Source organism: Rhodococcus sp. 27YEA6 (assembly GCF_044908235.1).
Classification (GTDB): Bacteria; Actinomycetota; Actinomycetes; order Mycobacteriales; family Mycobacteriaceae; genus Rhodococcus_F; species Rhodococcus_F qingshengii.
Genome location: NZ_JBIYCY010000007.1, coordinates 1 through 57139 on the forward strand (window position 1 = coordinate 1; position 57139 = coordinate 57139).

The following is a 57139-nucleotide window of genomic DNA, read 5'->3' on the forward strand; positions in this document are numbered from 1 at the left end:
TTCATGGGGATGCCGGCGGCGACGGCGGCTTGGCGGGCGGGCATCTGGCCGGCGCCGGCGGTGAGGACCTGTCCCATGATGACGTAGTCGACCTGCTCGGGTGCGACTCCGGACTTGTCGAGGGCGCCCTTGATGGCGATGCCGCCGAGGTCGGACCCGGAGAGGTCTTTCAACGATCCGAGGAGTCGACCCATCGGGGTACGAGCTCCCGCGACAATCACAGTGGTCGTGTCGGTCATGCCAGTTCAACTTTCAGTTCGGTGCCGGTTGCGGCGACTACGTCTTCGACGCTGACATCGGGGGCGAGTTCACGCAGGACGAGTGGGCCTTCGTCGCTCACGTCGATGACGGCGAGGTTGGTGATGATCCGATTCACCACGCCCTGGCCGGTCAGGGGCAGGGTGCACGCGTCGACGATCTTGGGGTTGCCGTCGCGGTCGTTGTGCTCCATGACGACGATGACACGCCGGGCACCGTGGACCAGGTCCATTGCGCCGCCCATGCCCTTGACCATCTTGCCGGGGACCATCCAGTTTGCGAGGTCACCCGTCTTCGACACCTGCATACCGCCGAGGACTGCGGTGTCGATGTGGCCGCCGCGGATCATCCCGAACGAGAGGGCCGAATCAAAATATGCTGCACCGGGGTTGACGGTCACGGTCTCTTTGCCGGCGTTGATGAGGTCAGGATCGACGTTGTCCTCGGTGGGATACGGTCCGGTGCCGAGAATTCCGTTCTCCGAGTGCAGGACCACACGAACGTCCGAGCCCAGGTATCCGGGAATCAGTGTGGGAAGGCCGATTCCGAGATTGACGTACTCCCCGTCGATCATCTCTGCAGCCGCCCGCGCTGCCATCTGCTGGCGCGTCCAACCCGTCACTGTCACTGGTGCGGTCATCGTGAGGTTCCTTCCGAAGCGCTGACGGTTCGCTTTTCGATTCGCTTGTTCTGAGGGCCGGTGTGCACAATTCTCTGCACGAAGACTCCGGGCAGGTGCACCGATGCCGGGTCGATTTCACCGGGCTCGACCAGACGTTCCACCTGCGCGATGGTGACCCGTCCCGCCATCGCGGCGAGCGGGTTGAAGTTCATCGCGGTCTTGTCGAACACGAGGTTGCCGTCGGTGTCTCCGAGAACGGCGTGCACGAGTGCGTAGTCGGCGTTGATCGCCTCTTCCATCACGTAACGCTTGGTTCCGAAGACGCGAGTCTCCTTCGGAGGCGATGCAATAGCGATCGAGCCGTCGGCGTCGTAGCGCCACGGCATTCCGCCGTCGGAGATGGGGCTACCCACTCCGGCCGGTGTGAAGAATGCCGGGATTCCGGTTCCGCCGGCGCGCAGACGCTCAGCGAGCGTTCCCTGCGGCGTCAGTTCCACTTCGAGTTCGCCGGCCAGGTACTGCCGGGCGAACTCCTTGTTCTCACCGACGTACGACGCGGTCACTCGTCGGATACGGCCGGCGCTCAGCAAGATTCCGAGACCGTGATCGTCGACGCCGCAGTTGTTGGAGAACACCTCGAGCTCGGTTGCACTCGTAGCTGCGATCGCGTCGATCAACACGTCGGGGATGCCGCACAAGCCGAATCCGCCGACAGCCAGCGTTGCGCCGTCGACGATGTCGGCGACCGCCTCCGCTGCGGACTCGTACACCTTTGCTGTCATGTTCTCTCCCTGCCAAGCGTTCATTGAGTAGACACTCACTCACTTCGATATCCAGTGAACTATCTCCAGTTCACAGGTTCAAGGAATCTCGAACATCAACCGAGAACTGATCGACTACTGATCGTCTGAAGGAATTTCGTTCATTGAATGGACGCTAGGATGGCTGCATGCCAACTCACGGGCAATCGCCGGCCATGGTCGCGCGGGTGGCTGCACTTCTGCGAGCCCTCGGCGCGTCCGAACCAACGGGCACTTCCACCACGGAATTGGGCAAGGTCACCGGCCTCGCTCGGCCCACTGCGCACCGACTGCTCACGTCCCTGGCTGCCGAAGGACTGGTCGACCGTGACGCACGAACCGGTCGGTGGTCTCTCGGCCCAGAGTTGTACCTCCTGGGGGCGGCGGCCGGAAATCGGTACGACATCACCGACCGGGCCCGCGACGTCGTCGACGAACTTGCCCGGGTCACGGGGGAGAGCGCCTTCCTGTCGGCACGCCGAGGTGACGAGACCGTCTGCATCCTGAGTCAGGAAGGCAGTTTTCCACTGCGATCTCACGTGCTGCACGAGGGGAAGCGATTCCCGTTGGGGGTCGCGTCGGCGGGGCTTGCCATCTTGAGCCATCTACCGACGCGGGATGTCGACGACTATTTCGCCCGAGTGAATCTGGAATCGGAATGGGGTGAGATCCACAGTGAGGCATCAATCCGTGAGCGAATCGAGTCGACGCGTGTCACCGGGTACGCGGTCAATCCAGCCCTCATCGTCGAGGGAAGCTGGGGGATGGGTGCCGCGGTGTTCGATCGCAACGGTCGCCCGGCCTGGGCGCTGAGCCTGACCGGAGTGGAAACACGCTTCCGGCCCGCGCGTCATGCCGAGTTGGGAACGCTGCTCCTCGAGCACGCTCACACACTGTCGAACCGATTGAAAACGCATGCAGTGAACTAACTTTCGGGAACCAGGTCTTGTGCAGTAGTAGTTTTTGCCTTCGTGCGCACATGTGCCTTCTCGCCTTGCGGGCCGAAAAGATGCAAGATTTCCACCACCTGTTCATCGGCAGGCCCGAACCAGTGGGGCTCGGCAGTGTCGAACTCCGCGACTTCCCCGGGGTGTAAGAGAACCTCGTTCGCCCCCAGGATGAGACGCAGATCCCCGGCGAGGACGTAGAGCCATTCGTAGCCGGCGTGGGTGACCAGCTTCGGTGGACGCGGACCGATCACCTGCTTGAAGACCTGCACGCGGCCGGGATAGCGCGTCAACGGAACGACGGCACTGCCGTTCTTGCGTCGGCTCGGGGTGAGATGGACCCGAGGATCGCCCGTAGCGGGGGCGCCGACGAGTTGGTCCAGCGCGACCCGGTGCGCTCGGGCAAGCGGCAACAGCAGATCGAGGGTGGGACGACGCTTCCCCGATTCGAGGCGTGAGAGTGCGCTGACAGAGATGCCGGTGGCTTCGGACAGGCCCTCGAGGGTCAATCCGCGATCGCGTCGGAGCGTGCGCAGTCTCGGTCCGATATCGGTGATCAACTGCTCGAATTCAGCATCCATGCCGTCCATCTTTGCAGTTTCCGCAAAATTCTTACCGACTTCGGACGCTGGAGAGCAACGATCCTTTCGACAGTCGAGTACGGCAGAGCACTTCGAGAGATGGAGTCCGACCATGAAACCTTCGAGCGGGATCGAACCGCAAGTGATCGGACTTGATGCACGGCGGCGATGGGGCATCCTGGCGATCTGCTGCACGAGCCTGTTCGTCGTCGGGTTGGACACCACCATCGTCAACGTGGCCCTGCCGACGATCGGTGAGGGATTTCGCGTGGGAACCCGTGGTCTGGAATGGGTCGTCAACGCATACACACTCGTCCTGGCGAGCTTGCTGATCTCGTCCGGAGCAGTGGCCGATCGTTTCGGCAGGAGACGAGTCTTTCAGATCGGTCTGGTGGTTTTCGGGGTGGCGTCGATTGCCTGCGCGCTCGCTCCGTCCGTCGAGATGTTGATCGCGGCGCGGATCGTCCAAGGCGTCGGCGGGTCGATGCTCAGTCCGGTTGCCTTGGCGATCGTCGTCAACGTGATGACCGACCCGAAGGAGCGGGCCAAGGCAATCGGGGTGTGGGCCGCGGTCTTCGGCCTGAGTATGGCGGCAGGGCCGATCGTCGGCGGCGTGCTCATCGAAAGTTTCGGCTGGCGATCGGTTTTCTGGATCAACGTGCCGGTGATCTTGGCCGTGCTCGTCTTGACTGCTGTGTTTGTTCCGGAGTCCCGAGCGCAGCAGTCGCGACGACTCGATCTTCCCGGTCAGTTGCTACTGGTGATTCTTGTCGGCGGGGCGGTTGCCCTTCTGATCGAGGGTCCGCGAATCGGATGGTTCTCTGCCGCGGCGACGGCAGGGTATGTCGTTGTTGCTGCAGCGTTGGCCGCATTCATCCGCGTCGAATCACGCAAGCGCGAGCCGCTGATGGATCTGGCGCTCTTTCGTCGCAGAACGTTCTCGTCGGCTGTGGTCGGCGCTGTCGTGGTGTTCGTAGCGTTGAACGCGACGCTACTGCTCGGCACGTTCTACTTGCAGCACTCCCGCGGAATGAGTCCGGCACTGGCCGGCGCGATCACCCTTCCGATGGCTGTTGCGGCAACGGTCTGCGCGCCGTTGTCCGGAATACTCGTCGGACGCTTCGGCCCGCGGCGGCCGCTTCTCATTGCTGGTAGCTTCACGACACTCGGTGGGCTGTGCCTGGTCTCGCTCGACAACAATACGGCGATTCCGATGCTCTTGGCCGCTTACCTGTTCCTCGGTATCGGATTCGGGTTCTCGAATGCCCCGATCACCAACACCGCCGTCAACGGGTTGCCGAGATCGCAGGCGGGGCTTGCTGGTGGAATAACCTCCAGTGCACGCCAATTCGGTGCTGCTCTCGGTGTTGCGCTGGCCGGTGGCATTATCGGCGGCAGTGCATCGGTGGATGTCGCGCAGGCATCGAGGTCGGGATGGATCCTGGTTGCCGGATGTGGGATCGCGGTCCTGGTGATTGCACTCGCATCTCGGAATTCCGAGGAACTCCCCGGCTGATCACCTCGCGTGTTCGTGCGAGCTTCACCCTGCGCGGGTGATTCCAAGCGCGTGCCCAACCGATACAGATGATGGGGTATCAGATCGTCGTATCCGAGCGGGGAGTGCCATGTGCCAGACACCTAAGGACGCAACACCGGCCACAGTCACGGCGAATCGCGAGGCAGTCGCACGGTATGCCATGGACGACCGGCAGGATTTTGCCGACGCGGATCGAGGATTGATCGCTCCGTTGCCGGGCAAGGTTGTCGCCGATGACGGGCATACGGTCTTCGATCCCGATGCGATGGCATACCTCGGTGACGATGTTGCCGCGCCGGAGACAGTCAATCCGAGCCTGTGGCGTCAAGGACAACTGATGCGCCGAGGTGGTCTGTATCAGGTGACGGATCGCCTTTACCAGGTACGGAACAACGACCTGGCAAATTTGACGGTTGTCGAAGGTGGCGAGGGACTGATCGTCATCGACTGTATGGCGGGGGTCGAATCGGCGCGCCAGGGTATGAAGATGATTCGTGAGCACGTCAGCGACAAGCCAGTTTCGGCGATCATCTACACGCACACCCACATCGACCACTACGGCGGAGTCAAAGGGATCGTCGATCTGGACGACGTGACGTCCGGGCGAGTTCCGATCATCGCACCGGGCACGATCGCGTCGTTCGACAAGTTCGCGATCGGGGAAAACGTCGTCGCCGGAAATGCCATGGCGAGACGGTCCTTCTACGCCTTCGGTGGATTGCTCGATCTCGATGCCAAAGGGATGGTTACCTGCGGCATCGGCACGATCAGCACGAAAGGTCCACTTGTCTCGTATATTTCCCCCACTGACAGCATCACGGAGACCGGAACGAAGCGTGAGATAGCCGGTCTGGAATTCGAGTTCCTCTACGCGCCGGATACCGAGGCCCCGGAGGAAATGCACATCTGGATCCCCGAACTCGCCGCGCTGACCTGTGCGGAGAACGCCAATCATTCGCTCCACAACATCCAGACCTTAAGAGGTGCGCGCACTCGCGACGCTCGGAACTTCGCGCGGTATCTGGACGAGACTCTCGAACGGTGGGGAGACGACGCGACTGTTCACTACGGACCGCACACGTGGCCGGTGTGGGGTAACGAGAACCTGGTGCCGTTCATCGAATCGCAAAGGGACACTTACAAGTACATTCACGACCAGGCACTCCGTCTCGCGAACAAGGGGTACACGCCGCTCGAAGCTGCCGAGGTGATCGAACTACCGGACGAACTCGGGCGCAAGTGGTACAACCGCGGATATCACGGCACTTTGCACCACGACGTTCGCGCCGTGTACACCAAGGAACTGGGAATGTGGGACGGCGATCCGGTGTCGCTTCATCCGCATCCGCCGGTCGAATCGGCGAAGAGGTTCGTCGATCTCCTTGGCGCGCAGAAGATCCTGGACGAGGGCAAGCGCGCATTCGACGCCGCGGACTACCGATGGGCGGCAGAGATCCTGCACAAGTTGGTGTTCGCGCAACCGGAGAACACCGAAGCGAGGAATCTGCAAGCCGACGTCTACGAGCAGATGGGTTATCAAGCCGAGGGGCCGCAGTGGCGTGGGATCTATCTCTCGGCCGCATTGGAACTACGCGAGGGCGCCCAGCCTGCCCCGTACGTCACGGCAAGTCAGGACAGTGTCCTCGCGATGCCCATCGACATCCTCTTCGACTTCGTTGCAATACATCTCATCGGCGACAAGGCCACCGACGCGGAACTGCGGATCGATTTCGTGTTCACCGATCGCGGCGACGAGGCATGGACTGCGTGGGTCAAGCGCGGTGTCCTCAATGCACGTAAGGGTGCGTCACCGAACACACAACTGACGGTCTCGGGCCCGAAAGCGGCACTCGTGGGAGCGCTTCTGCAACCGGGCGCGGCCGCCGAACTGGCCAAGGCCGGGAAGATTTCGCTCGACGGAGACGAATCAGCGCTCGAGACGCTGGGAGGGTTGCTCGATACCTTCGATCCCAGTTTCAATATCGTCACGCCGTAACGAAGGGATAGTTTTCGATGTGTACACGCTTGGTCTACTTGGGGCCCAACGACACTGTGATCACTGCTCGATCGATGGATTGGAAGGTCGACCTCGGAACAAACCTCTGGGCTTTCCCGCGCGGCATGACCAGAGGGGGCTGCGCAGGTCCGAACTCGATACAGTGGACGTCGAAATACGGAAGTGTTGTCGCGACGGCCTACGACATGTGCACGACCGACGGGGTCAACGAGGCTGGACTGTCTGCCAATCTCTTGTGGTTGGTCGAGTCCGAGTACCCGACGTATGACGGTTCGACCCCGGGATTGTCGATCGCGGCGTGGGCGCAATACGTCCTGGATCGCTTTGCGACAGTTCAGGAAGCGGTCGAAGTACTCGCGTCGGAACCGTTCACGGTAGTGACCGCTGCCGTTCCCGGCGAAGACCGCCTCGCAACGCTGCACATGTCGCTCTCGGACGCCGGGGGAGACAGCGCGATCATCGAGTACGTCGGTGGACGCCCGACGATTCATCACAGCCGTGAGTACCAGGTGATGACCAATTCGCCGATCTTCGATCAGCAACTCGCCGTCAACGAGTACTGGAAGCAGATCAACGGGACCGTCATGCTGCCCGGAACAAACCGTGCCGCTGACAGATTCGCTCGGGCGTCGTTCTATGTCGATGCGATACCGCAGACGGACGATCCGCGGGCGGCGTTGGCATCCACCTTCAGTGTTATTCGGAATGTGTCGGTGCCCCTGGGGATTTCGACTCCCGATGAGCCCAACATTTCATCGACCCGTTGGCGCACCGTCGTCGATCACAAACGCACGCTCTATTTCTTCGAGTCGGCGATGACGCCCAATACCTTCTGGGTGGACGTGGCGTCGATGGATCTCGCGGAAGGGACACCCGTCCGAAAGCTCGGACTCGGACCGAACGAGAGCACCGTCTATTCCGGTGACTCCACTGACCAGTTCGAACGGGCGGAGGCATTCACGTTCGCGGGAGCATAAGGCTTCGGGGCGTAGTAAAAATCCAATCGTGAAACTTCTTGACATTTCGACTCCGTTCAGATGAAACTTTGTTGCATATTCGGGTTTCGTCAACGGAGGACGGCATGGGCATCACAGTGCAGACACGGAACGATGGTGCGCAGCTCAAACGGCGCAGGGCGCTCGTCGCCGGCTCCGTCGGAAATTTCATCGAGTGGTACGAGTTCGGTGTGTACGGGTTCTTCGCGACGATCATCGCGTCGAACTTCTTCAGCGCCGACGGCTCCGGCGACCTCGAAAGCCTGATCAAGACCTACGCGTCGTTTGCGTTGGCGTTTTTCTTCCGCCCAGTGGGGGCCGCGCTGTTCGGTCGACTCGGTGACCGCATCGGCCGACGTCCCACCCTGGTGATCGTTCTTCTGCTGATGTCGGCTGCGACGACCCTGATCGGTGTGCTCCCCACCTACGAGAGCGTCGGAATTCTGGCACCGCTTCTCCTGACGGTCCTTCGAATTCTGCAGGGATTGTCGGCCGGTGGTGAGTTCGGCGGTGCAGTGTCGGTGATGACCGAGTTCGCTCCGCCCGGACGACGTGGGCTGTACGGCTCGTGGCAGTCGTTCACCGTCGCACTCGGACTGCTCGCCGGTGCGGGGATCGCAGCACTCCTCGCCACTGTCCTCGACCCGGGACAGCTCGGTGACTGGGGCTGGCGCATTCCGTTCCTCCTTGCACTTCCGATGGGTCTGGTTGCTCTGTGGCTCAGGCTCCGCCTCGAAGAAACGCCGTCGTTCGAGCGTGCTCGATCAGTCCAGTCCGAACCGACAGCTGATGAAGCGGCGCCTGTAGTGCAGCCGACTGTCGGAGAGACAGCCAAGGCGATTCTGCTCGGAATCGGGCGGTTGATGGGGTGGTCTGCTGCCGGTTACACGTTCCTCGTCGTGATGCCGACTTATCTTCAGAGTTCACTCAACGCGACTTTCCATCAGGCACTTGTTGCTTCCGTGCTCGCCAATGCGGGCTTCGCGGTGACCATTCCGATCGCGGGCGGACTCAGCGATCGCATCGGACGACGCGCGGTCATGCTCACCGGCACCGTGATAATTCTGGTCTTGGCTCTGCCGCTGCTCAACGTCCTGCAGAACGAGCAGACGTCTTTGACAGCCAAGGGATTTGCAGTGTTTGCCGCCGGCGCCGCAGTGGGACTTGTTGCCGGACCCGGACCCGCCATGCTCTCCGAGATGTTCCCCACCTCGGTTCGGTACACCGGATTGGGACTCGCATACTCCCTGTCCAACGCGGTCTTTTCGGGCTGCGCCGGTTTGATCATCACGTGGCTGATCAAGGAAACGTCCAATCTCGATATTCCGGCCTACTTCGTGATGGCAACGTGCGCCGTCAGTGCGATCGCCTTGAGTACCTTGCGAGGAAATGCCCACAAGCGGGCACTCGTCGACTGACCGCAGCTTTTCCGAATGCCGAAACGATCCGAGTAAGGGATATTTCATGAGAGTCATCGGCCTGATGTCCGGTACTTCGTACGACGCTATCGATGCTGCCGCAGCAGACATCCGGATCGACGGGGACACTCTTGTGCTCACCCCACTGGGCATGGTCAGCGAACCGTATTCCGGTGAGTTGCGGGCTGCGGTGGCGGCTGCGGTACCGCCGGCGTCCACCACTGTCGGTCAGATCTGCCAACTCGACACCGAGATCGGACAGGCATTTGCGGCCGTCGCTGCGCGGGCGAACGAGGAACTGTGCGGTGGCAGTGCGGAATTGATCTCCTCACATGGTCAGACGATGTTCCACTGGGTCGAAGGAGCGCAAGTAAAAGGCACTCTCCAGCTCGGGCAGCCGGCCTGGATAGCCGAGAAGACCGGATGCACGGTCGTGTCGGACCTGCGCTCTCGCGACGTGGCGACGGGTGGTCAGGGCGCACCACTGGTCAGCGCATTCGACGTATTGTGGCTCAACGGAAGAACTTCGGGTTCCGTCGCGCTCAATCTCGGTGGCATCGCGAACGTCACTGCTCCGGGAGGCGTCCCGACATCGACGGCAGATGGTGCCGCAGTACCGATTGCCTTCGACACCGGCCCCGCAAATGCGCTGATCGACGCTGCGGTCAGCGAATTCACCGCGGGGGAGCAGTGGTTCGATCTCGGAGGTGCTCTGGGCGCAGCCGGCACACCGAACGTCGATCTGCTCGCACAACTACTGAGCGAACCGTATTACGCGCAGCCCGCTCCCAAGAGCACAGGCAAGGAATTGTTCCATCGGGACTACCTACTCGCCGCACTGCGGGGCTACGAATCCTTGTCTCTGGCCGACATCGTCGCGACACTGACTGCACTGACCGCCCGGACCGTCGCCGATTCCGTCAAAGCGCTGGCGGCTACCGAAGTGGTGGTGTCAGGCGGTGGCACCAAGAACCCGACGTTGATGGCGATGCTCCGTGACGAACTGGGCGACATCGCGCTTGTCCCTTCGGACGAGCTCGGCGTCACTTCCGACATCAAGGAAGCATTGGCTTTCGCGGTTCTCGGCTATCTCACCGCACACGGATTGCCTGGAAGCATCGCTTCGTGCACCGGTGCGCGTCACGCCAGTGTGCTCGGATCTCTGACGCCAGGAAGCCGTGGGCTGCCTAGAATCACATCGGTGCCGTCAGCTCCGAAAACGATGCGAATCGAGGCGTTATGACTTTGGACCGGAGTGCTCCGGCGTCCGTCGACCTGCTTGCTCGTATTCGTGCATCACTGAGTAGCCTCTCGCCTGCCGAGCTGCGGATCGCCGAAATCATCGAAGCCGACCCCAGTCTGGCCTCCACCCTGACGGTCAACGACCTCGCCGAACGAGCGTCGACAAGCACGGCGACAGTGGTCCGCACAGCCAAACGACTCGGTTTCGAGGGTTATCCACAGCTTCGTCTCGCGCTGGCGGCGATCAGCGGGTCCGGTACAGAGAACACGATCCCGCTCGGTGTGGACATCGTTGCTGCCGACTCGGCCGGTGAGGTGATGGCCAAGCTCGCCGAGTTCGAATCCGAACAACTCAAGGGCACGGCGCAATTGACAGATCCTGCTGCGCTCGAAGAAGTTGTGTCCCGGATTCGATCCGCCCGCCGCGTCGAGGTCTACGGCATCGGCGCCTCTGGCATCGTCGCGCAAGACCTCACGTTGAAGCTCTCTCGCATCGACGTCAACTGCCGGGTTCATCTCGACCGAGACGCGGCCATGGTCAGCGCCAGCTTGCTCGGACCGGACGACATCGCAGTGGGGATCTCACATTCGGGTGAGACTTCGGATGTCGTGGAACCACTTGCCCTTGCCCGTCGAACCGGGGCGTCGACGGCTGCGATCACCGGAGGGGCACGATCGACGCTCGCCGTGCAGTCACATCACGTTCTGCTCACTGCCGGTAGAGAATTCGGTTTCCGATCGGCTGCGATGGCAAGCCGCACCGGTCAGCTGTTGGTAGTCGACACAATTTTTGCGATGGTGGCGCACTCGCTGCCCAGCGCACTCTCTGCTCTGCAACGAAGCCATGATGCCATTGCTTCGAAGCGGCACTGACGAGGAGTCGTCGCTGTGAGTACTGACGAGGAGTCGTCGCTGTGAGTACTGACGAGGAGTCGTCGCTGTGAGTACTGACGAGGAGTCGTCGTAATGAATATCGATCGAGGAGGACTCGCCACAATGCAATTGGAAATGCTCTCCACCGAGAGACCCAACCCTCTGACCCGCGATCTCGATGTCATGTCGGTGTCGGGTCTGCTGACGGTGATGAATCAACAGGACGCAATCGTGGCCGGCGCGGTGGCAGCGGTACTACCCACCATCGAAGCCGCAGTCGACTTGATCGTCGCGGCCCGAGCACAAGGTGGTCGACTGATCTACCTGGGAGCGGGGACAAGTGGGCGTCTGGGAGTTCTCGACGCGGTGGAATGCCCTCCGACGTTCGGGACCGATCCGGGCGAGGTGATCGGCATCATCGCCGGTGGCCCTGGAGCGTTTCTGAACGCCGTCGAGGGGGCAGAGGACGATCCGCGAGCGGCTGGGGTCGATCTCGACGCAATCTCGTTGAACGCCAACGACGTCGTGGTGGGTCTGGCTGCCAGCGGTCGTACCCCCTACGTCATCGGGGGACTCGATCACGCCCGCGAACTCGGCGCTGCAACAGTGGCAGTCTCGTGCAACCGGAACGCGGCAATGAGTTCTCACGCCGGCGTGGCCATCGAAGTGGAGACCGGCCCCGAAATCCTCACCGGATCGACGAGGCTCAAGGCCGGAACTGCGCAGAAGATGGTGTGCAACATGCTCTCCACGGCGAGTATGGTTCGCTCCGGGAAGGCATTCCACAATCTGATGGTCGATCTTCGGCCGACCAATGCCAAGCTTGTCGATCGTGCGAACCGGATCGTCGCGGCAGCCACCGGAGTCGATACCGAGATCGCTGCGGAGACCATCGACAATGCCGATGGTCATGTGAAGGCAGCGGTCGTCATGTTGTTGGCCGAATGCGACTTCGCCGAAGCAACCGAACTGTTGGACCGCGCTTCGGGTTCGGTACGTGAGGCCATCGTCGGAGCCGGCAAGAGCAGTGAGGAAGTCTGAATGGAAATCGTCATAGTTCCCAGTCCGGAGGACGGCGGGCGAATCGCTGCCGATATCGTTTGCGGCGCAATCGAAAACGGAGCGCGGACGCTCGGCCTCGCGACCGGATCGTCACCGCTGCACACGTATCGAGAGCTGATCAAGAGGCATCGAGAATCGGGAGTGTCGTTCGCGGCGATGAGCGCGTATCTTCTCGACGAGTATGTAGGTCTCACGTCCGATCAGCCGCAGTCCTACGCGCACACCATCCGCACGGAACTCGTGGATCACCTCGACATCGACAATGCGCGAGTGTTCAGCCCCGACGGCGGGGCCGCGGATCCCAGTGACGCGGCCCGGCGTTACGACGCTGCCATCGCCGAAAACGGTCCCATCGACGTGCAGATCCTCGGCATCGGCCTGAACGGACACATCGGTTTCAACGAGCCCTCCTCCTCGCTTGCATCGCGCACCCGAGTGAAGACCTTGACCGAGAGGACCCGCGCCGACAATGCACGGTTCTTCGCAGACCCAGCCGACGTACCGCATCATGTGATCACGCAAGGGCTCGGAACCATCAGGGATGCAAGGCATCTCGTCCTGATCGCGGACGGCGCCCGCAAAGCGCCCGCCGTCCGGGCCGCGGTCGAAGGTCCGGTCTCGGCATTCTGCCCGGCGTCGGTGCTGCAGCTGCATCCACACGTGACCGTCATAGTCGACGAGGCAGCTGCCGGCGAACTCCAACTAGCGGACTTCTACCGCTACACAACCGAGCACAAGCCTGCAGAGCAAGGTTACTGAAAAGCGGGCTGCTGAAAGCGGACTTGATCTCCAGCGCAGTTGAGGTCCTAGCCTCGGGGGATGATCAACGCCAGAGGTCCAGCGGTATCCCCGCCTGCGGCGCCCCGATTCTTCTCACCACCGCTCAGTGTCGCGATCGTCGGAGCGGGGCCGGCGGGAATCCACGCCGCCGGCGCTCTCGCCGAACTTGCGCCCGGCACCAAGACAGACGTGTTCGAGCGTCTACCGACGCCGTACGGACTGGTGCGCTACGGTCTCGCACCAGGGCACCCCGAGTCCGAAAAGTTCGCCCATTCTCTGCACACCACGCTGGTCGCCAGTGAGTTCCGGCTGTTCTGCAACGTGGAGATCGGAAAGGACCTTTCCGTCGATGACCTACGTTCGTCCTACGATGCCGTGATCATTGCAACCGGTGCGCCGCGGGATGCACCTCTCGACATTCTCGGCGTCGAGCTTCCAGGTTCTTTCGGTGGCGCCGAGTTTGTCGGTTGGTACAACGATCACCCGGACAGCTCGCCGCAGTGGCCGCTGAACGCGGAATCGGTCGCAGTGATCGGAGGTGGCAACGTCGCACTCGACGTCACCCGTATGCTCCTCGCCGAGGCGCAATCGCTGCAGGCCACGGACGTCTCCGACCAAGTTCGGGAAGGGATCGCCGGCAGTCGAGTTCGCGAAGTACACATCTTTGTCCGGCGCGGACCAGCCGACGCTCGCTTCTCCCCGAACGAGTTGCGCGCTCTCGGTGAACTACCCGGCGTAGATGTTGTCGTCGATTCTGTCGATGTCGTACCGGACCGGCATGTCGAGCGGATGACCAAACAGTTGGTGCACACCCGACTGGCAGTCGAGACACTCCGTGGTTTCGCGGACACTGCGCCTGCCGACCGAACTGCCCAGCGTCGAGTTCACCTGCACTTCTACCGACAGCCCGTGGAGATTCTCGGCAACGGGAAAGTCGAGGCACTCCGCGTCGAGCGGACAGTCCCGGACGGATACGGTCACGTCACCGCTTCGGGTATCTGTACCGACTATCCGGTTCAAGCTGTGTACCGGGCAATCGGATTTCTCGGGACGCCACTTGCCGGGGTGCCTTTCGATCACGGACGCGGCAATGTTGCGCACCAGGGCGGCGCAGCGGTCGACGAGAGCGGCTCGCCGATCGCAGGTTTGTTCGTGACGGGCTGGATGAAGCGAGGTGCCGCCGGGCTGATCGGTGCGGCTCGGCCTGATGCACGCCAAACCGTCGAAACCTTGCTGCGACAGTTGGATTCGGCATACGAGCGTCGAGCCGGCCACGGCCGGATCGCGGAGGTCCTCAGGGCCGGCAGAGTGGTGCCCGTCGATTGGGACGGATGGCTTCGCATCGATGCCGCCGAACGTGCCCTCGGTGTGAAGCATGGGCGTGATCGGATCAAAATCAAAGAGCGCGACGAACTCGTTCGCATCGGCACGGAGTCGGCAGTTCACGCCGAATAGATTCGCTGGGGTCTGGAGTACCACCGGGGTTACGCTGAAGTGAGTCACTCCGATTCATTGTGATCGAGGTGCGGAACAGAAGTGTCATGAATGAACGTGGTGCGCAGGCCAGTGACGCGACAATCGCGAGCGGGCCCCTGACCGAACGGGGCACCGTCACCGAGTTGCGCCCCTCAACGCTGCCGGTGATGCGTGACGGCCAGAACGGTGCAGACGGCCTCGGCCGCCTTGTGGCGGATTGGGAGGAGGGACGAACCCCGTCCGACCTGAGCGACTATCTGCCTGATCCAGCCAAGATTCGTCGGGCGGCGCTGATCGAACTGGTCGGAATCGACATGGAGTACCGCTGGCTGAAAAATGATTGCCCGAAACGGCTCACGGATTACTGTGCCGAGTATCCCGAATTACTCGAAGAACCATTACCGGCCGAGCTCCTGTACGAGGAGTTCCGGCTGCGGAAGCAGGGTGGGGAGGACGTCGCAGCAGCCGAGTACCTCAGCGAGTTTCCCTTGCAGGCAGAGAGTTTCGAGCAGATGTTCGACCGTGATTCGATGGCCGGTCGCGAAGACGTGATGATGTTGGGACTCTCGGGTTTCGACGAGTTCGAAATCGGGCAGCACCTGGACGATTTCGAACTGGTGTTGGAACTCGGGCACGGCGCATTCGCCCGAGTGTTCCTCGCTCGGCAACTCTCGATGCAGCGGTGGGTTGCGTTGAAAATCTCGCGCAACATTGGAGTCGAGCCACAGACTCTCGCCCAGCTCGACCATCCCAACATCGTCCGGGTCTTCGATCAACGGCTGCTCGAGGAACGCGCACTGCGAGTCCTGTTCATGGAATACGTGCCGGGTGGGACCCTGCTCGACGTGGTCAAACTTGTCCGCGTGACACCGCAGGCCCAGCGGTCCGGACAACTACTTCTCGACGCCATCGACAAGACCCTGGCGAAGAAGGGAGAGATGAAGCCCAGCGAGACGAGCCTGCGGAGCGAGATCGCTGCGATGTCGTGGCCGGAGACCGTGGCCTGGATGGGGATGCGACTGGCCGATGCCCTCGAGTATGCGCGTGAGCACGGCGTATTACATCGGGACATCAAGCCGGCGAATGTCCTGCTCAGCGTCGAAGGCATCCCCAAGCTCGCCGACTTCAACGTCAGCTCGAGCGAGGAGGTCTCGACCGAGGACGCTGCATGTTTTGTCGGAGGCTCGCTTGCCTACATGTCTCCGGAGCAATTGGAGGCCTGTGCGGTGGGGGCGCCTGGCACACTCGACACCCGTAGCGACATCTATGCACTGGGCGTGATGTTGTGGGAACTCCTCACCGGGAGTAGGCCTTTCACGGACGACGGTACGGGGGAGAGCCCACCGTCGCCCAAGAAGGCGCTCGAGGCCCGCCGGCGCGGGGTGGATCCCGCAGCCGAGGCACGGCTACCGGACGACTGTCCGCCGGCGCTGCGCCGAGTTCTGGTCAAGTCTCTCTCGCCGGAGAGAGACGGAAGGTGGTCTGGCGGCCGAAAGTTGGCTCGTCAGTTCGCACTGTGTCTGGACCGGTCTGCTCGCAATCTGGTGGACCCACCGGAAGGGAGTCCACGTTCGACGTTGTGGAAGTGGGCGCTGCCGATAGTGCTTGCCGCGATCGGAATTCCGAATCTTCTTGCGGCGGGCTACAACTACTATTACAACAAGATGCTGATCATCTCGGGTCTCTCGCCGCAGGCTCAGCAGCATCTCGAGCAGGTTCATCTGGTCATCGGGGTGGCTGCGTTCTCTCTCGGTGCCGCAGCGATCCTGTATTGGTGTCGGCTTGCACTCACCGTGCCTGACGGACTGCGCAACGGTCAGACGTACAGCGCGGAGGTCTTGAACAAAGCGCGTACCGCGACGCTGAATGTCGGACATCGCGCGGTGGTGATCGCATTCGGTCTGTGGGTTCTGGCCGGTATCGCATATCCGGTCGCATTGCAGATTGCCGCCGGCGGAATTCCGCAGCGAGCCTACGTGCACCTGATGTCGTCGCTGGCGGTGTGCGGCGCCGTCGCAGTCGCGTATCCGTTCTTCATCCTGACGTACTACTCGGTTCGATGTCTGTATCCGATCTTGTTGTCACACGGCGAGTTACGAAGCGATGACGGACGCGATATTCGCTCGTTGGGTCGGAGCAGCACGCGTTACCTCGCAGTCGCGGCGTCGGTTCCACTGGTGGGAATCGCGGGGCTCAGTTTTGTCGGTTCGGGTGCCGGTGAGGAACTCAACGCAACAGTCCGTGCGCTGTGTTTGGGCGGGATCGCCGGATTCATCGTTGTGTATCAACTGTTTCGACGGATCGAAAGTGACCTCCGAGCACTGCTGCGCGTCGTGTCTCTCGAGGTGTCGGCGTCTCCGTAAGTGCCGAACAACCGTATTCGAGTCGGCCTATGTGGAAGTGCTCTTGCGTGGTCGGCTGCGACGAACTGCTTTGGTGCGAGGCGGAGACTTCTCTTCCGATTCTTCCTGAGGGTCGTCGCGCCAGTGAATCTCGATTTCTATCTCGACTTCGTTGCCGTCGACTTCGATCTCGAGTTCCCACCGAACCTGTTCCGGAACACTGATTTCGATCGAGTCCCCACCCGACCCCAGCTCCACTTCCGATCCACTGGCGAGGGCTTGGCCGAGGGCGATGAGTCGGTCGGCGACTTCCTGCCGTGAGAGTTCTGACTTCCTCTTGATCTCCAGTTTGGGCACGAGCACTCCTGACCTCGGCGGATTCTCCCTTTCACGGTAGTTGGACGAAGGGGAGATTGTCGGAGTTTGTGGAACCACACAGCGGGACGCGTCGACGCGCAACAAACCTGAAGGCGCTGTTGGGGGCGTGAGAAACAGCGAGGAATCCGGCTCACTTCCAGCACGGACGAATCGGTCGGGAGGGCCCTGTCCGCGATGATTTTCGCGAAAGTCTGGGTTCAGTCCAGAAGATTGCGCAATAGTGGAAAGGTGCCTTCGACGCCGGATTATGCAGCCCAACTGCGTAACGCTGAGCTTCGCGTGACTCGTCCCAGAGTCACGGTGCTCGAGGTTGTGCATGCACGCCCACACGCAGCCACCGAGACTGTCTTCGATGCTGTGCGGGCTGTTCTGCCGGGGGTGTCGCGGCAGGCGGTCTACGACGTGTTGCACGCTCTCACCGACGCCGGGCTGATCAGGCGGATCCAACCGTCCGGATCGGTGGCGCTGTACGAGTCACGCGTCGGCGACAACCATCATCACGTCGTCTGCCGGTCCTGTGGGGTCGTTGCAGATGTCGACTGCGCAGTCGGAGAGGCACCGTGTTTGACGCCGTCGGCGCACAACGGTTTCGTTCTCGACGAAGCCGAGGTCATTTACTGGGGCCTGTGTCCCGACTGCTCGACAACTCAGAGTTTGCGATCACAAACGTGATCGAAGTCCGTTCTACTCGCTCATGGAGGGATTACCGTGTCCGATAGTTGCCCGGTTGCTCACGACGGAAACACCGAGAGCACCAGCGAAAGTGAAAACCCCGCAATCCCGTCTCCGACGCCTACCGGGAATCGTCCGAGAACAAACAGCGACTGGTGGCCGAATCAGCCGGATCTCTCTGTCTTGCATTCACATTCGTCGAAGTCGAATCCTATGGGTGCCGACTTCGATTACGCCCAGGAATTCGCCAAGCTCGATGTCGAGGCGCTAAAGCGCGACGTCATCGCGTTGATGACGGCGTCGCAGGATTGGTGGCCGGCCGACTACGGGCACTACGGCGGACTCTTCGTGCGTATGAGCTGGCATGCTGCCGGCACCTATCGCATTGCAGACGGCCGCGGCGGTGGCGGCCAAGGTGCTCAGCGTTTCGCCCCGCTCAACAGTTGGCCGGACAACGCCAGCCTCGACAAGGCGCGGCGCCTGCTCTGGCCCGTGAAGCAGAAGTACGGAAAGCAGGTTTCCTGGGCCGACCTGCTGGTGTTTGCGGGCAACTGCGCCCTGGAGTCGATGGGGTTCAAGACCTTCGGCTTCGGATTCGGCCGAGAAGACATCTGGGAGCCCGAGGAGATCTACTGGGGTCCCGAGGACACCTGGCTCGGCGACGAGCGTTACAGCGGAGACCGTGAGCTGTCCGGACCGCTCGGAGCCGTGCAGATGGGCCTGATCTACGTCAATCCCGAAGGACCCAACGGGCAACCGGATCCGGTAGCGGCCGCCCGCGACATCCGAGAAACGTTCGCCCGCATGGCGATGAACGACGTGGAGACAGCTGCGCTGATCGCCGGCGGTCACACCTTCGGCAAGACGCACGGAGCCGGACCGGCCGACCTCGTCGGACCGGAACCGGAAGGTGCTCCCATCGAGCAGCAGGGACTGGGCTGGAAGAGTGCCTTCGGCACGGGTGTGGGTAAGGACGCGATCACCAGTGGTCTCGAAGTCGTGTGGACTCCCACTCCGACGAAGTGGGACAACACCTTCTTGGAGATTCTGTACGGCTACGACTGGGAGCTGACCAAGAGTCCGGCGGGTGCGTGGCAGTGGATTCCGAAGGACGGCGCGGGGGCGGGCACCATCCCGGATCCGTTCGATTCGTCGGCCGGACGCACCCCGACGATGCTGACGACCGACCTGTCCCTACGCCTGGATCCGACGTACGAGAAGATCACCCGGCGCTGGCTCGATCATCCGGAAGAATTCGCCGAAGAGTTCGCCAAGGCTTGGTACAAGCTCCTTCACCGTGACATGGGACCGGTCACGCGCTACCTGGGACCTTGGGTTCCCGAGCCGCAGCTGTGGCAGGACCCGGTTCCCTCGGCCGATGATCAACTGATCGGGGACGCAGACATCGCGATCCTCAAGAGTCGACTTCTCGACTCCGGGCTGTCCATTTCGCAGTTGGTATCGACGGCGTGGGCGTCTGCCGCGAGCTTCCGCAGCACGGACATGCGCGGCGGCGCCAACGGTGCGCGAATCCGACTGGAGCCGCAGAAGAATTGGGAAGTCAATGAGCCCGCAGCTCTCTCCGCGGTGCTTCAGACTCTCGAGCGGGTTCAGCAGGACTTCAACCAGGCTGGTGGAGCAAAGGTTTCTCTCGCCGACCTGATCGTTCTGGGTGGTACAGCGGCCGTCGAACAGGCTGCGAAGAACGCCGGACAGGACATCACGGTCTCGTTCACGCCGGGCCGAACGGATGCAACGCAGGAGCAGACAGACGTCGACTCGTTCGAGGTACTCGAACCCCGGGCCGACGGATTCCGGAACTACCTCAAGGGAGGCGAGAAGCTTCCGGCAGAGATTCTGTTGGTCGACCGCGCGTACATGCTGTCGCTGACCCCGCCCGAGGTGACAGTGCTGGTCGGCGGACTTCGCGCGCTGAACGCGAACTTCGGCAATACCCGTCACGGCGTGTTCACCGATCGTCCCGAGACGTTGACCAACGATTTCTTCGTCAACCTTCTCGACATGGGTACCGAGTGGAAGCCGTCGAAGACGGACGAAAACGTCTACGACGGCGTTGATCGCGTGACGGGCGATCCGAAGCACACGGCAACTGCGGTCGATCTCGTTTTCGGATCGAATTCGCAACTGCGTGCACTCGCCGAGGTGTACGCCAGCGCAGACGCCAAGCAGAAGTTCGCCGAGGACTTCGCCGCAGCCTGGACCAAGGTGATGGACCTCGACCGGTTCGACGTGAACTGATCCAGCAGATCGTCGAAGACGCCCCGCGAGCTTGTTCCCGCGGGGCGCCGTCATTTCACGCGCACGATAGCGTGGTCGTGTGGCCGATCAATTTGCGCTGGTACCAGCGGTGTACGTGATGTTCTGTCGAAGCAACCCGGTACAACGGCGCGAGGTGCTGCTGCAATTGCGCGAGGGCACGGGATTCATGGACGGATACTGGGCTCACGCTGCTGCGGGCCACGTCGAACTGGGGGAGTCGGCGATCGACGCTGCCGTTCGGGAGGCTGCGGAAGAACTTGGTGTCGAGTTGCTTTCCTCGGAACTGAAGCCGCTGACCGTGTTGCATCGCCGCCACGCGGACGGGAGCGAACCGGTGGATCATCGAGTGGACTTCTTCTACGAATGCCGCACGTGGTCCGGTGAACCACGCCGGATGGAGCCGTTGAAATCTGCAGATCTGCGGTGGTGGCCGGTTGACGAACTCCCGGAGAAGTTGGTCGACCACGAGCGTTTCGTAATCGAAGCCCATCACTCCGGTCAGCTCGCACCCATCCACAGTTACGGCTTCTGACCGGGTGACGATCTGATTCAGGCTTCGCTGGCAACGATGACCGGGCAGTGTGCTTTTCGAATCATCGCACTGCTCGTGGTGCCGAGAGCGGTGTCGTCGAACGAACCTCGCCCACGCCGACCCACGACGAGAAGCCGTGCCTCGGTGGAGAGTTGTTCAAGAATGGCAACCGAGGGGCCGTCGAACTCGATCTGACGGATCGCGACGCCAGGGTAGAGCGTGGCCCAACCCGACAGTTGCCACGTCAGCGGCGTCGAGTGCTGGGGCGAGTGCCCGGATGCGACGTCTCGACGCAGTTCGGCCTCTGGCGGCGCTGCGTGCACGACGACCAGTTCGGTGTTCGCTGCCTCTGCTTCCTTGAATGCGATGGCCAGAGCGCTTTCGCTGTAGGCGCTTCCGTCCAAACCGACGACAACCGGCAAGGCTGCCGCAGCGCTGCTTTCACGCGGTGTTCCGACTCTTGCGAACGAACATGTCGGTCCAGGTGCGGCGGGATCGTCCTGTGTTGCGACGATCAAGGCGGCCTCGGACGTCAACGCGGTGAGGATTGCGGTGTTCTCCCCGGAGATCAGATCGGTCCGGATCCGAAGATCTGGCGACACCGACTCGGCGATCTGAATGGCCTCCATGAACAGGCCGGTCGGCGATGCCGAGGTGTTCAGATCGGCGCTCGGAGCTACGAAAACGATTCGCATCCAGAGACCGTGGCGATGTGCGAACTCAGCCGCCCACGTGATCACGTCGGGGCGCACCGGGGATCCGTCGATGCACACGACCACCGCTCCGTCCGCGGACCACTCCGAGGTGATGAGATCAGTCGATAGTTCGGGCTTCATCGTGAACTCCTCGAGCTGTGTCTGTTGAATGCGAACTAGCTTGCAGGACAGTGCCGAACAGCAATCCTGCGACGATTATCGAGCACGCGGCAGTCGTCAGGGGCAACCACACGAGCGTCGTGACAGCGAACATGAGCACGAGCAACGGGGCGAGGAGATGGCCGGGTTTCGCTCGGCGTTCGTGGTGCTGCTTTTCTGCCCAGGCTCGGTGCTTCGTGCCGTCATTCATGTTGTTTCACCTCAGTTCTCACGTCGGAAACCGACTTGTGACCAAGCAGTCCGACATGCGCCTCGTCGCGCATTCTTTCGACCATGTGGGGGTAGTGCAGTTCGAATGCCGGCCGCTCACTGCGGATTCGGGGGAGTTCGGTGAAGTTGTGTCGCGGTGGTGGGCAGGACGTCGCCCATTCGAGCGAGTTTCCGAAGCCCCAAGGATCGTCGACGGTCACAATTCGGCCGTACCGGTAGCTCTTGAAAACGTTCCAGATGAACGGAATCGTCGAGGCTCCGAGCACAAACGCGCCGATGGTCGAGATCGTGTTGAGAAGAGTGAAATTGTCCGACGGCAGGTAGTCCGCGTACCGCCGAGGCATGCCCTGGGCGCCGAGCCAATGCTGGACGAGAAATGTTGCGTGAAAGCCGATCAGGGTCAACCAGAAATGGATCTTGGCGAGCTTCTCGTCCAACATCCGGCCGGTCATTTTCGGGAACCAGAAGTAGATTCCGGCGTATGTCGCGAACGCGATTGTCCCGAAGAGGACGTAATGGAAATGCGCGACAACAAAGTACGAGTCGGTGACATGAAAGTCCAAGGGCGGGCTGGCAAGGATGACGCCGGAGAGTCCGCCGAACAGGAATGTGACCAGGAAGCCGACGGAGAACAGCATGGGCGATTCGAAAGTCAACTGCCCCTTCCACATGGTGCCGATCCAGTTGAAGAACTTGACTCCGGTGGGAACTGCGATCAGGAAGGTCATGAACGAGAAGTAGGGGAGGAGAACGGCGCCGGTTGCGTACATGTGGTGAGCCCACACAGCGATCGACAGTGCAGCAATTCCCAATGTTGCATAGACCAATCCGGTGTATCCGAAGATCGGCTTGCGGCTGAAGACGGGGAAGATCTCCGAGACTATGCCGAAGAACGGCAGCGCCAGAATGTAGACCTCGGGATGGCCGAAGAACCAGAACAGGTGCTGCCACAACATGACTCCACCGGTGGCGGGGTCGAACAGGTGCGCTCCCAGGTGCCGGTCCACCCACAGTCCGATCAAGGCAGCAGCGAGCAGCGGAAAAACGAGGAGGATCAGCATGCTGGCGACCAGCGCATTCCACGTGAAGATCGGCATGCGGAACATCGTCATACCCGGGGCGCGCAGGCAGACGATCGTCGAAACGATGTTGACTGCGCCGAGGATGGTGCCGACCCCACCGAGAGCGAGACCGATGATCCACAGGTCGGCGCCCATGCCGGGGGAGTGGAGTTCGCTGGTGAGCGGTACGTAGGCGGTCCAGCCGAAATCTGCCGCACCACCAGGTGTTACGAATCCGGCGGACGCGATCAGGCCGCCGAAGAGATAGAGCCAGTAGCTGAAGGCGTTGAGTCGCGGGAAACACACGTCCGGCGACCCGATCTGCAGTGGCATGAGGTAGTTGGCGAATCCGAAGAACACCGGGGTCGCGTACAGCAGGAGCATGATCGTGCCGTGCATGGTGAACAACTGGTTGTACTGCTCGTTGGACAGGAATTGCATTCCCGGAACGGTCAATTCCATGCGCATGAGTAGTGCCATCAGTCCGCCGATCAAGAAGAAGGCAAACGATGTCACGATGTACATCAGACCGATCATCTTGTGATCGGTGGTCCTGAGGATCTCGACCAGTTTCGAACCCTTCGGAGCGGTTCGGGGAATTGCATCGGCGGGAGAATCGACCTCACCGACCGGCCGGGGCGCGAGATCAACCACGACGGCCGCCTACGCACATCGACGTGACGAAAGACCGAGAATGCCTGGGACTGTGGAACATAACGCAATGATCGTGGCGACCGGGAACTCGGACGAGGGGAAAAGGTCCCTAGGATCGGAACAGAGGCATGGCGTAGATCACGTGGTCCGGTACGGTCGAGAGAGTTGTCTTCACGAGCGGAAAGAAAGCGAGATGGTCATGGCATGTCGTATCAGTGAACTGGTGCTCGGTTGCCGGGAACCCGAGGTGCTGGGCCGGTTCTGGTGCGAGGTTCTGGACTTCGTCGTGCTCGATCGAATGGACGACGGTTCGTTGGAGATCGGCCCACGCGAAGGGTTCGGCGGTCCGCAGCCGACGATCATCCTCAGTCGCAGAGACGAACCGGAGAAGGGTAAGCCCCGCCTGCATATCGACGTCAACGCCACCGATCGCGATCAGGAGGCCGAACTGGAACGCCTGTTGAGTCTTGGTGCGCGGCCGGCCGACATCGGCCAGACAGGGCACGAACAATGGCATGTCCTGGCCGATCCGGAAGGTAACGAGTTCTGCCTGCTCAAGGCCCAACTGGATCCGCTCTGACGCTCAACGATGCTGGATCGGCAACGGACTTCGCCTGGGGCTCAGTGGAACACGCCACACCAGTTCGGTGACACCGTTCTCGCTGGTGATGTTGCTCGAGCCTCCGCACTGACGAGCGCGGGTCGCCAGGTTGTCGAGACCGTGGATTCTGGTTGCCTGGTCGATTCCCACACCGTCGTCGACGATGCTGATGACAAGCTCCTCGGTGGCCCGGATGGTGACGTCGATGGCATCGGCATGTGCATGCCGCAGAGCGTTGCTCAAGCCCTCGCGCACAACGGCTTCGGCATGCGGGGCAAGTCGAGACGGGACGGAACTGTCGATGGTTCCCTCGAAAGTGACGCTGGGAGTGATCGACGAGTGGCCGGACAGACCGTTGACGGCATCGAGTAGTCGCCGCCGCAGGCTTGTGGGAGTAGACATCTCGCTCGTATGGAGGTCGAAGACTGCGGTGCGGATTTCACGGACTGTTCGATCGAGTTGATCGACAGAGGTGTCCAATACGGTTCGAACGGTGTCCTCGTCGCCTGGACGTTGCAGCACCCCCTGCAAACTCAACCCAGTGGCGAACAGCTGTTGGATGACGTGGTCATGGAGATCCCGCGCGATTCGGTCGCGATCTTCGAGGACGTCGACCAGTCTTTCTTTCCGTTGCTGTTCTGCGAATTCGACAGTGACAGAAGCGATGTCTGCCATCGCCGTCAGTTGCTCGATCTCGTCCACTCCCCACGGGCGGTTGCTGCGGCGTGACGCGAAGAGAACACCGCCGCCGAACGAGGTCCCGGAGAGGGGGAGTGCGACCACTGATTCGTCGCCGGAAACATTCAGTGCCGGAACGGAACTGCCATGTGGTGCAGAGATCGGCCGCCGGCTCCGCGCAGCGTCGTCGATCACGGTCCCGGACAGATCGACGGCTGATCCGGTCGCGGGGACAGGCTGGGAATCAGCAGCATCGGCGACGTGGACTACCGGCTCTCTGCCGAGGTCGTAGCGAACGACGCACACAAGATTTCCATCCGTGAGGTGCCGCGTCGTCCGAACCAGTTCCGATAGCGTCTCGTCGCGGGATCCGCCGCTGAGCAGACGTGCATTGACGGCGGCGACGGCCTTGAGCCAGGCTTCTCGCGTCCGGGATTCCTCGAACAGACGCGCATTGTCGATGGCGATGCTCGCAGCATTTGCCAGAATCTGGAGTACAGCCTCGTCGCGGTCGTCGAATGCAGTCCGTTCCGAGCTGTCCGCGAGGTAGATGCTGCCGAACACCTCGCCCCTGACGAAGATCGGAACACCGAGAAACGTGTCCATCGGCGGATGATTGGTCGGAAACCCTGCCGAGGACGGATGCGAGGAGATTCGGTCGGTTCGAACCGGGCACGGTTCTCGAACGACCAGGCCCAGCAGGCCGTGACCTTCGGGAAGATGCCCGATCTTGGCAACCTGCCCCTGAGTCATACCGGAGTGGATGAATCGGGACAAGCGTCCGTCGGGGGATTTCACGCCGAGCGCGCCGTAGTCCGCTTCGAGGAGATGTCGCGCGACGTCGACTATCTGTTGCAGGGTTTCGTCGAGCTGGAGTGTGGACCCGACGGTCAACACGGCACTGAGCAGTTTGGGAATTGCAGTCGGGTTGAGAGCAGTCAGCTCTGCGCTTCCGGCGATGTCGCCGAAAAGGCTGAGCATGAGCGCGTCGCGGCTACCTGGCATGGTGCGTGCCCGTGGTGGCGGAGAAGGGCGAGCCGGATGGCGTCAGCAGGTGAGTGGTCGCCTGGCCCGAAGGATCCGGGTGCAAAGTGCCCGCACGAAGCTTTGTCGCCAGAACTGCGGCCTGCGTTCGACGTTCGAGACCCAGTTTCTCGAGGATGCGTGAGACGTAGTTCTTGACTGTTTTCTCCGAGAGTTCTGCGTGCGAGCTGATCTCTCGATTGCTCAGTCCCTTGCCGATCAACTCGAAGATCAAGAGCTCCTGATCGGTCAACAGGGCTGCCGCAGTACCCGACTTCTGTTCGGACCGGATGCGCCGGACCAAACCGATCACCGCCTGGGTGTTCAACAGCGACTTGCCGGTAGCAACCGTGCGGATCGCCGACACCAGGTCGTGGCCGCGGATGTTCTTGAGGACGAATCCTCGTGCGCCGGCGATCAGGGCGTCGAGCAGTGCGTCGTCGTCGGAGTACGACGTGAGCATCAAAGTGGCGGCGCTCGGGTAGGTCGACGCCAGTTCTCGGCACAGTTCCACACCGTTACCGTCGGGAAGTCTGACGTCCATGACAACCACGTCGGGTCGGCATTCGGGTATTCCGGCCGAGGCTTCGCGAACACACGACGCCTCGCCAACAACGTTGAATCCCGATACCTGATTCAACAGGTCTGCCAATCCACGACGGACGATCTCGTGGTCGTCGACCAGATAGATGCCGATCGTCACGGTGGTCACCTCTTCCAGCTCACGCCTGCCGTCGATGTTACCGGACGGTAATGTCCCGACAGGATCGGGTTGTCCGACCGATGGTCGACAAAAAACCCGCGTCGAAGGGTGCGAGACCGAGTCTCGATTGCACAGAGTCAAAGGTCCCGACCGTCACGAGATCTGAATCACCCAGATCTCGTGAGGCGGTGGGTGTGAGCTGAATGTGATTGCACCGGTGGCTGTTCGATCCGCTCAGTCGACGGGAGCGAGTTCGACGGAGACGTAGACACCCTTGCCTTTTCGGTGTGCGAGTGCCTCGCCGGGGCGATCGATACCGTCCAGTTGGAGAACGATCGGACCTTGTTCCGGGTAGAAATTGCGCCACCAACTCTTCTTGTCCGGCATGGCAACGCCGATCGTCACATGGTCGCCTTTTCGTTTGTAGGACACGGGCGCGCTGAAGGTGCGACCGGACTTGCGTCCGACGTAGGTGATGACGGTCATGGAACGGCCCAGTAGTTTGCCTACGATCGGAGCGCCGATCAGTGGTTGGACCACTACGTTCACGGCGGCGGATACACGTTGGAAAGTGTTCACGAGAAGCCCTTTCACGACGAATGCTGCACGAATTCGAATCCTGCACGGAAATGGTGCGTGCAGTAGTTCTATCCTGCTCGACCGGGAATGTCGCGTGGGCAGAAATTGGTACAAACCGGTGTGCCGAAGCGAGTAGCGTGGGGTACGTCGAGGGTCATTCGAATATGCGCGGTCAAGCCATGTCGTCCTCGACGCCAACCCGGTCTGTGGTCGAACGGCCGAGAACTGGAGCGCCGGTATGGCGTCGAACCCGTCCGATGTGTCGAATGCACGAGGGCAATCCGAGTCGACTGACGAGGATCAGAAAACACCGTCGATCTGCCCGGCGTGTCAGCACAGTATGAAATCCCACGATCCGCTCGGGGTTCGCTTCTGCGCAGTGACTGCCGACCGCGGTCTCGATCGAAAGTGCATCTGCGCTGCCGATCGTGAGGAAATTCAGCACTACTCGCGATACTGATCCGCCTGGGCATCACGTCAATTCATACGCCAAGATTCGACTGTCACCTCGACGACACTGCCCGCGCCACTGAACGCGCCGCGGGTGAACCGCACTGAGTGACAGATTCACCCTCGTTGCGACCACTTGCCGCGCAGAAGCATCAGTGCGGTAAGGGTGAGGCCCCATCCGATCGTGGACAGTGCGACGCCCACGCCTGCCTGTCCGGTGACATCAGTACTGGCGTCGATGCTGAATGCGGTGGTGAATCCCGCAGCAGTGCCGGCAGCGGCCGTCATACCGCCGGCCTTCATCCATCGCGAGCAATGGGCGGAACCGAAACACGCCAGAATCACTGTCAGTCCACAGGCGACGACCTGCCAGGTGGGGAACTGTGTCGGGGCAGGCAGGCCGGGGCCGCGGAATCCGCCTTTGTAGTCGGCTGACCAGCTGAGCCAGCCCATGCAAGACAGAAAGCCCAGTGCAAAGGCCAACAGGCCGGTGCTCCACAGTCCGAGTGAGCCCGATCCCGTGTGCCCGCCGCCGAGGGCGGTCGTGGAGTGCTCCAGGCCAGTTCGTTCCGAACGCCAGATTGTCCAGATGATGCTCGCGCCGATAGTTGCGGGCACGCCGACGAAGATGAATGCAATCCAGAGAAACTGCGGCCAGGAGAACTCGAGATCGACAGTCATAGTCGGAGTATGCGCGCACTTCGAATCATGTGCGCCCATCTGTCAATCTGGCGAGTTGCGGGTCAACCTTCCTCGACCTTCTCCACATGTGTACTTGTAGGGTCCAGGTCGATATTCCGTGTGTTGATCAGTCGAAGCCTGGGAACCGGATCGCCCGTGGTGTCGTCGATCAAGATCGAGTGTGGCTCACCGTCATCGAAGGCGTGGCGCTCTCCCCACTGTCGCAGGCTAATGATCACGATGAACAGATCCATACCGCGTTCGGTCAGGATGTACTCGTTGCGGGTACCTTGCGCGTTCGGTTGGACTTCGAAGATTCCCTGCTCGACAAGGACTTTGAGCCTGTCCGTGAGAATGTTCTTTGCGATGCCCAGGTTTCGTTGAAACTGACTGAATCTCGATGACCCGTCGAAGGCGTCACGCACGATCAGCAGCGACCATCTGTCGCCGATGATGTCGGCCGCTCGGGCCGTCGGGCAGTGCGGGTCCGTCCATTGTGCGCGATCCGGCATCGAGTTCCTCATTGGTTGCGTTTTGAAACTGTATTGACGTAACCTCCAAATGGTATCAAAACGCAACCAAGTTGAGGTGGAAGTGACTGCACGTCATGCTGTCGAGAACGCGCGGGGCAAGTTGAAAATGTCTCGCGGACTTCGCCTGTTGCTCGCAGTGCTCTGCGGGGTCTCGGTAGCCAACATCTACTACGCACAGCCGCTCCTCGGGCAAATAGGCTCGGATCTTTCCATTCCTCCGGCCGGCCTCGGTTTCGTAGTCGCACTCGCCCAACTCGGTTATGTGGTGGGGTTGATCGTGTTGGTGCCATTGAGCGATCTCGTGAATCGAAAGAAATTGATCGCAATCCAGATCGTCGCTGCTGCAACGGGAACGATGCTTGTTGCTCTGGCCACCACGAATCTGCAGCTGTTGATCGGGATGGCGGTCGCAGGCACGTTCTCGGTAGTTGTTCAAGTCATAGTTGCCTATGCTGCGGCAATCAGTGACCCGGACGAGCGGGGCGCAAACATCGGTGTCATCACCAGCGGCGTTGTCGTCGGCATCATCCTCGCTCGGACTGTCGCCGGCGCAGTTGCGGATCTGGCAGGCTGGCGGGCGGTCTACGCGGGATCCACTTTCATTTCGGTACTGGTCGCGGCCGTCGCGCTGACGATGCTGCCGAAAGATCCTCGTTCGCAACACGATAGGCGTTCGTACGTGCGTGCAATGGGGTCTGTCGTGACGTTGACGCTTACGAACCGACTGTTTCGCACCCGGGCCCTGATCGCCTTGTTCCTTTTCGCGTCCTTTGGTGCTTTGTGGAGCGGAATGGCCCTGCCGTTGAGTGAGGAACCATGGCGGTTGTCGACCACACAGATCGGGCTCTTCGGAATCGCAGGATTGGTTGGAGCATTGGGCGCGGTCGGTGCCGGTCGGTGGGCCGATCAAGGCAAAGCGCAACGCGTCACCGGGGCGTCGTTGGTCGTTCTCTTGCTGTCGTGGGTATTCAACGCGCAGGCGACGCACTCGCTGGTGTTACTCGTAGTCGGTGTTGTTGCGTTGGACTTCGCCGTGCAGGCTGTTCATGTCACGAGCCAGAATCTGATCGTCGCGAACACACCGGAATCGTCGGGGCAGATCATCGGTAGTTACATGGTGTTCTATTCGTTGGGCAGCGCGGCTGGGGCGGTTTCCACCACTATGGTTTTCGACGCGGCAGGGTGGGGCGCTGCAAGTATTCTCGGCGGCGCCTACGCGTTTGCAGCCTTGATCGAATGGACGATCGATCGATTGCGGACCCGCAACACTCTAGGGAGTTGGGAGCCACGTCCTGGCCGCGACGACCAAGGCGTTCACACCGATGGTCAGGGTCGGCTCGATCACGGGAGCGTAGTGCGGAGAGTGGTTCGACGGCACGGTTCGCAAAGCCGGATCAGTCATGTCACCTGTCGTGAACAGTGAAGGGTCGGTACCGCCCAACAGCCAGTACGACAGTGGCGCACCGGCACTGGTCGCGAGAATGCCGACATCTTCACTACCTGCTCCCGCTCCGGGATCGAGAATCTTGTTCGTCCCCAACCATTCGGCAAACGCATCGAGTGTCTTGTCCAGCGCTGCCGGATCATTGACGACGATCGGAAAGTGCTCCGTCTCGGTGATGGTCGGTGGGGTGGGTGCACCGGCGGTGGCCGCTTCGCCCCGGACGATGCGGTCGACGCTGTCCAGGATGCGCTGACGCACACCTGCGTCGTAGCTGCGGATGTTGAGTTGCAGTTCTGCTTCGCCGGGAATGACGTTGGCGGCATCTCCAGCATGGATGGAGCCGACGGTGAGGACAGCTGTGGCAGTACTCGGGACCTCGCGTGAGATGACAGTTTGCAAACGCAACACGGTTTCGGCTGCCATGACCACGGGATCGACCGAGTTCTCCGGCATAGATCCGTGGGCGCCCTTTCCGACCAGTCTCACACGAAGTGAGTCCGATCCCGCATACGAGGGGCCGGCGTGCCCGGCGATCGTGCCTGCCGGTAGCGGCGATACATGTTGTCCGAGAACGATGTCGGGCCTCGGGAATCGCTCGAACAGTCCGTCGTCGACCATGGCTTGCGCACCCGCGCCAAGTTCCTCAGCCGGTTGGAAGACGAGGACAAGAGTGCCAGACCAGGTCGTCGTATCGTGAGAGAGGATCCGGGCCGCACCGAGTAAGCAGGTCGTATGCAGGTCATGGCCGCACGCGTGGCTGACCGAGACGGTCTTTCCCTGATCGTCGGTCGTTGTCACGGTACTGGCGTAGTCCAATCCGGTTTCTTCCCGAACCGGGAGGGCGTCCATATCCGCACGCAGCAGCGCTGTGGGGCCCACTCCGTTCTTCAGGACTCCGACGACTCCGGTAGTCCCGACACCGGTGGTGGTGTCGAATCCAAGTGCTGTTAAATGTCTTTCCACCAGACTGGATGTTCGTTGCTCCTGAAACCCCAGTTCCGGATGGCTGTGGAGGTCCTTGTACAGGTCGATCAAATCCAGATCCACGGCGATCGTTTCGTGCACTGACGAGGTCATGAGTGTCCTCTCGGTAGCGTCTTTTCAGGCTAACCGGGATGACGGGTCGGTAAACAGGACCTTAGGTCCCACGGTGCCGGTGATGCGGAGTTCTGGTGCTACGGCACGTAGAACGATGTGACACCTGGGGTGATGATGGATCCGGCCACGGACAGCACGGCAACAGCGACTTGACCGGTCCCGGTCTGCACGATCGCCTCTGCTGGGACTCCGTTGAGGCCGTCCGAGAGCCGAGCGGAGCCGGAGGCCCCGGTCGAAAGGTTCAGCCAGCGCATTTCGGACGAGAGCAGGCATCCCCACCGGCCTTCCTTGCCTCCGGTGATCGTCACCGTGCCGGGTTGTTCACCGACGACAGCTACGCAGCGGACGGCCGGCGCGTCGAAGCTGCCGTTCGGGTTGCCGTACGGCGCAGGGTTGACCTGGAATGGAATGGTCACCGCGGCGGATGCGAGCGCCACCGACGTCAGAGTAGAAGCGATCACGACGGATGTGCAGACGCTCAGTCGGCGAACGAGATTCATCACGGAGGCCTCCAGCCATGTCCAGGTGATTTGCTTGTCTTCCCCGACGTAACGTTTTGGTCGTAGCTTCCCTTCTTGCATCGCCGCATTGAAGACGACAGCCTCACCATATCCGGTTGCACAGGAGAATTCAGGTACTCGTCGCTATTCGCTACATGTGGCGGCCTCAGATGCCGTCCGTCGAACCGCCTCTGCCGTCGTCGAAGCACGTACTACGGCAACCGGTGTTCCGGCTGCGGGATCGAAACTCCAGTCCTGGCGATAGGACTGGAGTAGATCTGGATCTGTGATCATCGCACCTGGCGACAATCGCTGGGCGAGCGTGTTCAAAGCGTCGACATTGACCATGATCTGGTTTCAGCCTTCCGCTCCGAGATGTGAAACTCATTGTGTCCAAGGCATGTCCGTGGACCCGAGAGTTGAAAGTCAGTATCTCGAGTGCGGTTGAGATCCACCGAATATGGCGTACGTCATATGTTGCTGAGGTCGGTCAGTACCTGATCGAAGGCGCCGGTACGTCCAGGTGTCACTACCTTCTGAAACAGTGTCAGGACACATTCGTCAAGGGCGTCCGTTGCTGTGAGGGTTCTTCTGGCGACGGTACTTCTAGCGGACCATCGGCCACGTTCCATGTGTGCCAATGCGATTCCATCACGCCGGGCTGTTGCCTTTCGGCCCGATGAATGAACGAAGAGGTATGTTCTGCCCGCGATATCGACTTCGCACAGCTTGTTCTTGCGGCGCATGGCCTTGGGCTTCTGGTCGATCAGGGTCCCGATCGTTCCGTCGGACAATCGAAGTGATGCAGGTCGGCCTTTGCGGAATATGAGCCTGGATCGATCCTGCTCGGCTGTTGACGATTTCCTCTTCCGCCCGCCGGCAACGCTCTCCGATCCGTCGTCGGATGCGGGAATCAGTTCGCCTTGAACGTTCCCCGACGGATCGAATATCGATACGGCCGAACCACCTTCGGCGAGGTTGACGAACCAGCCGGTCTCTGTAGGGGTGTTCCATTTCATGTAGATGATTATTCTTCATCAGTGCCGAGGAACATCAGCCGACAGCCCGAGACGAGGATCGCGGGCAGGATTCGACAGTCACCTCGATCACGCCATCGTCGCCGTTGAAACGAACCGCCGGCCAGTACCCGTCCATGAAATGCAAACCGCACGAGTCTGTCAGACGTTGACAATCGCTTCGACGACCTGACGGTGAAGAGCCTGGTGCTGCTCGAAGACGTGGCGTAGGCGGGGAAGCATGCCGCGTACAGCGTCGGGGTCGAGGGAGTGTGCGATGAAGCTGACAGTGCGCCCGTCGACGTTGCAGGTCAGGCTGTAGTAGTCGTCGTCCAATCGCTCACCGTCGGACGAGACGTAATACCCGCGGACAAAGGTGCCGAGCGTTTCGTCGACGATGCCGAAGCTGGGATTTGTCCTCACGTGAGCAGCGTAGACATCGAAGAAGGCAAGCCGCGATTCTGCTGGGGCGGGCACAACGCCCGACCCGTGGCAGGAGCCGTTCTTCGCCAATCCACTCGCAATGTCCCGCTGACTGGGCATCCGGAACCTTCTGCGCCGCGACTGCCTTAGCGTTCTACGTCGATAACCACGTGAAGGGATTTGTTCAATGGCGAAGAATCAGGCACCCCCCGCGACACAAGCCAAGGACATCGTTGTCGATCTACTGGTGATCGGGTCCGGTACCGGCATGGCTGCCGCCCTCACCGCGAACGAGCTCGGCTTGTCCACGCTGATCGTGGAGAAGACGCAGTACGTTGGCGGTTCGACGGCGCGGTCCGGTGGAGCGTTCTGGATGCCTGCCAACCCGATCTTGGCGAAAGCCGGTGCGGGCGACACCGTTGAGCGCGCGAAGACATACGTGCGTTCGGTGGTCGGTGATACTGCCCCTGCCCAACGTGGGGAGGCATTCGTCGACAACGGTGCGGCCACCGTCGACATGCTTTACCGCACGACGCCCATGAAGTTCTTCTGGGCCAAGGAATACTCCGATTACCACCCCGAACTGCCGGGAGGTAGCGCCGCCGGACGTACCTGCGAGTGCCTGCCGTTCGACGCGTCGGTACTCGGCGCGGAACGCGGTCGCCTGCGGCCCGGTTTGATGGAAGCCGGACTGCCGATGCCGGTGACAGGTGCGGACTACAAGTGGATGAACCTGATGGTGAAGAAGCCGAGCAAGGCTTTCCCTCGCATCATCCGCCGCCTGGCGCAGGGCGTTTACGGCAAGTACGTACTCAAGCGTGAATACATCGCAGGCGGTCAGGCGCTCGCCGCCGGCCTGTTCGCAGGTGTGGTCCAGGCCGGTATCCCGGTGTGGACGGAAACGTCGTTGGTTCGGCTCATCACCGAAGATGGCCGCGTAACGGGTGCAGTTGTGGTGCAAGACGGACGTGAAGTGACGGTGACCGCTCGGCGTGGTGTCGTTCTGGCAGCCGGCGGGTTCGACCACAACATGGAGTGGCGCCACAAGTACCAGTCGGAGAGCCTCGGTGAGCACGAGAGCCTGGGCGCAGAGGGCAACACCGGCGAAGCGATCGAGGCAGCACAAGAGCTCGGCGCAGGTATCGGATCGATGGATCAGTCGTGGTGGTTCCCCGCGGTGGCAAGCATCAAGGGCCGCCCGCCGATGGTGATGCTCGCAGAGCGTGCGCTGCCAGGCTCGTTCATCGTCGACCAGACCGGTCGTCGATTCGTGAACGAGGCGACGGACTACATGTCGTTCGGCCAGCGCGTGCTCGAACGGGAAAAGGCCGGAGATCCGGCCGAGTCGATGTGGTTTGTTTTCGACCAGGAGTACCGCAACAGCTACGTGTTCGCAGGCGGTATCTTCCCTCGTCAGCCGCTTCCGCAGGCATTCTTCGACTCCGGCATCGCGCACAAGGCGAGCAGTCCGGTCGAACTTGCCCGCAAGGTCGGTCTTCCCGAGGAGGCTTTTGCCGAGTCCTTCGAGAAGTTCAACGAGGCCGCTGCTGCCGGTAGCGATGCGGAATTTGGTCGCGGCGGAAGTGCATACGATCGGTACTACGGCGACCCGACAGTGTCCCCGAACCCGAACCTGAGGAAGCTCGACACGAGTGCCCTCTACGCGGTGAAGATGACGCTCAGCGACCTCGGCACCTGCGGCGGTGTGCAGGCAGACGAGCATGCACGCGTGCTTCGTGAGGACGGCAGCGTGATCGACGGCCTGTATGCGATCGGCAATACTGCGGCCAACGCATTCGGTCACACCTACCCGGGCGCCGGTGCAACGATCGGCCAGGGGCTGGTTTACGGATACATTGCCGCTCACCACGCAGCCGAGAAAGTAGCTGCGACTCAGCAGTAGATCCACTAGGCAACAGATCGCCGAACGGGAGATCAGCACGCGTTTCCGATGCCGGGAACGTGCACTGGTCTCCCGTTCGGCTTGTAGGAGCAATGCCGCCTGTATGTCCCATCTCGGTAACGCTGACGCGCCGGGTGACCAAGACGCGGTATCGTCTCCAGAAGTGACATGGGGCACTGGCGATTGTTCGACCAGATGCCATCCACCGAAGGCGCGCCTGATATCGACCGGTCGGGTCGAATGCGCAAAAACAGGTATGTACCCAGGTAATTCAACCGTGGTGTGGAGCGTCGTGAAGCGACAGCGTATGAGGTGATTCCTCATCCGCAACGCAAGGATCTCCATGTTCCACCCTCTTTCCGACCATCCGGGTAGACACCCACCCTGTCGATCTTCGAATGAGAAGCCTTCGGTTTGTTCCGGCATTCGTAGTCCTCGATCAACGATCGATTCAGGCACTGCCTCGATGTAGAACCCGTATCTCCTGTGCTGTCACCAGGAGATACAGACCTGCGGGTCTATGCGCGCGCTCGCGTTCGAGAGCGGTCACCGTACCTCTCTCCATGGCGCGATCCGAACATTTCACTCCAACGGAGTCTTGGTGCGATACACCAAGTAGCTCAGCACGTATTGAGTGCTGTCTGCGGGTAGAGCCTGCACCTGCTCCGAGCACATCAGTCAAGGAAAACATGAGTAAGCACAGAAAACACAAGCCTTCCAGCACAAAACGATTCATCGCCGTAACTGCGGGACTGGGCGCCCTTGTGGGGGCCGGAGCAGTAGCCAATGCAGGTACCGCCGGTGCGCAGGGCTGGTCGGCGAGTTGCAATTGGGAGTGGCCGGTAAGCGGATCACTTTCGCAGGGTTACCACGCGGGACATGACGGAGTCGACTTCGCTGTCAACGTCGGCACCGCGCTCCACGCGCCCACATCGGGCACGATTTCTGTTGCCGGACCCAATGATCCGGGTGGATATGGAACGTATATCCAGTTGGAAGCGGACAGTGGCGAGCAGATTCAGATGGGCCACCTCTCCGAAACATGGGTCGGTGTGGGGCAACACGTCGAGGTAGGCGACGAGATCGGGGCAACGGGCAACACCGGTAGCTCCACCGGTCCACATCTGCATCTCCGCATTCACAGTGGAGGCGCAGTCGATCCCATGTCCTTCCTGAGTTCGATCGGGGCGTGCGATACCGGGTCGAGTATTGTTCCCGCGCCCGCGCCCGCGCCCGCGCCCGCGCCCGCGCCGGCACAGGACGTAGCACCCGAATTTGCACCGGAACCGGCGCCTGCTCCTGTTGTCTACTCTGAGACATCCGAATCTGCACCGGTAGAAAGCATTCCGGAGTCGGAGACTCCAGCGTCCGGCTCAGAGGTAGTCGTTGCGGCCGGTGATACATTGTTCGACCTCGCGGCAGAACGAGGTCTCACCTGGCAGCAGGTGTGGGACATGAATCCGCAGATCGTCAATCCCGATCAGATCTTTGTGGGCGACGTGATCAACTTGTGAGAGTTGATAATTCGATACTGATCCGGGGATGAGTCAACTACTCGTACACGACCGGTTTCAGTACCCCAGTTGACTCCGAGTTCCACTTGGTGTGCGTGAGCGCTGCAGCCGGGCCGTGTATTTCACGGTCCGGCTGTTTTGCGCGCTCCGAGAAGTGATTCCTACCGAAGTACTGATGCGTGGTGGTTCGCTTCTCGGACAGCCACGGCCAATCGCTGGGGATCTTGCCGATACTATTGAGCCCGTGAACCGGTCCGCGATCACCTCCCTACGTCGACGTTGGTCAGATGAGGACGTCGATAATTTACGGGCGCAATTGCTCGATCAGTCGCGGATCGTCAAGCCTCCCCACACTCTCGTCTCCCCACGGGCGGAGACCGATGACGGGCTGATCGATGTGCGTGGCCTGACAGCGGGTAGCGCTGGATTGGACATTCGGTATCTCACGTTGGAACGGATTGATCTGAGCTTCGCTCGGGGTTCGATCTCCGTCTTCGAATCCGAATTATTCGACTGCCGTTTCGATTTCGTGGCACTGACCGGACAGCCCCGTTTCAATCGCCGACTCGAACGGTGCAGTTTCCGGGTGCGACGCTCTCGCGTGTGGCGCTCGGACCGAGGGTCGTCGATTGCGATTTCACTGGAGCCAAAGCACGCGGGCTCCGCTCCGTGCCCAATACTGTGTTCGAACGATGCGCATTCGACGACACAGACCTGACTGGTGCGCAGCTCGCCGATACCTCATTCGTGGAGTGTACTTTCGGCGGCGCACGATTCTCGGCGGCCACGAGTTTTGTGCGGTGTTCCTTCACCCGGACCGCTGTCGAGTTCTCCGAGGCGCAAGTGTCGCGAACAACGTGTGACGGCACCGCGATTCCGGATCAATGGGAAGGTGAGGCCGATTCAGCAGTCGCACTGGAGCGGTATGCCAGTCGATATGCCCGAGCACTTGGCGTGGGGGATACAGAGGGTATGGCCCTCGATCCTGAAATGGATGATTCGTAAAGGGGGGCAGATCGATGACTCGCGGGGTCACGTTCAGGACAGTATTCGGTGGACCGTCGGTGCCGCTTGACTTCATCGAGGAGTTGACTCGGCTCAGACACCGGCTGAGGGGCATCGCGATGCAGTACGACTTCGATCTGTTTGTTGTGGTTGGTGGCGACATCTCCGTGGTGACCGATCCGACCGGGACCCGGCTTCCGCGTGTGTTTCTGGGCAGGCGTACCGCTACGGCGCAGGTACAGATGAACACTGACGACGTGATGGGGGTGCCCGACCCGCGTGCATTTCTGTACACGACGATCCATGCGGCACTGACGGAACTGATCACGCGTGTCTCAGACCGCGACAACGACTTCGATGCGGACGGGGAGCGAGCGAAGATCGAGTTCTTGATCCTCGATGACATTGGCGAGCGCGAATCAAAGCTGTGATGGCAAATGACAAATGCTGCGCTCCCGCATTCGTCAGGCTGTTGTCACTCTCTGGCATCAAACACTGCGGTGACCACTTCACAGAAAATCGCCGGGTGCCGGCGATGGACGAACCTCACTGTGAGTTCTGCGGTGCGCGGTAGCGGTGACAAGTAGGTAGCGTTCAGCTGCGGCGTAGTCGGTGATCGATGTTCCGTCGGGCCCGGGGGTTTGAGTGATCAGGTCGAGGTATCGGCGGCGATAGAGGTATGCGTCGGGCTGGGTCAACAGGTACTCCGCGGCAGCGACGACGTCCAGGCTCGGTGCGGCTCGTCTGAGCCGGGTGCGCGCCGGCTGGTACGCAGCTCTGGCGTGTTTGGTCGGCCCGGTGGCCGTGTAGTGCCCGTCGCTGTGGTCGTCGTCTCGGGCATTGTCATTCATATCGTCGCCTTGGTGTGAATGAGCTCGACGTTGCCGTTGTAGTAGCCGAGGACACGGTGATCCATCATCCGCCGCCACAGTGGTGGTACGGCAGCGCAGACGATCATCACCGCGTATCCGGCAGGGAGTTGCGGAGCGGTTGGAGCGCTGCGCAGAGATTGGTAGCGCAGACGCGGATTCGCGTGATGGTCACTGTGTCGTTGTAATTGGTACAGGAACAAATTGGACAAGAGATGATCACTGTTCCAACTGTCTTCGGGCCGGGCTTTGACAAAGCTGCCGTCTTGTCTTCGCGCACGGAGCAATCCGTAGTGTTCGAGGTAGTTTGCGGCCTCGAGGAACGTGATCCCGGCCAAGGCTTGCAGGAGCAGCCAGGGCAGTATCTGCCACCCGAATAAGGTGATCAACGTCCCGAACACTGCGGCGCTCAGCGACCATGCCTGCACGATGTTGTTTCGAGGTGACAGTGCGGGTGAACCCTGCCGGCGCAGGCGTGCTGATTCGATCCGCCAGCCCGATTTCAGACCTCCGAATATGCTGCGGGGCAAGAATATCCAGAACGATTCCCCGAAACGAGCACTGGCGGGATCGCGCGGCGTCGCAACGTTGACGTGGTGACCGTGATTGTGCTCGATGTAGAAGTGCCCGTAGAACGATTGAGCGAGCACAATTTTCGCCAACCGCCGCTCGAGGCGGCTGCTCTTGTGGCCTAGTTCGTGTGCGGCATTGATACCGACGCCTGCAACGACGCCGACGGTCATCGCCAGTGCGATCTTCTCTCCGGTTGCCATCGGGGCGTGCGCCCAACACCATGCGGCGAAGACGAGGCCAGCGTATTGAAGTGGCACGAACAGGTAGGTACACCATCGGTAGTAGCGGTCGTCCTGCAATGCCGCGATCACGTTGTCCGGTGGGCTGCGGCCATCTGCGCCGACTGCGACGTCGACGATCGGGATGACGAGAATCAGGATCCAGGCACCGGTCGCCCAGAACAGGCCGAGGTGCAAATATTCGACCAGCAGCCAGGACAGGAAGGGACTCAGCGGGATCAGCAATCCCAACGGCCACCAGTAACGCTTCCGATCCCGCCATGCAGGAGCGTCGACACCTGCTTCGGCGCTCGCTCGAATGTCGTCGGTGTCTGTCATCGAAACTTCTCGAGCACGGGAAAGTGGAATACGGTCATTGCTCTCCAACGGTTCGTGCGGACTTTCGAAGTGGTGTGCTGCGGCGTCTCAGGCGGTTAGGCCAGGTCTGCGAATGCGATGATGTTGTCGTTGTAACTGCGTGCGGTTTCGTCGAAGGATCCACCGCACGTGATGATCCGGAGTCCGGGGTGGTCGATGTCGCCGTATACGACGTCGGTGGGAAAGTCCTCTTTGGGGAAGTGTTCGACACTGGTAGCGGTGAACACTGCGCGACTTCCGTCTTCGCGGGTGACGATGATGTCGGCTCCTGTTTCGAGATTCCGCAGATCGAAGAAGACCCCGTCGGTGCCTTGCCAGTCGACGTGGCCGGCGATGATTGCCGGTCCGACCTCACCGGGTGCGGGAGCGCCGATGTACCACCCTGCGTCCTTCCCATCCGGTGGGACCTCGAGTGCTCCATCGGTATCGAGTCCGAGATCGATGATGTCGGTGTCGACGCCGATGGACGGGATTTCGAGGCGCGCGGGGCGGTGTTCAGCAGTTACCGGCGCCCTTTCGGGCAGTGCAGAGTCAGTGGCGCGTGGCGCGGATGTGGTGTCTTGTCGAGGCGACGAGTGTGGTTGTGAATTTCCGCTGTCGGATTGTCCACCGGCGCATCCGACCACCGTTACGAGTACTGAAACAGTAAGGGCGAGAGCCGTGATGGCTCGGCGAGTTCGCGGAGCCATCACGGAGTTTTCGTCTTTCATCTATCGACTTGTCCGACGGATGACGAGGGCCGACATAGCCACGACGCTGAAGAAGCCGACGAGCAGGGCGATCCACCCTCCACTGGACTGTCCGCCGCGTTGGGATTGTGTGCTTCCGTCACCGGTGTCGACCGACCCTCGTGGTACCTGCTGCACCTGAGGGGCTCGAACATTCGGGGATCCCGGGCCTACCGGTTGAGTGGTCGGGGTACCCGTTCGAGAAGCTGACGTCGTCGGCACCCGAGACGGGACGGTTACCGTCCCCGGAACGGTGGGAGGTATTCCCGGCAGTGGTGGGAGACCGGGAATCTCGGGTATGGACGGAATGTTTCGGCTGGTCGTGATGATCGGCGGTACGTCCACAGTGGTTGTAGTCGTGCCGTTCGGCCCTGGTGTGGTGGTCGTCGCTTCCACCGGTGTACCAGTCGTGGTTGTAGTCACCTCCGGCGGGACGACCGTCGTGGTTGTAGTCACCTCCGGCGGGACGACCGTCGTGGTTGTAGTCACCTCCGGCGGGACCACCGTCGTGGTGGTAGTCGTCGCGGTGTCAGGCGGGACTGTAGTCGTCGTAGTGGTCGGAGTCGTGGTCGTGACAGGAGGCGCACAGGTCGGGATCGTAACGGTGTTCGTATCGAGAGTGACCGCGCCATTGATCGCCAACAGTCGACCCTCGACGGTTGCCTCGGTTGTGGCAGTAATGTCTGTCAGCGCCAAGAGGTTTCCTCGGAAGACGGAGTTGGTGCCGAGGGTGGCGGAACTTCCAACCTGCCAGAAAACATTGCACGCCTGCGTTCCGTTGATCAGTGCAACGGTGCTGGACGACGATGTGATCAGCGTTGATCCCGCTTGGAAGACGAAGACTGCATCGGGGTCACCTTGCGCGTCGAGGGTGACGGTTCCCGACAGTGCGATCGACGAACCGGAGTTGTAGACACCCGAAACCAGTGTCCGACCGGTCAAGTCGGCTCCCGTCGGTTGTGTGGGTCCTTGACCGGCAAGAGTGTTGTAGGCAGTCAACACGTCGGGTTTCGCTCCCTGCGATACCGCGTCGCCACCATGATTGGTGCCGGTAATCGTCAGGTCCGATACACCGGTGATGGTTGGAGTCGGATACGTGCCGATATCGCCGCCGAGGGTTGTCGGTCCGGTGTTGGTGATTCCTGCTCCGGCAAGGACTGCAAAGGGCTCAGCGGTGCCGAGTCCGACAGCAGTCGCTTCCGCGCCGGCAGTGCCGGCCGGCAAGACGAGAATGCCGACGGAGAAAACGGAAATCGTTGCAATACCCGAGAATTGAAAGAACCGCGAGCGTCGTGTTGCGGTGGGTGCTGTCATGTTCTGTTCATCTTCGATCCTTTGAAGAAGGGACTCATGCGACGAAAGTGAGTCCGTACGTCCGCGCCGACTCCGGCGCCGGGACGTATCGATGAGCGCCCACGTAAATCCGGACATTCCGGGTATACGTTGTGTGTATACGTTGTATGCATAGGGCGTATCCGAACAGTAAACCAGCCGTACTGTTCTGTCAACGCGTAGGCATACGATGTATGTTTTGTGGATGACCGGACACTCGCCAGATCGCACTAAGGGTTTGATTCCCGCCGCGGACCGCGAGGAGCCCCTCACCAGGGCGCTCGTACTCTCGACGGCGTTGGCGATCATCAACGAGGAAGGTGCCGACGGCCTCTCCATGCGCCGACTGGGCAAAGCGCTCGACAGAAATCCGATGACTCTCTACAGGTACGCGGCCAACAAGGCGGCCCTGCTGGACGGGGTCGTCGAGACCGTGCTCGAACAACTGGTCGTCGACCCGTCCGATCGCGACTGGAGGGGGCAGCTGCACGCAGTTGCGTACGGGTATCGCCGCCTCGCGCTCGCGCACCCCAACGTGGTTCCTTTGCTGGTCACTCGGCCGCTGTCCACCCCGCTCGGATTGCGTCCTCCCGGGACGTTGCGCTACGTCGAAGCGATTCTCGAACTGCTGATACGGGCCGGTTTCACTCCTGAAGACGCATTACACATCTACCGAGCAGTGTTCGGCTTCCTCAACGGGCACATTCTCAACGAGCTTCAGGAAATAGTCGAAAATCCCGAGGAGACGGACGATCTCTTGCGGCTCGGTCTGCATCGGCTTGCGCTTGCCGAGTTTCCGAGACTGCGGTCGATGGCTACGATCATGGCTCACTACGACGGGCAGGACGAACTCGAGCGCGGTCTGGCAATCCTTCTGGAGGGTCTGGCGACGGCATCTCCTCCGACGAGGGTTGAGGGCTGACCACTTTCAGTTTGGGTATCGACATGAGACGACCTCGACGGCCACACAATTCAGGGGACCGACGAGGTCGGTAAGCGTCAGCGCAGTCACTGACGTCTACATTTCAACCGTACGAGTCACGGTTGGCAGGTGGCGGCGAGCTTCGTCCTTGTTGTGTGAGTGTTTCGTCCTGCTTCGCCCATTTCGGGCGGTTCCTGACCTGCTGCAGGTGATGGCTCTTCGGTTCGGCCGGAATGCTTCATCGAGCTGAACGTGTGTAGAGCGCCTGTAAATGTCTTCCGTCCGCCTCGGTGGACGGACGGAAGGCATCAATTCATTTGTGGGTGACCGTATTCGGCGAACACGGTCTGGTTTTGTCAGGGTTGAAATTCTTCGTTGGTGGGGTTCTCGGGCGGGGTGGCCGCGAGGATGCGCTTCCACCAGCCTTGCCGCTGCGGGTCTTCGTTCCAGACGACCGGTTCAGCCAGAGCTGCGGCGGGGGGCATGATTGGCGCGGGCATAGTGGACCTCCTGGATGAAAGGCTCTCGTACAGTCGATTTCGTGCCAAGCCGTTCAGGTCAGGCTTCGATCTGTCCTTGGGTTTTCACCTCGGAGTTTGCGGTGCGGGACGGCGGCCCCGACGAGATTTCGATCCGCCGCGGTTTCGCCTTCTCTGCGATCGGTAAGGTCACGGTCAACACGCCGTTGTCGTATGAGGCGACGATCCGTTCGGAATCGATGTCCTCACTGATGGACAGCTGCCTTCTGTATGTTCCTGTGAAACGCTCACCGGCCAGCCACGTCACTCCCTCTTCGGAAATGGCGCTGCGGTGCGCGGTCAGGGTGAGGGTCGAGCCGTCTACCTGTACGTCCACTGATCCTGGGTCGACGCCGGGAAGATCGGCGTGAAGGACGTAGTGGTCATCGATCTTGTAGAGGTCCATCGGCATGAAGCGTGGACTTCGGCTGCTGCCGGTTCCGGTGGCAAGCAGGGACTTGGTGATCGCGTCGATGTCGGTGAAAGGATCGAAACGAAGCACAGCAACACACCTCCCGTATCGTCTAAGAAAGGTCACCGTCACCTCGACGGCGACCGAACTTACTGTGCGAGAACATGATAACCAGCCAAGCTGGCACTCTGCAACCTCGAGTGCCAGATTTTTTCGGTGAACTTCGGTCCGATTTTCGGAAGTATCCGAAATGGCGCGATCAGTTCGCCAGGGATGTCAGAGGGTCCGGCGAAACACCTTGTCTTCGTCGACTGTGACGGCACCGGATGCGATGAGTCGTTCGAGGTGTAGCTGAGCTGTCCGTCGTTCGACGGCGTCGACGTACGGGGCCGATACGTGGGGGCGGTAGACGAGTCGATGAGCGACTATGTCTTCCAAGAGTTTTGGTTCGCCGAGGAATTGGATGAGACGGTCTTCGCGGCTCAGTAATTTGTCGCGGTATGCGGACAACCGGCGACGGAACTCGTCGCTGCCCTCGACCACGCCCTTCTGATGGAATGTTCCGTACCAGCGTGCGTCGATCGTTGCGACGTGGTCGATGGAGTCGAGGAAGTCGTTGACGCTGCTACCCAGGTCGCCGTACATCGGGCCGAAGGAGGTGAGGTCGATGTCGGCGACGTAGAAGAAGCCGTCGGGTTCGACGAGGACCCCGCAGTGTCCGCGGGTGTGCCCTGGCAAATGAATGACTGTCGCAGTGCGGTCGCCGAGGTCGAAGACGTGGCCGCCCGCGATCCCCGACACGTTCTCGTGGGTCGGGGGTATGCCGTATTGCGTAGCGATCGACTGCTGGACCTCGACTCGTTCGTTCGGAGGAAGGCCGTAATTGGTGAGCATCGTGTCGAGGGATGCGACTGCGGGTGCGTCGAGATGGTGCGCATAGGCCGGGGTGTCGAAATGGCGTAGTCCGGCGATGTGGTCCTCGTGCCCGTGGCTGACGAATACGAGGTCTGCGCCGACGGGGTCGCGGTCGAGGGAGAGCGAAGGGTCGATGACGAGCGTGCTTTCAGATCCGTGCACTACCACGGTGTTCCCGTAGGGGACGGCACCACCGTTCTCAGGAACCAGTACCGAGACCTTGCCGAATTCTGCAGGTGTGAACATCTTTCGCCTTCCTCGTGACGATCGTGTCGTGACGACACCGGCTTGCAGGCTCGAATCAGTGGAGATGTTGTCGAGACGTCTCGACAGTATCCGTTGCCCAAGCGGCGAGGTGCATCGGATAGTGGCAGTAGATCCAGTCAGTGTGCAGTGCCGGCTATTTCGTCGAGAGTCCGTTCGACGGCTCGGGCGATCTTGCTTGCAGGTGGGAGATGCTCGGCATCGGCCTGGATTCCGATCCAGAATGTGTCGTTGTAGGACGCTGCGGTGAAGCCGACGCGGACATTGCCCGCCAACGGGCCCAGAGGCCAGAGTTCGACTAGCGCTGCCCCGTCGAGCGTGAGCGGGCCGCGCGGTCCATGGACGTTGGACGCGACTGCACCGATCATGTGCTGCCGCTTTGCGAGCTTGTCGAAAACGCCGGCGATACGCGGTGACCGAAAGGTTGTTCCCGCAGCGCGTGCGGAAGGTTTGGCCGCAGCGGTTTGCTTCGCGACGATCGCGACTGTGCGTTGTGGGTCGGTTTCACGAAGTGGAAGGTCGATGATCATGAACCCGACGGCATTGCGTGCGCTACCGATCGCTGTGACTGCGACGGGTACCGATACCGCAATCGACTTGGGGATGGGCTCGCCGCATTCTTGGAGGATGAATCGCAGTCCGCCGCCCACCGCAACGAGATAGGCATCGTTCAAAGTGCCTCCCGCTTGCTGCGCGGCATGCTCGATCAGAGAGGTGCCGACGTTGACGGACGAGATCGATCTCGTGGGACCAAAGGCGCCCAGCAACACCCGTGATCGGATTGGCCGGTGCAGGAAAGTACCGATTCGAAATCGGAGGAGGTCGAGGGAACCGGCGGCCTTCGGAGGGATGTTCGGCACGGGAGCGCCCGGGTCGGTACTTTTCGAATCAGGTGGAGCGAACAAGCGCTCGAAAAGGTCGCTGGCTCTGGCGCCGTCGAGAACCGCATGATGCACTCGGATGACGATGCCGCACAGACCCGGTCGAGCTGCAGGAACAAAGGCGATGTGCCACAACGGTCGGGTGGTGTCGAGGGGTTGCATCACGAGTCGACCACAGACGGATTCGAAGTCGGGTTCTGTAGGCCCGCGTTCGTCAAGCGAGAGATGGAGGTCGAAGTCGATGTCGTTTTCCGTCCACCACCATGACCCGTTCCGTATGATCGGTCGCTGCCGCAGTAACGGCTCCTGCGCGATGTGAGCGGCGAGAGTGCGGTGAAGTCGCACTAGATCAGGTCGACCGTCTCGATCGACGAAGCCACCAGGAGCGAGCAGTCCGGCAATAGTGACCAGGTAGGGCTGGACGTGCACACCGAGCTGGAAGCTCGCAGCGTCGACGGGTGATATCGGCACGTCGGGTGTGGTGTCGACCATCTGCTGAGCCTAATCGAGGCGACACGGTGGACGGCGCTGGTTTCGGCTAGCGGATCACCAAGTCGTGGTCGGTGGCGCTGAGCGTGATCGCGGCAATGGGGTTTCCATGCATCCAGTCCTGCACGAACGCGTCCAGAGCGGGGTTCGATGCCCGATCCGCGTACGCGTCCGACGGGATCTCGATTGCCCCGACGAGGTGGCGCGGATCGGCATCGAGGCCGGATGCGCGGGGAGTCATCCGTAGTCCGTCGGCGGTGTGCAGGACGACCGGAAGAACCGTGCCATCCGGTGCAGTCACGGTCGCGGTCCGCGTGGTGGCGACCGGGTCGAAATGGTCCACGTCCAGTCGGTATCCGGACGGTTGTGCGTGCTGGCCGATCGCGTCGAGCAGACGCGGATCCACCACAGAGTACGGAAACCCGATGTCGATCAGAGTCTGACCGTCGATGGCACCGTCGCGGGCGGGCAGGGTCGTGGACAAGTGCCAGGGGGCAGCGGGGGACAGGGTATCCGTCGACCGGTCTGTCGGCGCGTTTTCGACCAGTGCGCCGAGGAGAGACGCGCCGGTCGGTGTGAACTCCCAGTCGCCGCCGACGAGATCCTTGTGCCAGAAGCCGGATTCGGCGCCGCGGAGACCCTCGACACGCAATTCCCGCCGGTTCGGGCCGGGACCGAGTGAGTGCACACTGATCGCGGATGTAACTTCACCGGGAATTTTGGGCTGGTGCACCCAGTCGGGGGCCGGAAGTTGGATCGCGGCGGTGCTGCGGTCCAGTGTTTCGGCCACGAGGTTGGGTGCCGACGGCTTGTCCGACTGATCTTCCCAGCTGTAGCGGAAGAAGATCGAGTCCGATCCCGAAGAATCGAAATCAAATGTGCGGGTGTACATGTCGCCGTACTTGTTCATCACGAAAGTGGTTGATCCGGCCGCCGACAGCGAGTCCGCCTGGAATCGCCCGCCGAGCGGGCCGCCGATCTCGTAGCTGTCGTCGTTGGGCAGCCACGGGTCCGCGTAGGTTATTCGGCTGCCGTCCCCGGTCAACGTGGGGATCATCGTCATCTTGGCGAGTCCGACGAAGTGAATCCGTCCTGCGACGTCGGTGAAAGTTTGGTTGTCCCAAGGCGACGAGACGCTCAGTGCCCACCCGTTCGGGTGGTCTCCGGGGAGTTGTCGGCCGGGACCGCTCCACAGCGGTGCGCCCCATGCCGAGGTCCAATTCCACACCAGCGGATCCTGGGATGCGTTGTCCATCGTGTAGATCCAGCCGTTGTCGTCGACCGCGACGAGTTCGTCGTCGTCCAGTGATATCCCGACCAGTCGTCCACGCAGGCACTCGGGCATCGGCACGAAACGCCACGGTTGAGCCGTTGATGCGCCTGTCTCTCGCGGCCGAGCGAGTAAGTCGTGGTCGACTAGCGCGAAGTCCCAGAAACGATTGAATTGCGTAGTTGGCGTGCGGATCTGGACCGAGCTGGGGGCGGTTGAACCGGTGAATGTCGGCAGGTTTGCCAACCCGACTCGACCTCCACCGGAGGGCGCACCTGGTGGCAGTTGGGCGGTTCCGAATGATATGCAACTGGCCGGCCCAGGTTCGGTGGGCGCGGCAGCGGCGAGGGGAGTGGACCACAGGAGGGCGGCGGAGAGTAGGACGCCGACGCTCAGCAGTCGCGGTCGGTGCGGGTGCGAAACTCCACTCGCGGTCTCGTTCACCGTCCGATTGTCGCATGATCGGCACGTTGAATCTGCGAATTGTGAGGTTTGTCCATCTGTGTCGGTTGCGGCGAGAGTGCCGATCGCTGCGTTGGTTGTTGTGAGTGGAACGAGAGTGCTTGTACTGCAACGGTATTCGCCGTGTAACTGAGTTTGCCACGACCTGCAGATACGGTGGGGTGATGAGAAGGCCGAAGTCGCTGGGTGAATGGTTGGTAGCTGACCCTCCGGAGTCATCCAAGCCACCGGGGCCGATTCTTTTGGCATTCACCGTTGTTCCGCTCATTGCGTTGGTCTGCCGGCATTACGGTTGGTGGCCTTCGCCGTTCGGGGAGTACAGATGGTTGGATCCCTTCCTCGTCAGCGCCGCGGCTCTGCTCATCTTGATCGTGGTCGGTCTGGTGTGGGCGATCCGCACCCTCTATGTCCTTGGCCAGGACCGGCGGTGGTCGTGGTGGATTCTGTCCTCCCCGATCGCCGTCATCGCTGCAGTAGCTCTGGTGTTGTTGATACCGCCGGCAACTTTCCTCGACAAGAGCGGAGAGTTCGAGACCATCGCGATTGGTCTTTTGGAGCAGCCTGAATCGACCGTGGAAGAGCTCGAGATCGGCCAGTTCGATATCAGTAGTGCCCATGTCGTGCGGCCGGATGAGGTCTACTTCATCGACAACGACAGCATGTTCATCACCTCGAGTGGGTGGGTGTACTCGCCCAGCGGCCCACCATCGGGGTTCGATGATTTCTCCGCAACTCACCTCGGCGGACCTTGGTACGAGTTCACGGCGGTATGGCGTGACTGATAAATCGAGTGGCCTGTAACGCAGGCCTGTAGCTACCATCGCGGTGTGGATACGTACACGGTGACGCCCCATGGGCGTGAGGGGGTTGTCGGCGTCGTCTTCGCCGGCGACAGATAGCGCATTTCGGACCCGACAGCACTTGGTGCTGATCGGGCCATGAGCTGTACCCACCTTCACCGAGCCACGATTGGTATACACCCATGATCATTTTGACCGATACATCTATTCGTTCCAGCCTCGTCAACGCGAGTCGTAAGGAGAAGTCCGATCTCACCCTGCCGGACGGCTTCGGCACCATCGACTTCGACGCTCTCGACTACCTGGGCTGGCGAGATCCGAAAATGGGCCGACGCGCCTACGCGATCGTCCCGACACTCGACGGGGAGACCATCGGAGTCTTGCTCGTTCAAGCCGAGGCCACTCCGCGATCGCGCGCCCAGTGCTCCTGGTGCCGCGACACGCGACTCCCCAACGAGGTCGTCTTCTACGGCGCCAAGTTGGCCGGGCCCGCCGGTCGACGTGGCAGCACGGTCGGAACACTGATCTGCCGAGACTTCCAGTGCTCGTCCAATGTTCGTAACGACCCCCCGCTCCCGTATGCCGGCTACGATGCCGCCGCTGCGCGCCAGAACCGGAAAGATGAACTGGTGCTGCGGGCTTCGAGTTTTGTCGAGCGGGTGGCTCGGCAGTAGAGCGGACCAAATCGGGGACGAGATAGCACCCTGTTGCGACGTTCGTCCCCCTTTCCTGACTCAGGGAGGGGGACGAGCTGTCTAGACGGGTTTGATCCGACGAGCACTTCGAGACGACGCGACATGTGGCGTCGCACATGATTGCGCGGTCACGGCGTTGCTCGACGCAACGTCGCCCAGGCTCCGGCGATGCACGCGATGGCAAGGGCCAGAGGGAGTAGTGCCATCGGTACCACTCGGGGAGTATCGACAAACCACGAACCGATCGCCGGCCACCACCCAGCCCAGGTGATCGCGATCGCTGACAAGCCGAGCAAGCCGAAAAGCCCGGTGAGGGAGGCGAGTAGACCGGTGATCCTCCACCGCTGGTAGATAGCACCTGCCAGCATTGCGATCGAACTGGTCAGCAGCAGCGTCGCGAACAGTGCGAGCAACTGTACGGCGGTGTTGTCGGTGAAATAGCGTGCGATGCCGAACATGCGCATGTGCACACCCCAGCCGTTGGTGGCGGACTCCAGCACGGACAGCAGTTGCAGCGCGATTGCGAAGACTGCGGACTGTGCCAGCGCCATAACCGTGGTGGCAGTGAAGAACTCGCGGCGAGTCACGCTCAGTCCGAGCGCGAATGGGAACGTCTGCGTCATCGACTGGAGGTAGAACGCCAGCACGAAACCGTAGACCGAGAACACACTGCCGGTGAATCCCTCACCCTCCTCGTTCCCGACGATCGCGTAGATAGTGAAGCTGATCAGGAACGAGATCAACAGGATGCCCACCGGCCAGGCGATCAGCAACGGCCACGCGACCGTGTGCAGTTGTAGGACGGCACCGATCCTGGACCGAGCGGGCGTCTTCGGGACCGTCCGTGGCTCTGTCGTTGCGATACTCATACGGTGATCTCCTTGCGCTGCGTCGAAGTCGCGATGACAAGTTCCTGCAAAGATGCCGGTTCCACTTGGACTCCTGCCTCCCGCAGTCGGTTTCGCTCGGTCTCTGTCACATCGGCCTGCAACATGATTCGGCTGTGGGCGCCCAGTGTCTCCCGGCGCAGGACCCTGCCGGACGCAGCAACGGCATCCACCGCATCAATGGGACCGGATACCACCACGGCGCGGCTACGCAGTGCATCCGCGTCTGCGTCGACGACAATCCGGCCGCCGTCGACGACAATCACGTGCTCGAGTAGATTGGCTACCTCGTCGATCAGGTGAGTCGAAAGCACCACAGTGCGAGGATGTTCGGCGTAGTCCGCAAGCAGGCGATCGTAGAACAGTTGGCGTGCAACGGCATCGAGACCGAGATACGGCTCGTCGAAAAGCGTGAGCGGTGCACGGGAGGCAAGTCCGATGATCACTCCCAACGCCGACCGCATGCCGCGCGAGAGCTTCTTCACCTTGCGGCACAGGGGAAGTTGGAAATCGTCAAGCAGTGTCTCGGCGAACGCGTGGTCCCAATTCGGGAGTAGATGGCCGGCGGCGACGAGTACGTGCTTGACCTTGAGGTCTTCGGGGTACGTCTGGCTTTCCTTGACGAAGCACACGTTCGCCAGGACGTCGGCATTCTCGAAAGGGGCGGCCCCGAAAACTTCGACGTCGCCGCTGGTGTGCAGGTCCTGCCCGGTCAGTATCTGCATGATCGTCGTCTTGCCTGCGCCGTTACGGCCGAGTAGGCCGTAGATCTTGTTGCGGCTGATCTCGAACGAGACGTCCGCGAGCGCGTCGACATCCCCGTACTTTCTGTCCACGGAGCGCATCGAGGCGACAAGTTCAGTTTCGTCGAAACGCCTGACTCGGGGCTCGGTCGTTGTCGTGCTTGCGTTCATCGGTCCGCCTTCCTGTCGTCCAGCATGGATTTGAGTTCGCCGAGGGAAATCTGGAGCCGGTCGGCCTCCGCGACCAGCGGCTCGATGTACTGGCGCGCGAACGCTTCTCGGCGTCTGAACCTGAGTGCGTCGCGGGCACCGACCGTGACGAACATTCCGATTCCCCGTTTCTTGTAGAGGATCCCCTCGCCTACGAGCTGATTGAGGCCCTTGGCTGCCGTCGCCGGATTGATTCGGTGGAACGCCGCCAGTTCGTTGGTTGAGGGCACCTGCCCGTCTTCCGGCAGGGAGCCGTCGATGATCGAGCCTTCGATCTGCTCGGCGATCTGCTGGAACAGTGGTCGTCCGTCGTCGATCACGATGATCGATGCCCGATGTTCACTGGTTCATTACTCATGTAATGAACCATAGAACGTCGTGGCGCATGTTGGCAATGAGATCGCGGAATCTGGCACCGATGACTTGGGTCTCCGAGCGCTGCCTATCGGGACATTCATCGCAGAGGCTGATGGAACAGCTTGGATGCAGACCGGCTACGACTTCCAGATCCCGGGGCGTTGCGCACAGGCATTGAGCTTCTTCGGAACCATGGAACCGCCGATCTAGGTGGTCGACCACGGGACGGGGCACCTTCGGGTGGCCGGTAGTTATCGCCTCAATGAATTCGGCCACCTCGTCGAAGGCGGCAACTATGTCGCGGGGGTCATTCTGCATGGACGTTGTCGATGGAGAGTTCGCTATGTGTTGACGCAAACACCCGTCAGCATCGGCAGTTCGCCACCCACCCGTGAAGCAGGCGAAACCACCAGCCTCGGCTTCGGGGCGTAACCCGTAGTCGTAGAACGGAAGCTGGACCGCACGCGGCGGTCGGGCCCCTTTTCGTCAACCCAAAGACGGAGTCGTATCCACCGCAAGTAGGGACTTAGCGCCCCGTTTTGGTGTTTCTGTACTGATTTGCAATCCCGATACGTACGCTTCCGGCCAGGGAATCGGACACTCGACCAGCAGGGGTATCTATGCCGAATGTGACAGTGAAATTCGGGGGTTCAGACCCGGAAACAGCAGACCTCGCACGCCGGGCACTGCAACCAGTACTCGACAGCATCTACCGCACATACCGCAGGAAACCGCTCCCATTCGTCGAAGCCGCACTTAGACGCGCAGGTCGAGGAAGCTTCTCACAAGCAGGAATTGAACGATTTGCCGACTACATTTCAAGAGGAGACCGACCGATCCTCACCACATAGCGGCCGCTCGTGATCACGCCGAAGAGTGAAGCGCTTCCACGGGCTACCTGTTCGACGACCTAAATTGGTCAGTGCCAACTAGGTACAGGTCCATCGTGGTCAACATCAACATCAAGAGACAGCGCCCGCGTCCGAGATCGGTAGCTTGCCTCCCCGTAGCAAGGGCACTCGAGCCAGCAGACGTATTCGATCAAACGGAGCTGAGAAGGCTGATTCAGCAGATGCACATTAATCGACCTCTGTGTGAATTCTGCTCACGGTGCACACTCGCGTGATCAAACCAGTCGGCGCTGTGACATTCGGTTGCTGATCCTATTCGGGGCGGCCTCGACCGACTATTTGGGACCTGTCAAACATAAGCTCCCCTTCCTGGCCAGGAAGGGGAGCTTATGTTTGTGACCACCGCACGATCCACGCATCTTCTGATATGCAGGTTTCAGGCAGAGCTGAAAATGTCATCCACATGCGGTCGGCCGATCTTCTCTACAAGTCGGGAGCGGTTAGTGGCCCTGCGCCTTCTAATGAGAAGGGGATCGTGGAACCGTTCGCCATCGCCACGATCACGTTGACGATAGCAAAGAGGACGTTATCCATTTGAATTCACCTCCTCGCTCCGTCTAGGGCCCGGCAGTATTCGCTACTGCATACAGGGCAGATGTCCTGCTATCGAGATTGAGACCTGCAATGTAAGCGGCGAGCCTGGACCGAATGAGGTGACTGTCCTGATATATCCGAGGCCATTCGAGGAGTTGTAGTCCACCAACCAAGATCCACCAGAAGCACCTGCGCCAAAGTTGCCCGGTTTGGCAGTTGCGTGAGAAGCCGTAGTTCCGAACGTCATAACCAGGGAAGACGCTGCGATGCTTGCGGGGAATGAGGTTTCGACTCTGGACACTTACGGCCTTCTATCGAATTGGGGCCAATCTGCCGGTTTCTAAAGATCTTCGGGAAGGTAGCGCGACGCTAATGTGACAGTCCTCGAAACTGGGGTATTTCTTCGAGCTTTATCCGGCTCTCCGGATTCGGAGTGTATGAGTTGATCCACGGATGATCCGAGCAGGCACAAGATGTAGGTTGGTGAGGGTTTTAATGTGCAGACCGATGGCGTGCGTTGGGACTTACGGTCAGGGCTGTCCGGTACTGAGGAAGAATACGTACTTGATGCTTTTCGAAGGTGATTTTTTGACGCACTTGGGTCCTTTCACAGTTGTGATTGTGAGAAGACCTGCATTCGTGCGTGAGTTGTGGTCCTCGGCGTATGGGTGCGCTACGGCAGATCGTTTTTGCAATATTCAACTGACAAGCTGTGCGGAGTCCGAGCGGAGACAGTTTCCAAACCCATTTGTTGGTAGTCGCGCTCGAATCACTGATGGAAGGCAAACGAACCGAGGTACCGGCGACCATCGGCTTCGAGGTCGACAGCACTCTCCTGACAGTGCGCGCAATGGACACCGATTCAGGCCGGGGCACGACCAGTCGGACGGCATCGATGAACTGCAGAATTCCGAGACGCGGTCCTCTAGCACCCCCATTTTCGTTGGATTCACATTGACTGATCACTGAATGGAGGGGGTTGTGTACCTGCCGTGTACCTGTCACAGGATTTGGGACCCAAACAAGCGAAGTTCGACTGCCCCAAAAGGGCTCTGAACTGCGGAGAATCTGTGGAGCCGATGACGGGAATCGAACCCGCGTATTCAGCTTGGGAAGCTGATGTTCTACCATTGAACTACATCGGCGTCGCAGCCGACCGGACGTGTTTTCACCGCCGATCAACGTGCTTTCCGAACATTATCAGACGAGCTTTCAAGCAGCGGTGTCCCCGGCCGTCATTGATCAACACAGGCGTGTGGAAGTCGGCGCCATCGGTAAATGATTTGCCCACAAGTTCTGCGCGGGAAAGCCTTTCGGCATGGAGAACTTGAGACAGGTGGGGCTGGGCTCTGCCGTGGGAGTCCAGAACCCGCGCATCGTGTTCGGTAACCACAGTGTGATCGCCCCGGCGATGGGTCGGCACTGCCCGCAGAACCGGTAACCTCTACCTGTGCTGCTCTCCGATCGTGACATCCGTGCCGAAATCTCCGTTGGACGTCTGGGTATCGACCCTTTCGACGACTCCATGGTGCAACCGTCGAGCGTCGACGTCCGACTGGACGGTCTGTTTCGGGTGTTCAACAATACGCGGTACACGCACATCGACCCGGCACTGCGCCAGGACGAGCTGACCAGCCTGGTCGAACCGGCAGAGGGCGAGCCGTTTGTACTGCATCCCGGCGAGTTCGTTCTCGGTTCGACTCTCGAAGTGTGCTCGCTGCCGAACGACCTGGCCGGGCGCCTCGAAGGTAAGTCGAGCCTCGGGCGCCTGGGCCTTTTGACGCACTCCACCGCCGGTTTCATCGACCCGGGTTTCAGCGGCCACATCACACTGGAGCTGTCCAACGTCGCAAACCTGCCGATCACGCTCTGGCCGGGAATGAAGATCGGACAGCTCTGCCTGCTCAAGCTCTCGAGCGCTGCAGAGTTCCCCTACGGAAGCTCCGAGGCCGGATCCAAATACCAGGGCCAGCGCGGCCCGACACCGTCGAAGGCGTACCTGAACTTCAACCGCGGCTGAACGAACGAACTTCGGGGGGAGTCGCATGATCGGAATTTTCTACGGTCTGGTTTTCATGAACTTGTTGTTCGTGACCAGCACCGTGTGTTTGATGAAGCCGTCCAAAGCCAGTGTTGTTGTGACCGTCTGTGCAGGGGTGGCGTGGCTGTTCTTCAATGGACCGCTGGAAGGTCAGGTCTTGTGGTCGTTGAACAGAGAACACGGTCTGACGGTCTCGGATCTGATGTCGCTTGTTGCCTTCGGCATCGCCGCTCGTGGTTGGAATCAGGTTCGCAAAGCCCGTGAAACTGTCGACGCAGATCGTTTCTGACCTGCGCGCTCACCTGGATTGACCGCCACGATTCGGACAGATGTTTCGACCTGGAGCACAACAGTCGTCGAATCGGGCACAATTACTGGTTATGTGGTGGATTGTCGGAGGCGTACTACTCGTATGGGTCGTGTGTTCCATTCCGATTGCCATCCTGGTGGGGCGGGGTATCGCGCGTCGGGACCGCGCGGAATTCGACGGGCGAAATCAACAGTGGGCCGACGAGGTTGTCAGGTCGATCGAGAAGCAATCGGAGCAGGACAATGCCGATCGGCGTAAGCCACCACTGATAAGCTGACCAGCTGGACTTTTCCGGAGGTGAGTGGGCATGGAACTTCCATCCGATACTCCCGACGACGTCGTGGCCGCGGCCGCCGGCGGACCAAGGGTTCCGCAGTTCGATCCCACAGTGGGGATTCCGGTAGTTCCGCCAGGGGGAGATGCTCCCCACCGGTTGGTGGTCATCGGCGATTCGCTGTCTCAGGGATTCCAGAGCGGGGCGATCTTCAATACCGATCTGTCGTATCCGGCGATCATTGCTTACCAGCTGGGCCGGCTCGACCAGTTCCGCTTTCCCCGTTACGGCGGCCCGGGCGGGCTTCCGCTCAACATCGAACTGTTGCTCCGCACCCTCGAGGAGCGCTTCGGCCCACGGCTCGACCTCTGGGAGGTGCCGCTCGCACTCTTTGCTGCGCGCGCGTTCATGGATCAGGTAGAGGACTATTGGGAACGCGGACCGGGCAGCGAAGCGCCGACATTCTCGACAATCAACCACAACCTCTCGGTGTACGGGTGGGATCTTCGTGACGCTCTGACCAAGACGGCGCAGGGCTGCGAGGATGCTCTTCACCAACCGCACGACGATTTGATCAGCCAGATCGTCGAGAACAACGGCGAGCGCGCCGCACTGCGAGTTCTGCCGCGAGGCTCCGACGCCGAGAAGCGTATGACCGCGTTCGACGCAGCAGCGGAGTTGGGCAAGGAAGGCATCGAAACTCTGATCGTCTTCCTCGGTGCCAACAACGCGCTCCGCACCGTCACCGAACTTCGAGTCGAGTGGAGCGGCAACAACTTCCGTGATCCGGGCGGCAAGCGCGACTACACGGTGTGGCGGCCTGAGCACTTCGCGTCGGAGTACGCCGAGGTGCTGGCCGCGATCCGCAAGATCAACGCCCAGCACGTCATCCTCTGCACCGTCCCACACGTGACCATCGCACCGATCGCCCACGGGCTCGGGGGGAAGATCGAAATCGGATCCCGCTACTTCCCGTACTACGCACGACCGTGGGTGCGCGACACCGACTTCGACCCACAACGCGATCAGCACATCACCGGCGCGCAGGCGTGGGCCGTCGACACCGCAATCGACATGTACAACGACGGAATCGAGCAAGCCGTCGCGAATGCCCGTCGGGTGGGGAAGGACTGGTACCTCTGCGATATTGCCGGGTTGCTCGAGCGCGTGGCCTCACGGCGCTACGTCACCGACGTCAATGCGCGGCCGTCATGGTGGACGCCGTACCCCCTTCCCAAGGCGCTGACCGACTTGCAACCCGTGCCGGACTCGCTGTTCCTCTCCGCCGACGGTCGCGGCGGCCGCGCTTCGGGCGGCCTCTTCTCGCTCGACGGCGTTCATCCCACGACAGTCGCGTACGGGGTGATGGCGCAAGAACTGGCG

General features: G+C 61.0%; 54 protein-coding genes, 1 tRNA gene and 2 pseudogenes (1 of these 57 cut by a window edge). 28 read left to right on the plus strand and 29 right to left on the minus strand.

Annotated elements, in window-relative coordinates; all coding sequences use genetic code 11:
• The 3 genes and pseudogenes from ABH939_RS18825 to ABH939_RS18835 form a co-directional block, all read right to left on the minus strand.
• Positions 1 to 239: pseudogene (locus ABH939_RS18825) on the minus strand (acetyl-CoA C-acyltransferase); the annotation flags it as partial.
• Positions 236 to 898, minus strand: coding sequence for a 3-oxoacid CoA-transferase subunit B (locus ABH939_RS18830; protein WP_020906493.1), 663 nt, complete (start codon positions 896 to 898; stop codon positions 236 to 238). The pseudogene ABH939_RS18825 and the gene ABH939_RS18830, both read right to left, overlap by 4 nt.
• The gene (locus ABH939_RS18835) at positions 895 to 1662 is read right to left on the minus strand and encodes a CoA transferase subunit A (protein ID WP_172827097.1); all 768 of its coding nucleotides are present in this window, start codon (positions 1660 to 1662) and stop codon (positions 895 to 897) included. Before ABH939_RS18835 ends, ABH939_RS18830 begins: the two co-directional genes overlap by 4 nt.
• A gap of 167 nt (positions 1663 to 1829) precedes the next feature.
• Between ABH939_RS18835 and ABH939_RS18840 the strand changes: the two genes are divergently transcribed.
• Entirely contained in the window at positions 1830 to 2609 is a 780-nt protein-coding gene (locus ABH939_RS18840) for an IclR family transcriptional regulator (protein ID WP_165639149.1), read from the plus strand.
• Here ABH939_RS18840 and ABH939_RS18845 read toward each other — a convergent pair.
• On the minus strand, positions 2606 to 3208 hold the full coding sequence (locus ABH939_RS18845) for a helix-turn-helix domain-containing protein (RefSeq protein ID WP_064075792.1): 603 nt from the start codon (positions 3206 to 3208) through the stop codon (positions 2606 to 2608). The genes ABH939_RS18840 and ABH939_RS18845 overlap by 4 nt on opposite strands.
• A 112-nt stretch (positions 3209 to 3320) precedes the next feature.
• Between ABH939_RS18845 and ABH939_RS18850 the strand changes: the two genes are divergently transcribed.
• The 10 genes from ABH939_RS18850 to ABH939_RS18895 all read left to right on the plus strand — a co-directional run bounded on the left by ABH939_RS18850 (position 3321) and on the right by ABH939_RS18895 (position 16971).
• Positions 3321 to 4724, plus strand: a complete 1404-nt coding sequence (locus ABH939_RS18850) for an MFS transporter (RefSeq protein ID WP_404649945.1) — start codon at positions 3321 to 3323, stop codon at positions 4722 to 4724.
• A 109-nt stretch (positions 4725 to 4833) separates the two neighbouring features.
• The gene (locus ABH939_RS18855; protein ID WP_063314908.1) at positions 4834 to 6741 is read left to right on the plus strand and encodes an alkyl/aryl-sulfatase; all 1908 of its coding nucleotides are present in this window, start codon (positions 4834 to 4836) and stop codon (positions 6739 to 6741) included.
• A gap of 17 nt (positions 6742 to 6758) precedes the next feature.
• The gene (locus tag ABH939_RS18860; protein ID WP_081557465.1) at positions 6759 to 7739 is read left to right on the plus strand and encodes a linear amide C-N hydrolase; all 981 of its coding nucleotides are present in this window, start codon (positions 6759 to 6761) and stop codon (positions 7737 to 7739) included.
• Between the two features lie 104 nt (positions 7740 to 7843).
• Positions 7844 to 9175 carry an MFS transporter gene (locus tag ABH939_RS18865; RefSeq protein WP_338927692.1) on the plus strand — a complete coding sequence of 444 codons (1332 nt, stop codon included), beginning with the start codon at positions 7844 to 7846 and terminating at the stop codon, positions 9173 to 9175.
• Positions 9176 to 9221: 46 nt separating this feature from the next.
• Positions 9222 to 10418: an anhydro-N-acetylmuramic acid kinase gene (locus tag ABH939_RS18870; protein WP_064075788.1), complete on the plus strand. Its 1197-nt coding sequence runs from the start codon at positions 9222 to 9224 to the stop codon at positions 10416 to 10418.
• Entirely contained in the window at positions 10415 to 11290 is an 876-nt protein-coding gene (locus tag ABH939_RS18875) for a MurR/RpiR family transcriptional regulator (protein ID WP_003941452.1), read from the plus strand. The genes ABH939_RS18870 and ABH939_RS18875 overlap by 4 nt, the downstream gene beginning before the upstream one ends.
• A gap of 123 nt (positions 11291 to 11413) precedes the next feature.
• Entirely contained in the window at positions 11414 to 12331 is a 918-nt protein-coding gene (gene murQ / locus ABH939_RS18880) for an N-acetylmuramic acid 6-phosphate etherase (RefSeq protein WP_338927949.1), read from the plus strand.
• The gene (gene nagB / locus ABH939_RS18885; RefSeq protein ID WP_404649948.1) at positions 12332 to 13111 is read left to right on the plus strand and encodes a glucosamine-6-phosphate deaminase; all 780 of its coding nucleotides are present in this window, start codon (positions 12332 to 12334) and stop codon (positions 13109 to 13111) included. It begins immediately after the preceding gene.
• Positions 13112 to 13171: 60 nt separating this feature from the next.
• Positions 13172 to 14587, plus strand: coding sequence for an FAD-dependent oxidoreductase (locus tag ABH939_RS18890; protein WP_064075787.1), 1416 nt, complete (start codon positions 13172 to 13174; stop codon positions 14585 to 14587).
• 86 nt (positions 14588 to 14673) lie between these two features.
• Entirely contained in the window at positions 14674 to 16971 is a 2298-nt protein-coding gene (locus ABH939_RS18895; protein WP_063314906.1) for a serine/threonine-protein kinase, read from the plus strand.
• A 27-nt stretch (positions 16972 to 16998) separates the two neighbouring features.
• Here ABH939_RS18895 and ABH939_RS18900 read toward each other — a convergent pair whose 3' ends face one another.
• The gene (locus tag ABH939_RS18900) at positions 16999 to 17307 is read right to left on the minus strand and encodes an amphi-Trp domain-containing protein (RefSeq protein WP_037129603.1); all 309 of its coding nucleotides are present in this window, start codon (positions 17305 to 17307) and stop codon (positions 16999 to 17001) included.
• Positions 17308 to 17556: 249 nt separating this feature from the next.
• Between ABH939_RS18900 and ABH939_RS18905 the strand changes: the two genes are divergently transcribed.
• The 3 genes from ABH939_RS18905 (at position 17557) to ABH939_RS18915 (ending at position 20812) form a co-directional block, all read left to right on the plus strand.
• Positions 17557 to 18000 (plus strand): Fur family transcriptional regulator, encoded by a 444-nt coding sequence (locus ABH939_RS18905; RefSeq protein WP_037129600.1) that lies wholly within the window; start codon positions 17557 to 17559, stop codon positions 17998 to 18000.
• 36 nt (positions 18001 to 18036) lie between these two features.
• Positions 18037 to 20259 (plus strand): catalase/peroxidase HPI, encoded by a 2223-nt coding sequence (katG, locus tag ABH939_RS18910; RefSeq protein ID WP_338927693.1) that lies wholly within the window; start codon positions 18037 to 18039, stop codon positions 20257 to 20259.
• Positions 20260 to 20338: 79 nt separating this feature from the next.
• Entirely contained in the window at positions 20339 to 20812 is a 474-nt protein-coding gene (locus ABH939_RS18915; protein ID WP_003941446.1) for an NUDIX domain-containing protein, read from the plus strand.
• 17 nt (positions 20813 to 20829) lie between these two features.
• Here ABH939_RS18915 and ABH939_RS18920 read toward each other — a convergent pair whose 3' ends face one another.
• Both ABH939_RS18920 and ctaD read right to left on the minus strand, forming a co-directional pair.
• Positions 20830 to 21648 carry a universal stress protein gene (locus tag ABH939_RS18920; RefSeq protein WP_058038910.1) on the minus strand — a complete coding sequence of 273 codons (819 nt, stop codon included), beginning with the start codon at positions 21646 to 21648 and terminating at the stop codon, positions 20830 to 20832.
• A gap of 221 nt (positions 21649 to 21869) precedes the next feature.
• Positions 21870 to 23612, minus strand: a complete 1743-nt coding sequence (ctaD, locus tag ABH939_RS18925; protein WP_007726434.1) for a cytochrome c oxidase subunit I — start codon at positions 23610 to 23612, stop codon at positions 21870 to 21872.
• Positions 23613 to 23811: 199 nt separating this feature from the next.
• Here ctaD and ABH939_RS18930 point away from each other — a divergent pair, with 199 nt between their 5' ends.
• Positions 23812 to 24192, plus strand: coding sequence for a VOC family protein (locus ABH939_RS18930; protein WP_007726436.1), 381 nt, complete (start codon positions 23812 to 23814; stop codon positions 24190 to 24192).
• Positions 24193 to 24195: 3 nt separating this feature from the next.
• On the opposite strand, the gene ABH939_RS18935 is transcribed toward ABH939_RS18930, so the two are convergent.
• The 3 genes from ABH939_RS18935 to ABH939_RS18945 all read right to left on the minus strand — a co-directional run bounded on the left by ABH939_RS18935 (position 24196) and on the right by ABH939_RS18945 (position 27196).
• A complete protein-coding gene (locus tag ABH939_RS18935; RefSeq protein ID WP_039972680.1) occupies positions 24196 to 25896 on the minus strand; it encodes a GAF domain-containing protein in 1701 nt (566 codons plus the stop codon).
• Entirely contained in the window at positions 25886 to 26617 is a 732-nt protein-coding gene (locus tag ABH939_RS18940; RefSeq protein ID WP_058038975.1) for a response regulator transcription factor, read from the minus strand. The genes ABH939_RS18935 and ABH939_RS18940 overlap by 11 nt, the downstream gene beginning before the upstream one ends.
• Positions 26618 to 26851: 234 nt before the next feature.
• A complete protein-coding gene (locus ABH939_RS18945) occupies positions 26852 to 27196 on the minus strand; it encodes a nitroreductase/quinone reductase family protein (RefSeq protein WP_037129595.1) in 345 nt (114 codons plus the stop codon).
• A gap of 238 nt (positions 27197 to 27434) precedes the next feature.
• On the opposite strand from ABH939_RS18945, the gene ABH939_RS18950 reads away from it, so the two are divergent.
• A complete protein-coding gene (locus ABH939_RS18950; protein WP_081557469.1) occupies positions 27435 to 27656 on the plus strand; it encodes an RGCVC family protein in 222 nt (73 codons plus the stop codon).
• A 107-nt stretch (positions 27657 to 27763) separates the two neighbouring features.
• Here ABH939_RS18950 and ABH939_RS18955 read toward each other — a convergent pair whose 3' ends face one another.
• Both ABH939_RS18955 and ABH939_RS18960 read right to left on the minus strand, forming a co-directional pair.
• The gene (locus tag ABH939_RS18955) at positions 27764 to 28366 is read right to left on the minus strand and encodes a hypothetical protein (RefSeq protein WP_082845672.1); all 603 of its coding nucleotides are present in this window, start codon (positions 28364 to 28366) and stop codon (positions 27764 to 27766) included.
• 23 nt (positions 28367 to 28389) lie between these two features.
• Complete coding sequence (locus ABH939_RS18960) at positions 28390 to 28839, minus strand: helix-turn-helix domain-containing protein (protein ID WP_007726458.1); 450 nt, start codon at positions 28837 to 28839, stop codon at positions 28390 to 28392.
• A 127-nt stretch (positions 28840 to 28966) separates the two neighbouring features.
• Between ABH939_RS18960 and ABH939_RS18965 the strand changes: the two are divergent.
• Positions 28967 to 30046, plus strand: a pseudogene (locus tag ABH939_RS18965) (MFS transporter); the annotation flags it as partial.
• Between the two features lie 84 nt (positions 30047 to 30130).
• Here the strand turns inward: ABH939_RS18965 and ABH939_RS18970 are convergent.
• From ABH939_RS18970 to ABH939_RS18985, 4 genes are all read right to left on the minus strand, one after another.
• Entirely contained in the window at positions 30131 to 31381 is a 1251-nt protein-coding gene (locus ABH939_RS18970; RefSeq protein WP_338927695.1) for an amidohydrolase, read from the minus strand.
• 98 nt (positions 31382 to 31479) lie between these two features.
• Positions 31480 to 31902 carry a hypothetical protein gene (locus tag ABH939_RS18975; RefSeq protein ID WP_054187580.1) on the minus strand — a complete coding sequence of 141 codons (423 nt, stop codon included), beginning with the start codon at positions 31900 to 31902 and terminating at the stop codon, positions 31480 to 31482.
• Between the two features lie 470 nt (positions 31903 to 32372).
• Positions 32373 to 32921, minus strand: a complete 549-nt coding sequence (locus ABH939_RS18980) for a hypothetical protein (RefSeq protein WP_404649954.1) — start codon at positions 32919 to 32921, stop codon at positions 32373 to 32375.
• A gap of 159 nt (positions 32922 to 33080) precedes the next feature.
• On the minus strand, positions 33081 to 33341 hold the full coding sequence (locus ABH939_RS18985) for a hypothetical protein (protein ID WP_404649956.1): 261 nt from the start codon (positions 33339 to 33341) through the stop codon (positions 33081 to 33083).
• A 187-nt stretch (positions 33342 to 33528) separates the two neighbouring features.
• On the opposite strand from ABH939_RS18985, the gene ABH939_RS18990 reads away from it, so the two are divergent.
• From ABH939_RS18990 to ABH939_RS19005, 4 genes are all read left to right on the plus strand, one after another.
• Positions 33529 to 35244 carry a 3-ketosteroid-delta-1-dehydrogenase gene (locus ABH939_RS18990; RefSeq protein WP_064074891.1) on the plus strand — a complete coding sequence of 572 codons (1716 nt, stop codon included), beginning with the start codon at positions 33529 to 33531 and terminating at the stop codon, positions 35242 to 35244.
• Positions 35245 to 35933: 689 nt separating this feature from the next.
• The gene (locus ABH939_RS18995) at positions 35934 to 36758 is read left to right on the plus strand and encodes a peptidoglycan DD-metalloendopeptidase family protein (protein WP_404649958.1); all 825 of its coding nucleotides are present in this window, start codon (positions 35934 to 35936) and stop codon (positions 36756 to 36758) included.
• Between the two features lie 681 nt (positions 36759 to 37439).
• The gene (locus ABH939_RS19000; protein ID WP_404650030.1) at positions 37440 to 37763 is read left to right on the plus strand and encodes a pentapeptide repeat-containing protein; all 324 of its coding nucleotides are present in this window, start codon (positions 37440 to 37442) and stop codon (positions 37761 to 37763) included.
• A 14-nt stretch (positions 37764 to 37777) separates the two neighbouring features.
• Positions 37778 to 38194, plus strand: coding sequence for a hypothetical protein (locus tag ABH939_RS19005; RefSeq protein ID WP_058038919.1), 417 nt, complete (start codon positions 37778 to 37780; stop codon positions 38192 to 38194).
• A gap of 78 nt (positions 38195 to 38272) precedes the next feature.
• On the opposite strand, the gene ABH939_RS19010 is transcribed toward ABH939_RS19005, so the two are convergent.
• The 4 genes from ABH939_RS19010 to ABH939_RS19025 form a co-directional block, all read right to left on the minus strand.
• The gene (locus tag ABH939_RS19010; RefSeq protein ID WP_063314901.1) at positions 38273 to 38614 is read right to left on the minus strand and encodes a hypothetical protein; all 342 of its coding nucleotides are present in this window, start codon (positions 38612 to 38614) and stop codon (positions 38273 to 38275) included.
• Positions 38611 to 39762, minus strand: a complete 1152-nt coding sequence (locus tag ABH939_RS19015; protein WP_404649959.1) for an alkane 1-monooxygenase — start codon at positions 39760 to 39762, stop codon at positions 38611 to 38613. The genes ABH939_RS19010 and ABH939_RS19015 overlap by 4 nt, the downstream gene beginning before the upstream one ends.
• A 95-nt stretch (positions 39763 to 39857) precedes the next feature.
• Positions 39858 to 40511 carry a class F sortase gene (locus ABH939_RS19020; protein WP_404649960.1) on the minus strand — a complete coding sequence of 218 codons (654 nt, stop codon included), beginning with the start codon at positions 40509 to 40511 and terminating at the stop codon, positions 39858 to 39860.
• The gene (locus ABH939_RS19025) at positions 40512 to 41843 is read right to left on the minus strand and encodes an ice-binding family protein (protein ID WP_404649962.1); all 1332 of its coding nucleotides are present in this window, start codon (positions 41841 to 41843) and stop codon (positions 40512 to 40514) included. It abuts the gene before it with no gap.
• 223 nt (positions 41844 to 42066) lie between these two features.
• Here ABH939_RS19025 and ABH939_RS19030 point away from each other — a divergent pair, with 223 nt between their 5' ends.
• Entirely contained in the window at positions 42067 to 42783 is a 717-nt protein-coding gene (locus ABH939_RS19030; RefSeq protein ID WP_099698824.1) for a TetR/AcrR family transcriptional regulator C-terminal domain-containing protein, read from the plus strand.
• Positions 42784 to 43139: 356 nt separating this feature from the next.
• Here ABH939_RS19030 and ABH939_RS19035 read toward each other — a convergent pair whose 3' ends face one another.
• The 5 genes from ABH939_RS19035 to ABH939_RS19055 form a co-directional block, all read right to left on the minus strand.
• Complete coding sequence (locus tag ABH939_RS19035) at positions 43140 to 43283, minus strand: hypothetical protein (RefSeq protein WP_168422070.1); 144 nt, start codon at positions 43281 to 43283, stop codon at positions 43140 to 43142.
• A gap of 58 nt (positions 43284 to 43341) precedes the next feature.
• Positions 43342 to 43803 carry an Hsp20/alpha crystallin family protein gene (locus ABH939_RS19040; protein ID WP_007726499.1) on the minus strand — a complete coding sequence of 154 codons (462 nt, stop codon included), beginning with the start codon at positions 43801 to 43803 and terminating at the stop codon, positions 43342 to 43344.
• Between the two features lie 186 nt (positions 43804 to 43989).
• Positions 43990 to 44874, minus strand: coding sequence for an MBL fold metallo-hydrolase (locus tag ABH939_RS19045; RefSeq protein WP_042452347.1), 885 nt, complete (start codon positions 44872 to 44874; stop codon positions 43990 to 43992).
• A 137-nt stretch (positions 44875 to 45011) separates the two neighbouring features.
• Complete coding sequence (locus tag ABH939_RS19050) at positions 45012 to 46265, minus strand: wax ester/triacylglycerol synthase domain-containing protein (RefSeq protein ID WP_404649965.1); 1254 nt, start codon at positions 46263 to 46265, stop codon at positions 45012 to 45014.
• Between the two features lie 46 nt (positions 46266 to 46311).
• The gene (locus ABH939_RS19055; RefSeq protein WP_404649967.1) at positions 46312 to 47976 is read right to left on the minus strand and encodes a hypothetical protein; all 1665 of its coding nucleotides are present in this window, start codon (positions 47974 to 47976) and stop codon (positions 46312 to 46314) included.
• A gap of 182 nt (positions 47977 to 48158) precedes the next feature.
• On the opposite strand from ABH939_RS19055, the gene ABH939_RS19060 reads away from it, so the two are divergent.
• Both ABH939_RS19060 and ABH939_RS19065 read left to right on the plus strand, forming a co-directional pair.
• The gene (locus ABH939_RS19060; protein WP_404649968.1) at positions 48159 to 48776 is read left to right on the plus strand and encodes a DUF1109 domain-containing protein; all 618 of its coding nucleotides are present in this window, start codon (positions 48159 to 48161) and stop codon (positions 48774 to 48776) included.
• Between the two features lie 200 nt (positions 48777 to 48976).
• A complete protein-coding gene (locus tag ABH939_RS19065; protein ID WP_007726512.1) occupies positions 48977 to 49468 on the plus strand; it encodes an FBP domain-containing protein in 492 nt (163 codons plus the stop codon).
• A gap of 149 nt (positions 49469 to 49617) precedes the next feature.
• On the opposite strand, the gene ABH939_RS19070 is transcribed toward ABH939_RS19065, so the two are convergent.
• The 4 genes from ABH939_RS19070 to ABH939_RS19085 all read right to left on the minus strand — a co-directional run bounded on the left by ABH939_RS19070 (position 49618) and on the right by ABH939_RS19085 (position 54276).
• Positions 49618 to 50358 (minus strand): hypothetical protein, encoded by a 741-nt coding sequence (locus tag ABH939_RS19070; RefSeq protein WP_007726514.1) that lies wholly within the window; start codon positions 50356 to 50358, stop codon positions 49618 to 49620.
• Positions 50355 to 51290 (minus strand): ABC transporter ATP-binding protein, encoded by a 936-nt coding sequence (locus ABH939_RS19075; protein ID WP_058227586.1) that lies wholly within the window; start codon positions 51288 to 51290, stop codon positions 50355 to 50357. Before ABH939_RS19075 ends, ABH939_RS19070 begins: the two co-directional genes overlap by 4 nt.
• Positions 51287 to 51649 (minus strand): GntR family transcriptional regulator, encoded by a 363-nt coding sequence (locus ABH939_RS19080; protein ID WP_007726518.1) that lies wholly within the window; start codon positions 51647 to 51649, stop codon positions 51287 to 51289. Before ABH939_RS19080 ends, ABH939_RS19075 begins: the two co-directional genes overlap by 4 nt.
• A gap of 2553 nt (positions 51650 to 54202) precedes the next feature.
• Positions 54203 to 54276, minus strand: a tRNA-Gly gene (locus tag ABH939_RS19085).
• Positions 54277 to 54449: 173 nt separating this feature from the next.
• Here ABH939_RS19085 and ABH939_RS19090 point away from each other — a divergent pair.
• The 4 genes from ABH939_RS19090 to ABH939_RS19105 form a co-directional block, all read left to right on the plus strand.
• Positions 54450 to 54572: a hypothetical protein gene (locus tag ABH939_RS19090; protein ID WP_256261805.1), complete on the plus strand. Its 123-nt coding sequence runs from the start codon at positions 54450 to 54452 to the stop codon at positions 54570 to 54572.
• A 9-nt stretch (positions 54573 to 54581) separates the two neighbouring features.
• The gene (gene dcd / locus ABH939_RS19095; protein ID WP_003943702.1) at positions 54582 to 55151 is read left to right on the plus strand and encodes a dCTP deaminase; all 570 of its coding nucleotides are present in this window, start codon (positions 54582 to 54584) and stop codon (positions 55149 to 55151) included.
• 25 nt (positions 55152 to 55176) lie between these two features.
• The gene (locus tag ABH939_RS19100; protein WP_042452329.1) at positions 55177 to 55461 is read left to right on the plus strand and encodes a hypothetical protein; all 285 of its coding nucleotides are present in this window, start codon (positions 55177 to 55179) and stop codon (positions 55459 to 55461) included.
• 328 nt (positions 55462 to 55789) lie between these two features.
• Positions 55790 to 57139, plus strand: partial view of a hypothetical protein gene (locus ABH939_RS19105; protein ID WP_047269032.1) — the 5' portion only. 174 nt of this gene lie beyond the right edge of the window; only the first 1350 of its 1524 coding nucleotides appear in the window; its start codon is at positions 55790 to 55792; the stop codon falls past the right edge of the window.

Bases quoted from the DNA above. Each gene is read 5' to 3' on its own strand.
- ABH939_RS18830 (WP_020906493.1), bottom strand. From the start codon at position 898: ATGACCGCACCAGTGACAGTGACGGGTTGGACGCGCCAGCAGATGGCA.
- ABH939_RS18835 (WP_172827097.1), bottom strand. From the start codon at position 1,662: ATGACAGCAAAGGTGTACGAGTCCGCAGCGGAGGCGGTCGCCGACATC.
- ABH939_RS18840 (WP_165639149.1), top strand. From the start codon at position 1,830: ATGCCAACTCACGGGCAATCGCCGGCCATGGTCGCGCGGGTGGCTGCA.
- ABH939_RS18845 (WP_064075792.1), bottom strand. From the start codon at position 3,208: ATGGATGCTGAATTCGAGCAGTTGATCACCGATATCGGACCGAGACTG.
- ABH939_RS18850 (WP_404649945.1), top strand. From the start codon at position 3,321: ATGAAACCTTCGAGCGGGATCGAACCGCAAGTGATCGGACTTGATGCA.
- ABH939_RS18855 (WP_063314908.1), top strand. From the start codon at position 4,834: ATGTGCCAGACACCTAAGGACGCAACACCGGCCACAGTCACGGCGAAT.
- ABH939_RS18860 (WP_081557465.1), top strand. From the start codon at position 6,759: ATGTGTACACGCTTGGTCTACTTGGGGCCCAACGACACTGTGATCACT.
- ABH939_RS18865 (WP_338927692.1), top strand. From the start codon at position 7,844: ATGGGCATCACAGTGCAGACACGGAACGATGGTGCGCAGCTCAAACGG.
- ABH939_RS18870 (WP_064075788.1), top strand. From the start codon at position 9,222: ATGAGAGTCATCGGCCTGATGTCCGGTACTTCGTACGACGCTATCGAT.
- ABH939_RS18875 (WP_003941452.1), top strand. From the start codon at position 10,415: ATGACTTTGGACCGGAGTGCTCCGGCGTCCGTCGACCTGCTTGCTCGT.
- murQ (WP_338927949.1), top strand. From the start codon at position 11,414: ATGCAATTGGAAATGCTCTCCACCGAGAGACCCAACCCTCTGACCCGC.
- nagB (WP_404649948.1), top strand. From the start codon at position 12,332: ATGGAAATCGTCATAGTTCCCAGTCCGGAGGACGGCGGGCGAATCGCT.
- ABH939_RS18890 (WP_064075787.1), top strand. From the start codon at position 13,172: ATGATCAACGCCAGAGGTCCAGCGGTATCCCCGCCTGCGGCGCCCCGA.
- ABH939_RS18895 (WP_063314906.1), top strand. From the start codon at position 14,674: ATGAATGAACGTGGTGCGCAGGCCAGTGACGCGACAATCGCGAGCGGG.
- ABH939_RS18920 (WP_058038910.1), bottom strand. From the start codon at position 21,648: ATGAAGCCCGAACTATCGACTGATCTCATCACCTCGGAGTGGTCCGCG.
- ABH939_RS18930 (WP_007726436.1), top strand. From the start codon at position 23,812: ATGGCATGTCGTATCAGTGAACTGGTGCTCGGTTGCCGGGAACCCGAG.
- ABH939_RS18935 (WP_039972680.1), bottom strand. From the start codon at position 25,896: ATGCCAGGTAGCCGCGACGCGCTCATGCTCAGCCTTTTCGGCGACATC.
- ABH939_RS18950 (WP_081557469.1), top strand. From the start codon at position 27,435: ATGGCGTCGAACCCGTCCGATGTGTCGAATGCACGAGGGCAATCCGAG.
- ABH939_RS18955 (WP_082845672.1), bottom strand. From the start codon at position 28,366: ATGGGCGCACATGATTCGAAGTGCGCGCATACTCCGACTATGACTGTC.
- ABH939_RS18960 (WP_007726458.1), bottom strand. From the start codon at position 28,839: ATGCCGGATCGCGCACAATGGACGGACCCGCACTGCCCGACGGCCCGA.
- ABH939_RS18970 (WP_338927695.1), bottom strand. From the start codon at position 31,381: ATGACCTCGTCAGTGCACGAAACGATCGCCGTGGATCTGGATTTGATC.
- ABH939_RS18975 (WP_054187580.1), bottom strand. From the start codon at position 31,902: ATGAATCTCGTTCGCCGACTGAGCGTCTGCACATCCGTCGTGATCGCT.
- ABH939_RS18980 (WP_404649954.1), bottom strand. From the start codon at position 32,921: ATGAAATGGAACACCCCTACAGAGACCGGCTGGTTCGTCAACCTCGCC.
- ABH939_RS18990 (WP_064074891.1), top strand. From the start codon at position 33,529: ATGGCGAAGAATCAGGCACCCCCCGCGACACAAGCCAAGGACATCGTT.
- ABH939_RS18995 (WP_404649958.1), top strand. From the start codon at position 35,934: ATGAGTAAGCACAGAAAACACAAGCCTTCCAGCACAAAACGATTCATC.
- ABH939_RS19005 (WP_058038919.1), top strand. From the start codon at position 37,778: ATGACTCGCGGGGTCACGTTCAGGACAGTATTCGGTGGACCGTCGGTG.
- ABH939_RS19010 (WP_063314901.1), bottom strand. From the start codon at position 38,614: ATGAATGACAATGCCCGAGACGACGACCACAGCGACGGGCACTACACG.
- ABH939_RS19015 (WP_404649959.1), bottom strand. From the start codon at position 39,762: ATGACAGACACCGACGACATTCGAGCGAGCGCCGAAGCAGGTGTCGAC.
- ABH939_RS19020 (WP_404649960.1), bottom strand. From the start codon at position 40,511: ATGAAAGACGAAAACTCCGTGATGGCTCCGCGAACTCGCCGAGCCATC.
- ABH939_RS19025 (WP_404649962.1), bottom strand. From the start codon at position 41,843: ATGACAGCACCCACCGCAACACGACGCTCGCGGTTCTTTCAATTCTCG.
- ABH939_RS19030 (WP_099698824.1), top strand. From the start codon at position 42,067: ATGACCGGACACTCGCCAGATCGCACTAAGGGTTTGATTCCCGCCGCG.
- ABH939_RS19035 (WP_168422070.1), bottom strand. From the start codon at position 43,283: ATGCCCGCGCCAATCATGCCCCCCGCCGCAGCTCTGGCTGAACCGGTC.
- ABH939_RS19045 (WP_042452347.1), bottom strand. From the start codon at position 44,874: ATGTTCACACCTGCAGAATTCGGCAAGGTCTCGGTACTGGTTCCTGAG.
- ABH939_RS19050 (WP_404649965.1), bottom strand. From the start codon at position 46,265: ATGGTCGACACCACACCCGACGTGCCGATATCACCCGTCGACGCTGCG.
- ABH939_RS19060 (WP_404649968.1), top strand. From the start codon at position 48,159: ATGAGAAGGCCGAAGTCGCTGGGTGAATGGTTGGTAGCTGACCCTCCG.
- ABH939_RS19065 (WP_007726512.1), top strand. From the start codon at position 48,977: ATGATCATTTTGACCGATACATCTATTCGTTCCAGCCTCGTCAACGCG.
- ABH939_RS19070 (WP_007726514.1), bottom strand. From the start codon at position 50,358: ATGAGTATCGCAACGACAGAGCCACGGACGGTCCCGAAGACGCCCGCT.
- ABH939_RS19075 (WP_058227586.1), bottom strand. From the start codon at position 51,290: ATGAACGCAAGCACGACAACGACCGAGCCCCGAGTCAGGCGTTTCGAC.
- ABH939_RS19090 (WP_256261805.1), top strand. From the start codon at position 54,450: ATGGAGAACTTGAGACAGGTGGGGCTGGGCTCTGCCGTGGGAGTCCAG.
- ABH939_RS19100 (WP_042452329.1), top strand. From the start codon at position 55,177: ATGATCGGAATTTTCTACGGTCTGGTTTTCATGAACTTGTTGTTCGTG.